This window comes from Pseudomonas sp. BCA17 (assembly GCF_004519405.1).
Classification (GTDB): Bacteria; Pseudomonadota; Gammaproteobacteria; order Pseudomonadales; family Pseudomonadaceae; genus Aquipseudomonas.
This window is the reverse complement of the sequence record NZ_SGWI01000003.1, coordinates 111418-169088: the sequence shown is the minus strand read 5'-3', so window position 1 is coordinate 169088 and position 57671 is coordinate 111418. Positions and strand designations below refer to the sequence as shown.

45 protein-coding genes (1 of these 45 running past the window's edge) are annotated in these 57671 nt (G+C 59.5%); 16 read left to right on the top strand and 29 right to left on the bottom strand.

All coding sequences use genetic code 11. The features are described 5' to 3' along the window. The 4 genes in view from EXW71_RS13275 to EXW71_RS13260 are tightly spaced (at most 9 nt apart) and all read right to left on the bottom strand, a layout consistent with a single transcriptional unit that may run on beyond the window. On the bottom strand, positions 1–1323 hold the 5' portion of the coding sequence (locus tag EXW71_RS13275) for a cation-translocating P-type ATPase (protein ID WP_134661136.1). Its footprint begins 564 nt before the window's first position; only the first 1323 of its 1887 coding nucleotides appear in the window; the start codon lies at positions 1321–1323; its stop codon lies beyond the left edge, outside the window. Then, on the bottom strand, positions 1320–2354 hold the full coding sequence (gene hflK / locus EXW71_RS13270) for a protease modulator HflK (RefSeq protein ID WP_134661135.1): 1035 nt from the start codon (positions 2352–2354) through the stop codon (positions 1320–1322). The genes EXW71_RS13275 and hflK overlap by 4 nt, the downstream gene beginning before the upstream one ends. Then, positions 2351–3349, bottom strand: coding sequence for a protease modulator HflC (gene hflC, locus EXW71_RS13265; protein ID WP_167659685.1), 999 nt, complete (start codon positions 3347–3349; stop codon positions 2351–2353). The genes hflK and hflC overlap by 4 nt, the downstream gene beginning before the upstream one ends. A gap of 9 nt (positions 3350–3358) precedes the next feature. Continuing rightward, positions 3359–5278: a protease modulator HflK gene (locus tag EXW71_RS13260; RefSeq protein ID WP_134661134.1), complete on the bottom strand. Its 1920-nt coding sequence runs from the start codon at positions 5276–5278 to the stop codon at positions 3359–3361. A gap of 185 nt (positions 5279–5463) precedes the next feature. Here EXW71_RS13260 and EXW71_RS13255 point away from each other — a divergent pair, with 185 nt between their 5' ends. From EXW71_RS13255 to pbpC, 8 genes are all read left to right on the top strand, one after another. Beyond that, the gene (locus tag EXW71_RS13255; RefSeq protein ID WP_134661133.1) at positions 5464–6084 is read left to right on the top strand and encodes a CDP-alcohol phosphatidyltransferase family protein; all 621 of its coding nucleotides are present in this window, start codon (positions 5464–5466) and stop codon (positions 6082–6084) included. 11 nt (positions 6085–6095) lie between these two features. After that, positions 6096–7850 (top strand): bifunctional alpha/beta hydrolase/class I SAM-dependent methyltransferase, encoded by a 1755-nt coding sequence (locus EXW71_RS13250; protein WP_134661132.1) that lies wholly within the window; start codon positions 6096–6098, stop codon positions 7848–7850. Between the two features lie 2 nt (positions 7851–7852). Beyond that, positions 7853–9151 (top strand): phosphatase PAP2/dual specificity phosphatase family protein, encoded by a 1299-nt coding sequence (locus EXW71_RS13245; RefSeq protein WP_134661131.1) that lies wholly within the window; start codon positions 7853–7855, stop codon positions 9149–9151. Then, on the top strand, positions 9141–9584 hold the full coding sequence (locus EXW71_RS13240; RefSeq protein WP_134661130.1) for a hypothetical protein: 444 nt from the start codon (positions 9141–9143) through the stop codon (positions 9582–9584). Before EXW71_RS13245 ends, EXW71_RS13240 begins: the two co-directional genes overlap by 11 nt. 9 nt (positions 9585–9593) lie before the next feature. After that, the gene (locus tag EXW71_RS13235; protein WP_134661129.1) at positions 9594–10214 is read left to right on the top strand and encodes a 1-acyl-sn-glycerol-3-phosphate acyltransferase; all 621 of its coding nucleotides are present in this window, start codon (positions 9594–9596) and stop codon (positions 10212–10214) included. A gap of 1 nt (position 10215) precedes the next feature. Next, positions 10216–11148 (top strand): phosphatidate cytidylyltransferase, encoded by a 933-nt coding sequence (locus EXW71_RS13230; protein ID WP_134661128.1) that lies wholly within the window; start codon positions 10216–10218, stop codon positions 11146–11148. Positions 11149–11291: 143 nt separating this feature from the next. Beyond that, complete coding sequence (locus tag EXW71_RS13225) at positions 11292–17102, top strand: MG2 domain-containing protein (RefSeq protein ID WP_134661127.1); 5811 nt, start codon at positions 11292–11294, stop codon at positions 17100–17102. Continuing rightward, positions 17083–19392 carry a penicillin-binding protein 1C gene (gene pbpC / locus EXW71_RS13220; RefSeq protein ID WP_134661126.1) on the top strand — a complete coding sequence of 770 codons (2310 nt, stop codon included), beginning with the start codon at positions 17083–17085 and terminating at the stop codon, positions 19390–19392. Before EXW71_RS13225 ends, pbpC begins: the two co-directional genes overlap by 20 nt. A 126-nt stretch (positions 19393–19518) precedes the next feature. On the opposite strand, the gene EXW71_RS13215 is transcribed toward pbpC, so the two are convergent. Next, a complete protein-coding gene (locus tag EXW71_RS13215) occupies positions 19519–20178 on the bottom strand; it encodes a carbonic anhydrase (RefSeq protein WP_123716651.1) in 660 nt (219 codons plus the stop codon). Between the two features lie 337 nt (positions 20179–20515). Between EXW71_RS13215 and EXW71_RS13210 the strand changes: the two genes are divergently transcribed. Beyond that, positions 20516–21136, top strand: coding sequence for a TetR/AcrR family transcriptional regulator (locus tag EXW71_RS13210; RefSeq protein ID WP_134661125.1), 621 nt, complete (start codon positions 20516–20518; stop codon positions 21134–21136). A gap of 215 nt (positions 21137–21351) precedes the next feature. Here EXW71_RS13210 and EXW71_RS13205 read toward each other — a convergent pair whose 3' ends face one another. Next, entirely contained in the window at positions 21352–22146 is a 795-nt protein-coding gene (locus EXW71_RS13205; RefSeq protein WP_134661124.1) for an SDR family oxidoreductase, read from the bottom strand. 82 nt (positions 22147–22228) lie between these two features. After that, complete coding sequence (locus tag EXW71_RS13200) at positions 22229–23689, bottom strand: efflux transporter outer membrane subunit (RefSeq protein WP_134661123.1); 1461 nt, start codon at positions 23687–23689, stop codon at positions 22229–22231. A gap of 218 nt (positions 23690–23907) precedes the next feature. Here EXW71_RS13200 and EXW71_RS13195 point away from each other — a divergent pair, with 218 nt between their 5' ends. From EXW71_RS13195 to fabF, 3 genes are read left to right on the top strand one after another with little or no spacing between them, the layout of a single operon-like run. Then, positions 23908–25017, top strand: coding sequence for an efflux RND transporter periplasmic adaptor subunit (locus EXW71_RS13195; protein WP_134661122.1), 1110 nt, complete (start codon positions 23908–23910; stop codon positions 25015–25017). After that, positions 25014–28094 (top strand): efflux RND transporter permease subunit, encoded by a 3081-nt coding sequence (locus EXW71_RS13190; RefSeq protein ID WP_123716656.1) that lies wholly within the window; start codon positions 25014–25016, stop codon positions 28092–28094. The genes EXW71_RS13195 and EXW71_RS13190 overlap by 4 nt, the downstream gene beginning before the upstream one ends. A 52-nt stretch (positions 28095–28146) precedes the next feature. Next, positions 28147–29433, top strand: coding sequence for a beta-ketoacyl-ACP synthase II (gene fabF, locus EXW71_RS13185; RefSeq protein ID WP_134661121.1), 1287 nt, complete (start codon positions 28147–28149; stop codon positions 29431–29433). A 170-nt stretch (positions 29434–29603) separates the two neighbouring features. Here the strand turns inward: fabF and glmS are convergent, their stop codons facing one another. The 21 genes from glmS to rpmH form a co-directional block, all read right to left on the bottom strand. Continuing rightward, complete coding sequence (glmS, locus tag EXW71_RS13180; protein ID WP_134661120.1) at positions 29604–31436, bottom strand: glutamine--fructose-6-phosphate transaminase (isomerizing); 1833 nt, start codon at positions 31434–31436, stop codon at positions 29604–29606. A gap of 10 nt (positions 31437–31446) precedes the next feature. Further along, positions 31447–32217 (bottom strand): DeoR/GlpR family DNA-binding transcription regulator, encoded by a 771-nt coding sequence (locus EXW71_RS13175; RefSeq protein ID WP_177421594.1) that lies wholly within the window; start codon positions 32215–32217, stop codon positions 31447–31449. 217 nt (positions 32218–32434) lie between these two features. After that, a complete protein-coding gene (gene glmU / locus EXW71_RS13170; RefSeq protein ID WP_134661119.1) occupies positions 32435–33802 on the bottom strand; it encodes a bifunctional UDP-N-acetylglucosamine diphosphorylase/glucosamine-1-phosphate N-acetyltransferase GlmU in 1368 nt (455 codons plus the stop codon). Positions 33803–33925: 123 nt separating this feature from the next. Then, the gene (locus EXW71_RS13165; protein ID WP_003177061.1) at positions 33926–34342 is read right to left on the bottom strand and encodes a F0F1 ATP synthase subunit epsilon; all 417 of its coding nucleotides are present in this window, start codon (positions 34340–34342) and stop codon (positions 33926–33928) included. Between the two features lie 44 nt (positions 34343–34386). Next, positions 34387–35763 carry a F0F1 ATP synthase subunit beta gene (gene atpD, locus EXW71_RS13160; protein WP_010207684.1) on the bottom strand — a complete coding sequence of 459 codons (1377 nt, stop codon included), beginning with the start codon at positions 35761–35763 and terminating at the stop codon, positions 34387–34389. Between the two features lie 27 nt (positions 35764–35790). After that, positions 35791–36651, bottom strand: coding sequence for a F0F1 ATP synthase subunit gamma (atpG, locus tag EXW71_RS13155; RefSeq protein WP_010207685.1), 861 nt, complete (start codon positions 36649–36651; stop codon positions 35791–35793). 50 nt (positions 36652–36701) lie between these two features. Then, complete coding sequence (gene atpA / locus EXW71_RS13150) at positions 36702–38246, bottom strand: F0F1 ATP synthase subunit alpha (RefSeq protein ID WP_010207686.1); 1545 nt, start codon at positions 38244–38246, stop codon at positions 36702–36704. A 21-nt stretch (positions 38247–38267) separates the two neighbouring features. Next, positions 38268–38804 carry a F0F1 ATP synthase subunit delta gene (locus EXW71_RS13145; RefSeq protein ID WP_134661118.1) on the bottom strand — a complete coding sequence of 179 codons (537 nt, stop codon included), beginning with the start codon at positions 38802–38804 and terminating at the stop codon, positions 38268–38270. 12 nt (positions 38805–38816) lie between these two features. Next, positions 38817–39287, bottom strand: a complete 471-nt coding sequence (locus EXW71_RS13140) for a F0F1 ATP synthase subunit B (protein ID WP_134661117.1) — start codon at positions 39285–39287, stop codon at positions 38817–38819. Between the two features lie 55 nt (positions 39288–39342). After that, on the bottom strand, positions 39343–39600 hold the full coding sequence (atpE, locus tag EXW71_RS13135; protein ID WP_002555987.1) for a F0F1 ATP synthase subunit C: 258 nt from the start codon (positions 39598–39600) through the stop codon (positions 39343–39345). Positions 39601–39733: 133 nt separating this feature from the next. Beyond that, positions 39734–40603, bottom strand: a complete 870-nt coding sequence (gene atpB, locus EXW71_RS13130) for a F0F1 ATP synthase subunit A (RefSeq protein ID WP_024078254.1) — start codon at positions 40601–40603, stop codon at positions 39734–39736. 16 nt (positions 40604–40619) lie between these two features. Continuing rightward, positions 40620–41027 carry a F0F1 ATP synthase subunit I gene (locus tag EXW71_RS13125; protein ID WP_060756574.1) on the bottom strand — a complete coding sequence of 136 codons (408 nt, stop codon included), beginning with the start codon at positions 41025–41027 and terminating at the stop codon, positions 40620–40622. 148 nt (positions 41028–41175) lie between these two features. Then, positions 41176–42048 carry a ParB/RepB/Spo0J family partition protein gene (locus EXW71_RS13120; protein ID WP_005792604.1) on the bottom strand — a complete coding sequence of 291 codons (873 nt, stop codon included), beginning with the start codon at positions 42046–42048 and terminating at the stop codon, positions 41176–41178. Between the two features lie 9 nt (positions 42049–42057). Further along, positions 42058–42855: a ParA family protein gene (locus tag EXW71_RS13115; RefSeq protein WP_123716661.1), complete on the bottom strand. Its 798-nt coding sequence runs from the start codon at positions 42853–42855 to the stop codon at positions 42058–42060. Positions 42856–42873: 18 nt separating this feature from the next. Beyond that, positions 42874–43518, bottom strand: coding sequence for a 16S rRNA (guanine(527)-N(7))-methyltransferase RsmG (gene rsmG / locus EXW71_RS13110; protein WP_134661116.1), 645 nt, complete (start codon positions 43516–43518; stop codon positions 42874–42876). Next, positions 43515–45407 carry a tRNA uridine-5-carboxymethylaminomethyl(34) synthesis enzyme MnmG gene (gene mnmG, locus EXW71_RS13105; RefSeq protein WP_105696012.1) on the bottom strand — a complete coding sequence of 631 codons (1893 nt, stop codon included), beginning with the start codon at positions 45405–45407 and terminating at the stop codon, positions 43515–43517. The genes rsmG and mnmG overlap by 4 nt, the downstream gene beginning before the upstream one ends. A gap of 562 nt (positions 45408–45969) precedes the next feature. Beyond that, positions 45970–47340 (bottom strand): tRNA uridine-5-carboxymethylaminomethyl(34) synthesis GTPase MnmE, encoded by a 1371-nt coding sequence (mnmE, locus tag EXW71_RS13095; RefSeq protein WP_123716663.1) that lies wholly within the window; start codon positions 47338–47340, stop codon positions 45970–45972. Positions 47341–47418: 78 nt separating this feature from the next. After that, positions 47419–49101 (bottom strand): membrane protein insertase YidC, encoded by a 1683-nt coding sequence (gene yidC, locus EXW71_RS13090; RefSeq protein WP_123716664.1) that lies wholly within the window; start codon positions 49099–49101, stop codon positions 47419–47421. Between the two features lie 2 nt (positions 49102–49103). Next, complete coding sequence (gene yidD / locus EXW71_RS13085; protein WP_080752880.1) at positions 49104–49349, bottom strand: membrane protein insertion efficiency factor YidD; 246 nt, start codon at positions 49347–49349, stop codon at positions 49104–49106. After that, the gene (gene rnpA / locus EXW71_RS13080) at positions 49342–49749 is read right to left on the bottom strand and encodes a ribonuclease P protein component (RefSeq protein WP_167659686.1); all 408 of its coding nucleotides are present in this window, start codon (positions 49747–49749) and stop codon (positions 49342–49344) included. Before rnpA ends, yidD begins: the two co-directional genes overlap by 8 nt. A gap of 13 nt (positions 49750–49762) precedes the next feature. Next, a complete protein-coding gene (gene rpmH / locus EXW71_RS13075) occupies positions 49763–49897 on the bottom strand; it encodes a 50S ribosomal protein L34 (RefSeq protein ID WP_003213577.1) in 135 nt (44 codons plus the stop codon). A gap of 585 nt (positions 49898–50482) precedes the next feature. Between rpmH and dnaA the strand changes: the two genes are divergently transcribed. Genes dnaA through gyrB form a run of 4 tightly spaced genes read left to right on the top strand, consistent with a single transcriptional unit; the run spans position 50483 to position 56676 of the window. Continuing rightward, complete coding sequence (gene dnaA / locus EXW71_RS13070; protein ID WP_134661114.1) at positions 50483–51988, top strand: chromosomal replication initiator protein DnaA; 1506 nt, start codon at positions 50483–50485, stop codon at positions 51986–51988. A 38-nt stretch (positions 51989–52026) separates the two neighbouring features. Further along, positions 52027–53130, top strand: coding sequence for a DNA polymerase III subunit beta (gene dnaN, locus EXW71_RS13065; RefSeq protein ID WP_122485322.1), 1104 nt, complete (start codon positions 52027–52029; stop codon positions 53128–53130). Positions 53131–53150: 20 nt separating this feature from the next. Beyond that, entirely contained in the window at positions 53151–54254 is a 1104-nt protein-coding gene (recF, locus tag EXW71_RS13060) for a DNA replication/repair protein RecF (protein WP_123716666.1), read from the top strand. 4 nt (positions 54255–54258) lie between these two features. After that, a complete protein-coding gene (gene gyrB / locus EXW71_RS13055; RefSeq protein ID WP_134661113.1) occupies positions 54259–56676 on the top strand; it encodes a DNA topoisomerase (ATP-hydrolyzing) subunit B in 2418 nt (805 codons plus the stop codon). Between the two features lie 102 nt (positions 56677–56778). Here the strand turns inward: gyrB and EXW71_RS13050 are convergent, their stop codons facing one another. Next, positions 56779–57501, bottom strand: a complete 723-nt coding sequence (locus EXW71_RS13050; RefSeq protein ID WP_134661112.1) for a response regulator transcription factor — start codon at positions 57499–57501, stop codon at positions 56779–56781. Positions 57502–57671 lie beyond the last annotated feature (170 nt).

The following is a 57671-nucleotide window of genomic DNA, read 5'->3' as shown; positions in this document are numbered from 1 at the left end:
GCTGTCGGCCAGCAACAGCCAGGCCAGGAACTGCCCGTTCAATGCCAACCCGGCAATCGGGCCGTCGTGGTTCGGCACAGCCGTTGTAGCAATGCCCAATTGTTCGAACAACTCCGGCCGCCCAAGCGCGGCTTCGCCCTGTTCGGTCTGCGCCACCACACCCAGCCCCTGGCGTTCGCGGATGTCGGTCAGTACACGCATTTGATCCTGGGTCACCAGGCCCGCCAACGCACGGCTGACCGGATGACTGCTGGCCGAACCCAGGCTGGCCGCCAGATTCAACAACTCCTGCCGGTCCGCAGCGGTGGTTTCGATGGATTGCAGGCGCAACGTACCGAAGGTCAGCGTGCCGGTCTTGTCGACCACCAACGAGGTCAGGTCCGCCAACTCCTCGAGGAATGCCGAGCTGCGGATCAGGATTCCATGCCGGGCCGCCACGGCGATCCCGGCAATCGCCGTGGCCGGCGCCGACAGCACCAAGGCACACGGGCATGCCGCCACCAGCACCGCCAGCATCGCCTGGGCGTCGTTGGTCACAAACCAGGTCACCGCCGCCAGCAACAGCACCAGCACCATATAACTGCCGGCATAACGTTCCAGCAGCCGTGTGATCGGCGGCTTGGAGCGCTCGGCGTTCTGCATCAGCGCAATCACCTTGCCCAAGGTCGACTCGTTACCGGTGCGAGTCACTTCAAGGCGCAGCAAGCCATCGAGGTTGATCGCCCCACCAAACACCTGCACGCCCACACTCGCTTCCAGTGGCACCGATTCACCGGTGATCGGCGCCGTATCCAGGCTCGCCTGGCCCGACAGCACCACGCCATCAGCCGGTACCCGATCACCGGCGCGCACTTCGACAATATCGCCGGTACTCAACGTGCCGTTATCCACTTCCACAATATTGCCGTCGGCCTGCACCAGTCGCGCATGGCTGCGAGTCAGTTTGCCCAAGGCATGGATCGCCTCCTGGGAGCCGATCACGCTGCGCTCCTCCAGCACATGACCGAAGATCATGATGATCGGCAGCAACGCAGCCGTCAGCAAATCGCCCGTGGCCCAGGCGCCGAGCATAGCCAGGGCGATCAGTTGATCGGTGATGCCGTGCAGGCTGGGAAAACGCAGGCTGTACCAGGCCGAGCGCATCACCGGCACGGCCACCAGCAAGGACGCCACACCCAGCAACAACTGGCTCAAGCCCGTCTGGTCAGGCGCCAGCCAGCGCCACACCAAGCCCAATATCAACAACCCCAAGGCCAGCATGGCCAAGGTCAATTGCCGGGCAGCACTGCGCTGCTCGGCCGACGTCAGCATGGGTGCGCTCATTGTTCGGCTCCCTGGATGATCAAGCGGGAGTCGTCTTTCGGATCGACCGTGGTCACGGAGCCAGCCTGGCCGAGAATTTTCGGTAACCGTTCGCGGTACAGACGCAACAGCAAACCGGGGTCTTTTACCTGGGCCAGGCTGGCGACGGTGGCAGTCTGCGCCTGGGCATTGGCCAGACGCTCACTGGCCTGGGCGTGGGCGACCTGCACCAGGCGGTCAGCCGTCTGGTTGGCGGCCTGGGTGAGTTTTTCCGCGTCCGTGCGTGCATTGGCCACGGCTTTGTCAGCTTGCTGACTGGCCGTCAGCACTGCATTGAAGGCATTCACGGCCGGGCCCGGCAGACTCGATTGCACGTCGACGCGAGTGACTTCGATACCCAATCCCAAGCCTGTAGAAGCCAACTCGGCCAGACGTTTATTGATGCCCTGCACCAGATCACCACGCAGTCGCTCGCGGCGTTCGGCGGCGCCGTTGTCGGCGCCGATCAATTCGGGGCGCGCCACCAGGATCGTGTCCAGGTCGCGCGCTGCGGTCAGGGCCAAGGCGCTGCGGGTTACCAGCCGATCCAGGGCCGGCAGCACATGCTCACCCTGCAGCACAAACGCGTAGGGCTCGGTGACCTTGTAGAACACCCGCACATCCAGCTGTACCACGCCCGCGTCACCCGTCAGCAGGTAACCGGAGCCGGCCAGGGAATCGCTTAATGGTGTGGCGAAACTGGCCACGCGGTCAGCCTGCGTCGCCGCGTCGGAGCGCAGCAGGTTCTCCACTCGACGCTCGATCACGCGGTCGGCCGCCGGCAGCAGCACCACCTGTTCGAACGGCTGCGGCCAAGCCAGCAGCAGGCCGGCATTCTGAATCCGATCCAGCGCGCCGAAGTGCAACACCACCGCACGGTTCTGCGGGTCGATCTGGCGCACGTTGGAAAACGCCCAGGCCAACGCCGCCAACACGGTCACCGCGTACAGCGCCAGGAACGCCAGGCGCCCGGCCTGGATCCATGGGCTGTCCGGGCTGTCACGCTCGATCATGGCTGAATGTCCTTCGGCCCATCCACCAGCGCGCGGAACGGCGCAGCGTCGGTGCGCAAGATGATCTTGGTGCCTGGCGTGACCACGGTGCCCAAGGTATCCAGCGAACGCAGCAAGTTATACAGCTGCGGATTACCTGCATAAGCGCGGCCATAAATCTGCGCTGCTTCGACCCGCGATTGCGCTTCGATATCGGCCGCTTTCACTGTGGCGTCAGCCTGCACGATCCGCGCATCGCGCTCGGCAGCCGAGCGAATCTGCGCCGCTTCACGCTTGCCTACGGCCGTGCGTTCGGTGGCGATGGTTTCACGCTCGGCGCGCATACGGTCGACGGTAGCGGTGAGGGTCACCGACGGCAAGGTCAGGCGTTCCACGCCCACTTGCGCCACGCGCACGCCATAGGTGGTGAGCAATTGTTGATCAATCTGCTGACGCAACTGCGCTTCGAAATCGGCGATACGTACCTGGCTGGCGTCAGTGTTGATCAGGCTCGACAGATCGAAACTGGCCGCCGTGGTTTCCAACGCGGAGCCCACGAAGGTGCGAATCTGCCGCGCCGCTTCATCCGGCTGGTTCTGCACGGCACGCATGAAGCGCTGCACATTGTCGGCATCACCTTGCACCTGCCAAGCCACGTAGGCCTGCACGATGATGCGCAAGCCATCGCGGGTGCCCACATCCTGCAAACCGCTGGAGGTAGTGCGCAGGCGCAGGTCCACGGGGATCGCCGCTTCGAACGGCGCCGGCCAGCGCCAGCCCAGGCCCGGCTCCAGCAGCACCCGCGACGGATTGCCAAAGCGAGTGATCACCGTGGCCTCGCCGGAGCGCACCTGCACCAGGCTCGCCGCCGCCACCGCAAACAGCACCAGTAAAACGGCCCAGGCCATGCGCCGCCAGGGGAAGGGACCGGCGGCGTGTTCATCACCGTGATGGTGGTGGTGGCCATGATGATGGTGATGCCCGTGATCATGATCGTGAGAATGAGCGCTCAACAGACAGACTCCTTATTGAACGGCTTTGCGCGGCGCCACTGGGTCGGCCGGCAAAGTAAAAGAACGCAGATCGATCGTCGGCGCGCCATCGGCGCCCAGGCGGTGATCCAGAATAAGCAACTTGGCATTGGCCAGGCCCTGGCTCAGTTGGCCGAGGTACTGTTCCAGCACGAATGCTTTACCTGCGGTGGCATAAGCTTTTTGCTCAGCGGCAAAACGCAGGTCGGCGGCCTGGGCCCCGGCGTTCACTTCGTGGGCGCTGGCCTGGGCCTGATCGCGGACAGTACTGGCTTGCAGCAGCGCCTGGTTGGTTTGCTCGCTGGCCGCACCCCGCTCACGGGAGATCAGTGCCTGAGCGCCGATCTGCGCCGCCTGCACGCCGTGGTAGGCGTTGGCGGCACCGGCTGGTGGGTGAATGGCTTCCACCACCGTGGCAAGAATTTCCACGCCGCTGTCGAGCGTGTTCAGGTCTGCCTGCACCGCGCGGCCCACCTCGTCAGCGAGGCCGGTACGTTGTTCACCCAGTAATTCGTCGAGCGTGCGTGAGGCAAAGTCATGCACGAGGATGCGGCTGGCGGTGCTGCGGATCAGCGTCGGCACATCCGCGCTGTTATAGGTGGCGGCGAGCGCGGCCTGATCGGTCAGGCCAATACGGTAGACAAAACGCACGTCCATATTGACGATCTGAAAGCCCTGCTTGTCGCCGCTGCTACTGGCGATCACCTGGGACTTATCATTCACATGGCTGGCGTCCCACAAACGGTTGGCAACCGTCGGCGCCGGGCCTTCAGCAGAGGCCAGTTCGGGTACGGCGGCTTCGCTGACGCTGGTGGCCAGCTCATGCACCACGCCATTCTCCACACTCAATACGCGGCCCAGCGGCCACGGCAAACCGGCATGCAGGCCAGGGCCGAAGACTTCGACAGGCTTACCGAAACGTTCATAAATCCCACGGCCCTGCAGGGGCACTTCATGCACGCCGGTCAGCGACCAGCCCACGGCCAGCACCACCAGTAACACCGGTAGAAACGCTCGGCGCATGTAGGTAAACGCCCAGATCTGGCGAAGGTCGATGCCGAAGCGGTTGTGTAATTCGTGCTGCAAGGCGAGCAAGGGCTGCGGCGGCCAGCGCAGCAGCCCGGCGATAAAGCTCTGGGCCATCAAGCGCGGCTCGAGGCGCGGTTGGCGAGGGCTGAACAGCGACAACACGCCCCTTAGCAAAAACTCCAGCGCCACCAGCGCCGGCAAGAGGCCCACCAGTGTCGCCAGGCGCAGCGGCCAGACCGATTCGGCACCGGCAAACAACAGGCAAATCGCACTGATCACCAGGCAGATGATCGCGACCCGGCTCAACTGCGCCAACTGCGAGGCTTCCGGCCATTGCGTCATCGTTTCCTGAGCGAGGCGGCGCTCGAACACCAGCAAACCAAAGGCCAGCGCCAACGCCAAGGCAGCGCCGATGCTGGCGGACTGACCTACCGCAGCGGCGGGCAGCGCCAGGTTCCAGAACTCGCTGATGCTGACCAGCACCTGCAGAGAGGCCCCACATAGCCATACCACCGGGGCACCGATCTGCGCCAACAGGCCACTGCCGAAACGCCCGATCAGCCCCGCGTAGCCGCCCGCCTCCACCACAGGCTCGGCGTCGACGGAGGGCTCTTCCAGCGCCTGGGCACGCCAGTCGGCCACCCACCACGCCGATTGCAACCCGGCCACCAGCACCATCAACGCCGAAGAACAGTTGATCAGCACCACGGGCCAGATCGACAGCGGTGCGAACAAAGCGACAAACAACGCCAGCACCCAACCGGCGACCGCCAAGGTCGTCAGGCTGATGCCGGCTTTGCGCAATCGACGGGCCTGGAACAGCCCCTGCTGAAAACGCGGCAGGCCCTCAACCGAAGCGCCGTCCGCTTCTAGATCCACTTGCATCCACTTAACGCCCGCATACATACAATTGGTTACGATATAACACAAGGCGTGAAATTTTTGTTCTCTTAGAAGCAGATCGTGACTAAACCCCCATAAACACGAGTCATCACTGGTGCGGGCCAGGATTAATCGGCACACTTCAAAACTGTTTCTCGCGGGTTCACGGACAAGGAAGCGCCACCTTCATGATTTCCATCTACCAACTCAAGCCGCGGTTTCAAAACCTGCTGCGCCCCCTCGTGCAACGCCTCTACGACAACGGCACCACCGCCAACCAGATAACCGTCCTGGCCGGAGTCGTTTCCTTGCTCGTGGGCCTGCTGATCGCCGGTTTCGCCCAACATCTGTGGCTGTTTGCGCTGATCCCGCTATGGATGGTCCTGCGCATGGCCCTCAATGCCATCGACGGCATGCTCGCCCGCGAGTTCGGCCAGCAATCGCGCCTGGGTGCCTACCTCAACGAACTGTGCGACGTGATCGCCGACAGCGCGCTGATCCTGCCGTTTGCGCTGATCCCCGGCGTGAGCCTGGCGCCAGTCTTACTGGTGGCGTTGCTGGCGGTGTTCAGCGAATACGCCGGTGTCCTGGGGCCGATGGTGGGCGCTTCGCGGCGCTATGACGGGCCGATGGGCAAGAGTGACCGGGCATTTGTATTGGGTGTGCTGGCCACCGGCGTGGCGCTGGGCTGGTTCGCCGCTGCCTGGGTCGATGCGGTGATGTGGCTGGTTGCCGCCCTGCTCGCCTACACCCTGGTCAACCGTGTGCGCCAGGGCCTCAAAGAAGAACAAACCTCTCCGATTGCATAAGGATTTTTGCGATGCGCGAACAGCAAGAACACACCTTCAGTACCCATGATGGCGTCGAGCTTTTCTACCGCCACTGGCCGGCCGCCGCTCCTTCAAGCGGTGAACCGCGCAAGGCAATCCTGCTGTTCCATCGCGGCCATGAGCATTCGGGGCGCATTGCCCATCTGGTCGACGAACTCGACCTGCCGCAATTCGATTTTTTCGCCTGGGACGCCCGTGGCCATGGCCAATCGCCCGGCGAGCGTGGCGACAGCCCCAGCTTCGCCACCAGCGCCCGCGACGTGCAAACCTTTTGCGAGCACATCCGCAGCGCCTACGGCATTGATGAGGAAAACTTCGCCGTTATCGCCCAAAGCGTCGGCGCGGTGATCGCGGCGACCTGGGTACATGATTACGCGCCGAAAATCCGCGCGCTGGTGCTCGCCTCCCCAGCCTTCAAGGTCAAGCTCTACGTGCCCTTTGCACGGCCGGGCCTGGCGCTGATGCGCAGGTTTCGCGGCAATTTTTTCGTCAACAGTTACGTCAAGGCCAAGTTCCTCAGCCACGACCCGGAGCGCGTGGCGTCCTATGACAGCGACCCGCTGATCACCAAGGCCATCTCGGTGAATGTGCTGCTGGGTCTGTACGAAGCCGCCGACCGGGTTGTCGCCGATGCCCAGGCGATCCAGGTACCGACGCAGTTGCTGATCTCCGGTTCCGACTTTGTGGTGCACCGCAAACCCCAGCAGCAATTTTTCGATCGCCTGGGCAGCCTGAAGAAAGAGCTGCATATCCTCCCCGGTTTCTTCCACGACACCCTTGGCGAACGCGACCGCGCCACGGCCGTGAGCAGCGCCAGACGCTTTATCCTGCAGAACTTCACCCAGCCGCTGGACCGCGCATCATTGCTCGATGCCGACAAGCTGGGCGCCACCTGCGCCGAATCCGAAGCCCTCGCCGCGCCGCTGCCCCACAACTCCCTGCGCGACCTGTACTGGCGCATGACCCGCGCCAGCATGGGCCTGGGCAAAAACTTGTCGGACGGGGTGAAACTGGGCTTCGACACCGGTTTCGACTCCGGCAGCACCCTGGATTACGTGTACCGCAACCAACCCAGCGGCAAGGGCGCGCTGGGGCGGATGATCGACACCCATTACCTCGACTCCATCGGCTGGCGCGGCATTCGCCAGCGCAAGCTCAACGTCGAGGAGCTGCTGCGTTTGGCCATGGCCAAGTTGCGTGACGATGATCGCCAAGTGCGCATTGTGGATATCGCCGCCGGCCACGGGCGCTACATTCTCGAAGCGTTGCAGGGGGTGTCGCCGCTGCCGGAATCGATCCTGCTGCGTGACTACAGCGATATCAACGTGCGCGACGGTGGCGCGCTGATCCGCGAGAAAGGCCTGGGGGATATCGCGCAGTTTATCAAAGGCGATGCATTCGACCGGGCGGACCTGGCGGCTTTGGACCCCAAACCGACCCTGGCGGTGGTGTCCGGGCTGTATGAGTTGTTCGCCGATAACGCCATGGTCGGCGGTTCGCTGGCCGGTCTTGCCGAAGCGGTGGAGCCCGGCGGTTACCTGGTCTACACCGGTCAGCCGTGGCACCCGCAACTGGAGTTGATCGCACGCGCACTGACCAGCCACCGCCAGGGCCAGGCCTGGGTGATGCGCCGGCGCAGCCAGGCGGAAATGGATCAACTGGTCGAGGCGGCGGGCTTTCGCAAGATTACCCAGCGCGTGGATGAGTGGGGTATTTTCAGCGTGTCCCTGGCACAGAAGATCTGAACATGCGCGAGCCCGGTCTACTGAAGCCTGCCGTCCTGTGGCTGCTGCTGTTGGCGCCGCTGTTTTTCAGCACCTACGGCTTTGCCACTTGGGTGACCAGTCAGCGCAGCGACGTCGGTACCCTGGTGTTCGATTGGGAAACCCACATGCCGTTCTGGGCATGGACCATCGTGCCTTACTGGTCAATCGACCTGCTTTACGGGTTTTCCCTGCTGCTACCCAATAGTCGGCATGAGTTGAAACAACATGCGCTGCGGCTGCTGTCCGCCCAAGCTATTGCGGTCAGTTGCTTCCTCCTCTGGCCGCTGCGCTTTACCTTCGAGCGGCCAGAACTGGATGGCGTATTCGGCTGGCTGTTCGCCGTACTCGCAGGCTTCGATAAGCCCTTCAACCAGGCGCCATCGCTGCATATCGCATTGCTGGTGATCCTGTGGGTCATGTACCAGCGGCATACCCAAGGCGTATGGCGTTGGCTGGTGCACGGCTGGTTCGCCTTGATCGGCATTTCGGTGCTGACCACTTATCAACATCACTTTATCGACTTACCCACAGGCGCCCTCGCCGGTTGGCTTTGCGTTTGGTTGTGGCCGCTGGAGCATCCGAGCCCGCTGCGCAATGCACGACTGACGCGGGATACCCAGCGCTGGCGCATAGGCCTGCGTTATGGCCTGGGCACAGTGGCGCTGCTGATCCTGGCATTGGTATTGGGCGGGTGGTGGCTGTGGTTGATCTGGCCAGCGGTGTCCCTGGGTTTAATCAAGGCGAATTACCTGGTGCTCGGCGCACCGGGCTTTCAGAAGCGTAACGATGGTCGCCTGACCCCGGCGGCACGCTGGCTCTACGCGCCCTACCTGGCCGGCGCGTGGATAAACTCGCGATTGTGGACACGCAAGCATCCACAACCTGACCTGATTGTGGATAACGTTTGGCTCGGGCGAATTCCCACAACGCACGAGCAAGATTCATTCAAGGCCATCGTCGACCTCTGCGCCGAATTGCCGATTAATCCACAGGGCCGCGCTTATCGGTCCATCCCTGTGCTGGACCTGATCGCGCCCACCCCCGCCGAATGCCGCCAAGCCGCCGACGCCATCGAGCAATTACGCTTGGACGGCCCACTGCTGGTGTGTTGTGCCCTCGGCTATTCGCGCAGCGCCACCGCCGTTGCCGCCTGGCTGCTGCACAGCGGACGGGCCGCTACGTTGGATGAGGCGCTGGCTATTATTCGTACAGCGCGGGCCGATGTGGTCCTGCACCCTGCTCACCGTGAAGCGTTGGAGGGTCTATCCCATGCCCGCTGATATGGAACTCCAGGTAACCGCCAGCCTGCTGCGCCGTGGCCGTTCGCTGGATCAGTTATCCACAGGTCTGACGGTACTCGGCTTTTTGCTCGGTCTGGCGCAACTGCTGATGGCCAGTATCTCGACCATCTGCCTGTTGCTAGCCCTGTGGATGGTTGTCCTCGGGCTGCTGCAAAAGTACTGGGCATTGCGCGTGGCGTTCGACGCCGACCTGTTCGCCCTGTTGGCCCGCGACACCACGCGCACCCCGGACCTCGATCAGGCCCTGGTGAGCCTGGGCCTGCAATCGGCCAAGCGCGTCGGCCGGCCGTGGACCGAACGCCGGCGTGGCGCCCTCAAATTGCTGCGCAAACAAGCCTGGTTGCTCGGCGCGCAAGCGCTGCTGACCCTGGCCGTGATTCTCGCCAGCCCTTGGCTACCTTTCGCCGGATAAGGAACTCCCATGTTCGAACCCGTAGTCGCCACGCTGATTACCTCGATGGCCCGCACCGTCACCGGCGCCCGCAGCCTGTGGCTCGGTTGCGCCCCGGTGCCGGTGCAACGCATCTACTTCGCCAACCACAGCAGCCACGGCGATTTCGTATTGCTATGGGCCTCGCTGCCGCAGAACCTGCGCAAATTCACACGCCCGGTGGCCGGCAGCGATTACTGGAACGCCAGTGCCCTGCGCCGCTACATCATCCACCGCGTGTTCAACGGCGTGCTGATCGACCGTGAGCGCAAAGACCCTGTGGATAATCCATTACAGCCCATGCTCACGGCCCTGGAAGGCGGCGACTCGCTGATCATTTTTCCAGAAGGCACGCGTAACCTGGAGGACGGCCTGCTGCCGTTCAAGAGCGGCCTGTACCACTTGGCGAAAAGTTACCCACAGGCCGAACTGATTCCGGTGTGGATTGCCAACCTCAACCGAGTCATGCCCAAAGGCCGCGTACTGCCGCTGCCGTTGCTGTGCACCACCAGCTTCGGCGCGCCTCTGCAATTGGCACAAGACGAAGACAAAGCCACCTTCCTCGCCCGCAGCCGCGACGCCCTGCTCGCCCTTGCCCCGGAGCACGTCTGACATGGATAGCCAAACCCTGGTGTTGTTCGGCGGCATCGGCGCGATCCTGGTGCTCGCTTCGCTGATTGGCCTGATCCTCAAGCTGCGCACCCGCGACACCCCTAACGCGGTGATCGACAACCTCAATGCCCGCATCAATGCGTGGTGGGTGATGGTGGTAGTGATCGGCATCGCCTTCTGGCTCGGTACCGGCGCGGTGATCCTGCTGTTCTACGCCGTGTCGTTCTACGCCCTGCGCGAATTCCTTACCCTTACGCCCACGCGCCGCAGCGATTATCCGGCCTTGGTGGCCGCGTTCTACCTGGCGCTGCCGCTGCAATACCTGCTGATTTATTCGGATTGGTACGGGCTGTTCTCGATCTTCATTCCGGTGTACGTGTTCCTGCTGCTGCCGATCCTCGCTTCGCTGGGGGGCGACAGCACGCACTTCCTCGAGCGCGCCTCCAAGGTGCAATGGGGCTTGATGATCGCCGTGTTCTGCGTGTCTTTCGTACCGGCGTTGCTGACCCTCGACATCCCAGGCTATGAAGGTCGCAACCTGTTGCTGATCGCCTATCTGGTGATCGTGGTGCAACTGTCGGATGTGCTGCAGTACGTGTGCGGCAAGCTGTTCGGCAAACGCAAGATCGCGCCCAACCTCTCGCCTTCCAAAACCGTGGAAGGGTTTGTTGGCGGTATCCTGTTGTCGTCCCTGATTGGCGCAGCGCTGTGGTGGACCACACCGTTCAATCCGTGGCAATCGTTCTTGATCGCGCTCTTGATCAACTTGCTCGGGTTTGCCGGCGGCATCGTAATGTCGGCGATCAAGCGCGACCGGGGGGTGAAGGATTGGGGCCATATGATCGAAGGCCACGGAGGGATGCTGGATCGGCTGGATTCCGTGTGCTTCGCAGCGCCGATCTTCTTTCATCTGGTGCGCTACTGGTGGACGTGATGCCGCCGTTCCAAAGCCCGACGAAGCTCACAAATGTGCGAGCGAGTGCGCTCCCGCATTAGCGTTTTTTACGCTGTATTCACGTCATCTTTTATATCAAATACGCGTGTAAGATAAGCCGCACTTTGCCAGGGATGCTCACCATGTTCGACTCGTTGAAAGCGATCAGCCGCCGTATTAGCGGTGCCTTATTGACCGTGGTGGGGGCCGTTTTCGGTCAATGGCATCCGCCGCTCTGGCTACGCAGCATCGGCTATGGCCTGGCCAACCTGGGCCGCAAGGCGCGCGCTTACCCTCGCCAGGCTGGCGCAGGGGTGTTGGGCCTGGCCCTGTTGGCCGGTGCCGGTTTTTATGGCTGGCAGTGGTATTCGCACCTGCCTAAACCCCATACCGTGGGTTATTCGCTGCACAAACCGAACCTGACCGATTACACCCAACCTCAACCGGTTGTGGATAACTTGCAGGTGCGCTTCGCCGAGTCCGTGGCTCCGCTGGCCGCGATGGGCAAACCGGTCACCGCTGGCATCACCCTCAAACCAAACATCGCCGGTACCTGGCGCTGGTCCGATGACCACACGTTGCTGTTCGTGCCGGAAAAAGACTGGCCCATCGACGCCCATTACACCGTCGATATGAGCAAGAAAAATCTGCTGGCCGACGGTGTGCTGCTCGATCAATACAGCACGCAGTTCTCCACCCAACCGTTCCGCGCCACCCTGGCGCAAAACGAGCTGTATCAGGACCCGTCCAACCCGACACTGAAACAGCTGGTGGCGACCTTCCATTTTTCCCACCCGGTGGATGAAGACAACCTGCGCAAGCGCGTATCGATAACCCTCGGCAAAGGCTTGGCCTACCGCGACGCGCAGTTACCCAACCGCCCGGAAATCACCTTCGACGAAAAGAAACTCAACGCCTACGTACGCTCCGCTGCCTTGGCTACCCCGCTGGAAAGCACGCCGGTCAGCGCCAAGCTCGACGAGGGCATCAAAGCCCGCGACGGCGGCAACGCCAGCACCGCGCCCCTGGTGTCGGAAGTCACCGTACCCGGTCGTTACCGCCTGACGTTTACCGGCGCCGAAGTGAGTTTCGTCGACAACGAACGCGGCGAGCCCGAACCGGTATTGATGTTCAGCAGTTCCAGCGCCGTGGCCGATGAGACCATCGCCGGTAAGGTCCAGGCTTGGCTGCTGCCGGCAAAAGCCCAGGACGATACGCGCCCCTACTCCGCCAACGATATCGACGACGCCCTGCTGGCCCGCAGCACCAAGGTCAACCTGACCCATGTGCCCAGCGTCGAACCCCTGAACACGCTGCATGCCTTTAAATTCAAGGCCCCGGCCGGTCGCGCGCTGTATGTGCGCGTTCCCGCCAACCTGGAAGCCATCGGCGGCTATCTGGCGAAAAACCCTACGGCATCGCTGATCAGCATGCCGGCGTACCCTCGCACGTTGCAGTTCCTGTCCGATGGCGCACTGCTCAGCCTCAACGGTGAAAAACGCCTGGGTTTCATGGCCCGTGGCGTACCCGGCGCCCATGTGGAAATTGCCCGCCTGCTGCCCAACCAGTTGCAACACCTGGTGGACCAGAGCAGTGGCAGCTTCGCCCGGCCGAATTTCAGCAACGAGTATTTTGATCGCATGGTCGAGCGCCAGTCGCTGGATATCCCGCTGTCATCCAGTGACCCGGCCAAAACCGTCTACGACAATGTCGACCTCAGCCACTACCTCACCGCCAATGGCGGCCGGCGCGGCATTTTCGTGCTCAAACTCAGCCCGCAGGATGATCCGGCCACGCGCACGTTCGAGTACGACCGCAGCAGTACCAGCGACCTGCGTTTCATCGTGGTGACGGACCTGGGCATCATCGCCAAACGCTCCAGCGATGGGAGCCATGATGTGTATGTGCAGTCCATTGGCAATGGTTCACCAGTGGCCGATGTACAAGTCGACATCATGGGTCGCAACGGCCTGCCGGTCGCCAGCGGTCATACCGACAGTGAAGGCCACGCGCATTTCGCCAAGCTGGATGAACTGCGTCGTGAGAAAACGCCGCTGATGTATGTGGTCACTCGCGGCAACGATCAGTCGTTCCTGCCGATTGCCCGTCAGTCCCAGCAGCTGGATTTGTCGCGCTTCGATGTAGGAGGTTTGGAAGAGGACGGCGCGATTGATCGCCTCAGCGCCTACCTGTTCACTGATCGCGGCCTATATCGCCCGGGCGAAACCGCGCACCTGGGCATGATTGTACGTAGTGGCAATTGGAAAGGAGCCCTGCAGGGCGTGCCGGTGGAGCTGCAAATCACCGATCCGCGCGGCCTGGAAGTGATTCGCCAGCCGCTGAAGCTGTCCGCCAGCGGCTTTGAGAGCTTTGATTTCCCCAGCAGTGAAGTCGCCCCCGCCGGGGAATACACCGCGACCTTGCAGTTGATTGGCCAGAAGCAGACACGTACCGACCTGGGCAGCGTGAGCTTCAAGGTCCGCGACTTCGAGCCCGACCGCATGAAGGTTAGCCTGAGTCTGCACGACACCCCCGTGCAAGGCTGGATTCCACCGGACCAGGTGGTGGCCAAAGTCACCGCCATGCACCTGTTCGGCGCCCCGGCAGCCGGCAGGCGCGTCACCGGGAAAATGTCCCTGAGCCCGACGCTCGCGGCGTTTGACCGTTACCCCGACTACCGCTTCCGCCTCAACAACGGCCTGGAAGAAGCCAGCACCGAAGACCTCGCGGAAACCACCGTCGATGACAACGGCCAGGCCGTGCTCGACCTCAACCTGCAACGCTTCGCCAACAGCACGTATCGTTTGCAAGTGATGACCCAGGTGTTCGAGGCCGAAGGTGGCCGTAACGTGGCTGCGCAAAGCGCCTTGCTGGTGTCGCCCGCACCTTACCTCGTCGGTGTGAAAAGCCAGGACTCCCTGTCGTACGTCGCCAAGGACACCCCGCGTGAAGTGCAATGGCTGGCCGTCGCGCCAGACCTGACGCCGCTGGCGGTAGACGGCCTGACCACGGAAGTGGTCGAGCACCGCTATGTGTCGGTGCTGGTGAAACAGTCCAACGGCACCTACAAGTACGAGTCGCGCATCAAGAACATCAGCCAGCCGGCCTCGCCGCTGGCGATGACTGCGCAAGGTGCCAGGCAGACCCTGAACACCGGCACGCCGGGGGATTTCACCCTGCAACTGAAAGACGCCAATGGCAACCTGCTCAACCAGATCGACTACAGCGTGGCCGGGCGTGGCAATACTTCGCGCTCCCTGGAGCGCAACGCCGAACTGCAACTGCGCCTGGACAAGCGCAGCTATGCCACGGGTGATGAAATCGCCATCAGCCTTCGCGCGCCGTACACCGGTGCCGGTTTGATTACCATCGAGCGCGACAAGGTCTACACCCAACAGTGGTTCAAGGCCGACAGCACCAACAGCGTGCAACATATCCGCGTGCCGGAAGGGCTTGAGGGAAATGCCTACGTCAACGTGCAGTTTGTGCGCGACATGGGTTCGGCTGAGGTGTATATGAGCCCGCTGTCCTACGGTGTGGTGCCGTTCAGCATCAACCTGGATGCGCGACGCATGGCGCTGAAAGTTGAAGGCCAGGAGAAGATCGAGCCGGGGCAGACCCTGGACATCAAGGTCACCGCCGACCGCCCAGGTCGTGCGGTGGTGTACGCAGTGGACGAGGGCATCCTGCAAGTCGCGCGCTATCAGGCGCCGGACCCGCTGGGCTTCTTCTTCCAGAAGCGTGCGTTGGAGGTCGGTACCAGTCAGATTCTTGACCTGATCCTGCCTGAATTCAGCCGACTGCTCAGCGGGGCGGCGCCCGGTGGTGACACCGACGGCGCACTGGCCAACCACCTGAACCCGTTCAAGCGCAAACACCAGCCACCCGTGGCGTGGTGGTCCGGCCTGGTGGATTTGCCGGCCGGTGAAACCGTACTGCATTACCAGGTGCCGGACAGCTTCAACGGCAAACTGCATATGTTCGCCGTGGCGGTGGACAGCGACAGCGTCGGTGTCAGCGAGGCCAATACAGAAGTGCGCGGCCCGATTGTGATCACACCGAACGTGCCCGCCTTTGTGGCGCCGGGGGATGTGTTCAACGTCAGCGCCGGGGTGTTCAGCAACCTTGATGCGGCGGCGGATGTGAAGTTCGAAGTGCAGACCAGCGACGGCCTGGCTGTGCAGGGCGATAAAGGCAGCACAATGTCACTGCAACCGCGCAAGGAAGGCACCGCCGAGTTCAAGATCAAGGTCGGCGAAACCCTGGGCTCCGCAGACCTGCGCTTTGTCGCCGTGCTGCCCAATGGCAAACGCATCCAAGTTGCCGAGACCACTTCGATCCGTCCACTGAGCGAGCACCGCGTCGCCCTGAGCCTGGGCCGTTTCGACAGCGCCAGCAAAGAGCTCAAACCGACTCGCGAGTTGTTCAGCCAACTGCGCGACGTGCAACTGGGCGTAGCGGCATCGCCGCTGGTGTGGGCCAACGGGCTTAAGCATTACCTGGACGACTACGGTTACGCCTGCACCGAGCAATTGGTGTCCAAGGCCATGCCGGCGTTGATCTGGGGCGGCACCGCACCCGAGGCCGAGCAGGCCTTCAGCGGCGCGGTACGTATGCTGCGCCAGCGCCAGAATTCGGCTGGCGGCTTCGGTTTGTGGGCCGCCAATCCGGACGTGGCGCCGTACGCCAGCCTGTACGCCACCGACTTCCTGATCGAAGCCAGGGAACGCGGGCTGCCCGTACCGGAAGACCTGCTGGTGCGCTCCAACGCGTACCTGACCGACCTGGCCAATGGTCCTAGCGAAGGTCTGTCGGAATTGCGCAACCGGGCCTATGCCAGTTACCTGCTGAGCCGTCAGGGGATTCTGGTAAGCGGCGCCTTGAGCGACATCCGCGAGCGCTACGAGAGTTACTTCAAGGACAGCTGGCAGAACGACCTGGGCGCGGCATACCTGGCCGCCAGCTACAAGTTGCTCAAGCAGGATCGCCAGGCCGATACGCTGTTCCGCAAAATCCCATGGCGCTCGCTTGTGGATAAATGGGACAGCGACGGCCTGTATTACGACCCGCTGGTGCACGATGCCGAACACCTGCACTTGCTGGCGCGGCATTTCCCCGAGTTGCTGGACGATGTGCCGACAACCTTGCTGGATAAGCTCGGCAAACGCCTCAACGAGCAGCGCTACAACTCACTGTCGGCGGCACTCTTGCTGCGCGCGCTGGATAACTATGGCCAGCGTGCTCAGAGCGACATGACCCTCAAGGCCACTGCCTGGCTGGGCGACAAGCAGCAGCAACTGTTGGAGATGGCCGGCCAGCCGCCACGCGCCGCCGTGCCGCGCACCACGCAAAAGCTGGTAATGGAAAAAACCGACGGCCCGGCCGCGTTCTACATGCTCAGCGAGGCCGGTTTCGACAAGGGTGCCAAGCTCAAGCCGATCAACAATGGCCTGGAAATCATCCACGAATACCTCGACCTCAAGGGTGAGCCGGTGAGCAAGGTCGCCGTGGGCGATGAGTTCCTGGTGCGCCTGCGTCTGCGCGCCACCGACCGTGATCAGGTGCAACAAGTGGCCGTGGTCGACCTGCTGCCAGGTGGCGTCGAGCCTGTGTATAACCTGCCGCCGGAACCCGAGCCCGCCAGCACCGCGCAAAGTGAAGGCGACGATTCCGAGTACGTGGAAACTGCAGACGGTGACGAAGAGGCGGATGCCTGGCAAGCGCCGATCGGCGAAACCGAGTTGAGCAACTGGCAGCCCGATTACGTGGACGTGCGGGATGATCGAGTGGTGCTGTACGGCACTGCGCTGCGCGATGTAGGCACCTTCGTCTACCGTGTACGTGCCACCAACGCTGGCACCTTCAACACGCCGCCGGCTTATGCCGAAGGCATGTACGAAACCACCCTGCAAGGGCGCGGCAAAGTAGGCCAGCTTGAAATTACCAAGCCTTAAACGCCTGACGCCGCTGCTGGCAACGGCGGCGTTCTTTGTGGGAGGGCTGGTGGGGCTGCGGTTGTGGCCCCACGCCTCGCTTGAGCAAGCGGTTACGTCGTCGCGGGTGGTAGTGGCCGACGACGGCTCGCTGCTGCGCATGACCCTGGCGGATGACGGGCAATATCGCCTCTGGCTGCCGCTGGAGCGCATGTCACCGTCACTGGTCGAAGCCTTGCTGCTCAAGGAGGACCGCAACTTCTACTGGCACCCGGGGATCAATCCCCCGGCGTTGCTGCGCGCGGCCATGGCCACCTACAGTGGTGGCCAGCGCCAGGGCGGTTCGACCTTGAGCATGCAACTGGCGCGACGCCTGTGGGATCTGAACACTCGCCAAGTGCCCGGCAAATTGCAGCAGATGGCCTTGGCCGTGTGGCTCGAAGCGCGTTACAGCAAGCACGATATCCTTGAGGCCTACCTGAACCTGGCGCCCATGGGCGGCAACATTGAAGGCGCCGAGGCGGCCAGCCGTATCTACTTCGGTAAGTCGGCGGCGCAGTTGTCGTTGTCCGAGGCCTTGGCGTTGGCGGTAATCCCGCAACAACCGGGGCGGCGCGCCCGTTTCGGGCCATCATTGCAAAACGCGCGGCTGCGGTTGATGGCCGACTGGCGCGAGACTTATCCACAAGACCCCCGCAACGACAGCTTGCTGGATCTGCCTCTGGAAGCACGCAACCGCCAGCAGATCCCGTTTCTGGCGCCGCACTTGAGTGAACAGCTGCTGGCGTCAGAAACTGGCAACGAGTTGAACACCACCCTCAGCCTGCCCCTGCAGCAATTACTGGAACGCCTGATCACAGGCTTCATCGCGGAGCGACGCGGCAACGGTGTGGAAAATGCCACGGCCATCCTGATCGACAGCCGCGACCAGAGCGTCAAGGCACTGGTGGGCTCGGCGGATTACTTATCCACAAGCATCCATGGTCAGGTCAACGGCGTGTTGTCACGGCGTTCGCCGGGGTCGACGCTCAAACCGTTTCTGTATGGACTGGCGCTGGATCAAGGGGTGATTCATCCGATGAGCATCCTCAAGGACCTGCCCAGTAACTTCGGTTACTTCCAGCCAGAAAATTTCGACGGCAGTTTCGTCGGCCCACTGACGGCTCGGGATGCATTGATCCGCAGCCGTAATATCCCGGCCGTATGGCTGGCCAGCCAGCTCAAATCGCCCACGCTGTACGGTTTACTGCAACGTGCCGGGGTCAAGGGCCTGCGCAACGAGAGCCACTACGGCCTGGCCCTGGCCCTCGGCGGCGGCGAAATGACGCCCGAAGAGCTGGCACGGCTGTATGTGATGCTCGCGGGTGACGGGCATCTGCGGCCGTTACGCTATTTGCAGGAGCAACCGCAAACCGTCGGTGCACAACTGCTGTCGCCTCAGGCAGCGTTTATGGTGCGTGACATGCTGCGCCATAACCCGCGTCCAGACGGATTGCCCGGCCGCCACTGGCGCACGGCGTGGAAAACCGGCACTTCCTGGGGTTTCCATGATGCCTGGAGTGCCGGCCTGGTCGGCCCCTACGTGCTGGTGGTGTGGGTGGGCAACTTCGACGGTCGGCCGAACCCGGCATTTGTCGGCGCCAAGACGGCTGCGCCGCTGTTCTTCCGTATTGCCGACGCCCTGCCGCTGGCCTTGCCCAACGTGGTGATCAAAGCCGACAAACCGCCCGCCGGACTGGTGCGCATCGATGTGTGTGCGGCCTCCGGTGAACTGCCCAACCGCTGGTGCCCGCAAACCCGCAAGACCTGGTACATCCCCGGCGTGTCCCCGATTCGCGTCTCCAACCTGCACCGTCCGGTGCTGATCGACACCCGCACCGGCAAAGCCGCGTGCCCGCCGTTCGATCCGCAATACACCCGTGAAGAAGTCTTCGAATTCTGGCCCAGCGACGTGCAGCGTCTATACCGCGCCGCTGGCCTGCCACGGCGTACGCCGCCCAATGTGATAAAAAACTGCCAGCCCAACCGCATCGGTGATTCAAGCGAAGCGCCGCAGATCCGCTCGCCGCTGACCCAAGTGAGTTATCAACTGCGCCTGTCCCAACCGCAGGAAAGCATCCCGCTGAATGCCAACGCGGCCAGCGATGCGGTGACGTTGTACTGGTTTACCAACCAGACGTTGATTGGCCAGGGCTCACCGCAGACCACATTGAACTGGCGGCCGGGCAAGTCGGGGGAGTATCGGTTGCGGGTCAGTGATGATCAGGGGCGCAGTGCTAGCCGTGGATTGAAGGTGGAGTTTGTGCCGTGATCGGGCGCCTCTGTTGGCTGGCTCCGTAAAACCGCCGGTGAGGCTGCGCAAACAGAGAGCGTTTTAAACGTCCGCCCGATCACTCTCTCAAATGGCTGGCGCCTGTTACAAGGCCCCTCCCTGGCTCTACATCTGCCTGCCGTCACGCGCCGCAATTGCAACCGTGGTCGGTGATTCAGCCAATGGCACGAAGCGCCGTGTAGCGCCATCAAGCGCATCGATGCACCCCGCCTCGATGTCGTAGACCCAGCCGTGCAGATTCATGCGCCCCTGTTCGAGCGCCAGGGCAACCGAGGGGTGCGTTCGCAGGTTGGCCAGCTGCGCGATCACGTTTTCGCGCACGAGACCATCGAGCTTCGCGCGCGGTGTGTCGAACTCATGCGCTGCGTTAATCGCTTTCGCGGCGTCCGAATGACGCAACCAGTTAGCGACCGCAGGAAGGTGGTCCAGGCAGGTGCAGCGTGAGATCGCGCCCATCGCGCCGCAGTCCGAGTGGCCGCAGATCACGATGTCCTGTACGCCGAGCACTGCGACTGCATATTCCACCGTGGCCGAAACGCCGCCGGGTTCAGGACCATACGAGGGCACGATGTTACCGGCGTTGCGAATCACGAATAGTTCGCCGGGTTCGCGCTGTGTAAGGAGTTCCGGTACTACACGACTGTCCGAGCAAGTAACGAATAAAGCCTTCGGATTTTGTGCTGTCGCCAGCTGCTTGAAAAGCTCGACACGTTGCGGATACACCTCGCGCTGAAACCGCAGAAAACCGTCAATGATGTCACGCATAAAGTCCTCCAAACCCGAATACCGGATACTGGCGCGGGCACTCGATATGCCATCGCGCCGTTGTGGTCGTGATTATTGCAGACGTCGCGCCTATTGGCTGTAGTCGTTCGGCGATGGACGTCGAGCCGTGCACGGCGCCGCAGATTTGCGAAACATCGAGGCGGTCGACATTTATCGTTCGCATGGCCCGGTGATCGCAGATCCAGCCAGCCCGTGGGCGGACATTGGGCAACTCTTTGACAATAACGTTTCTGTAACTGACGAACGGTTAACTTGTGACTATATTCACAGGTAGTCACAAGTTGTCATCAATCGTCGGGATGCGTAAGCTTCTCCCATGAATCAGCCAACACCACCTTCGCCCAGCACTCGCGGCCCAGCCGATCATGATATTCGCGACCAGATTGTCGCGGCGGCCAACGAGCATTTCAGCCAATACGGTTACGCCAAGACCACGGTGTCCGACCTGGCCAAGGCCATCGGCTTCTCCAAGGCGTACATCTACAAATTCTTCGATTCCAAGCAGGCAATTGGCGAGGCCATTTGCTCCGGCTGTCTTGCGAAGATCGTCAAGGCCGTCGAGGAAGCCATAAACGAGGAGGGAATCTCTTCGACAGAGCGTTTTCGCCGTCTGGTCAAAACCCTGATCACCACGGGAATCGACCTGTTCTTCAATGACCGCAAGCTCTACGACATTGCCGCGTTCTCCGCGTCGGAACGCTGGCCCAGCTCCCAGGTGTATGACGCGCGAATCAAACAGTTCGTGGTGCAGGTGGTGCGTGAAGGGCGCGAAAGTGGTGAGTTCGAGCGCAAGACACCCCTGGATGAAACCGTCGAGGCGATACACCTGACCCTTCGGCCTTTCGTCAATCCTCTGTTGCTGCAATACAGCCTCGATCACGTCGAGGTCGCACCTACGCTTACAGCCAACCTCATCCTGCGTAGCCTGATGCCCTGAGGGAACGGCTGCTGGTCGCAGCCCTCCCCGTTCAAACGACTTCTTTTGCACTCGGTTTGTATCTAAGTGGCGAGACTAATTTGTCCTGATTGTGACCAATTAAATAAAAAGTCACTTAATTAAATATGACATGGTGCTTTTTGAGTGATCACTAAGATCACGCTCACCAACGAAATGCTCAGCGTGGCAGGGGCCGGCGGACAACGCTGTACTCGTCACTGGAACTCAGCGCCCATGACATTCGCCATCAGACGTTGGTGAAGCCAGCGTGGCGTGGCCCAGGTCAGCACCGTGAGCACTTTGTTGCCGAAGCCGGGTACGGCACTCATGCGTCCGGCTTGCAGCGCTCGGATACCTGCGCGAACCACGGGTTGAGGTTGCATCATCACCATTCTCAGCGCGGGCGTGAGTTTCTGGTTGGCGCTTTGGACAAATCCCGTGTCGGACATACCCGGGCACAGTGCAGTCACAACGACGCCATGACCCTTGAGTTCCTGGTGCAGCGCCTCGGAGAGGCGCAGCACGTAGGCTTTGGCCGCTGAATAGACCGCGAAATTCTTCACGCCCTGGTAGGACAGCAGGCTGGCGACCTGCAGTATGTGACCGCGGCGGCGAATGCGCATGTCCGCGGCGAAGAGGCGAGTCATGATGGTCAGGCTGGCGATGTCCAGGTTGATCATTGACAGGGACTGGTCAATGGCATGGTCCAGGAACGGGCCCTGCAATCCATGCCCGGCATTGTTGATAAGCACATCGACCGCAATCCCTTGCTGAACCAGGCGCTTGTGCAACTCGGTCACCGCCGGAATCGAAGACAGGTCGACTTGCTCGATCATCACCTCGATACCGAAACGCTCGCGCAGTTCTTTCGACAGTGCTTCGAGCCTGTCGAGCCGACGTGCGACCAGAACGAGGGATTTTCCCTGCGCGGCGTATTGCCGGGCAAACTCCTCGCCAAATCCGCTCGAGGCGCCGGTGATGAGCACCCAGGAATTCTGGTTCGTTTTCATGTTGCCGGACTCCGGTGGTAATGACTGAAAACAACAGTGAATGTGCGTGCCCCAATGCGAGCGGGCTGGCGTTTATGCCGGATCATCGATTCGCCACGGACTGTGGCTGGGGCGCTTGCCAGCCGCCGCCGAGCGCCCGGAATGCCGCGACCGCAGCCCGGGCCGATTCCGTGCGTGCTTGTGCACGGGCGTCGGAAGCCTGGAGCAGCGTTTCGTCGGCATTGAGGACGTCTATCAGGCTGGCGGCGCCTTTCTGGTAGGCGATGAATGACGACTGGCGAGCCTCAGTCAGTGACGCTTCGCCCGCGGTCAGCGTAGTGGCCTGGGCTTCTCGGTTCACCAGGGCGGAGAGCGCATTCTCGACATCTTCGGTGGCGCGCAACGCCGACTGGCGATAGGCGGCCAGGGCCTCGGCTTCCTGCCCCTTGGCCTGATCGATCTGCGCGTTGATGCGCCCAAAATCAAACAACCTCCAGCGCAGACCCAGCGCGCCCGATGCCTGGCTGGCGCCGCCGGAGAACAAATGCCCGGCGGACACGGATGTGGCGCTACCCAGCAAGGCGCTCAGGGAAAATTTAGGGTAGTACTCTGCGACGGCCTCACCAATGCGGGCACTGGAGGCCGCGAGACGGCGCTCAGCGACGATCAAGTCAGGTCTGCGGCGCAACAGGTCGGCCGGCGTTCCCATCTCCGTGATTTGTGGGGCCAGCGGAATGCTGCCAGCCTCGGCCAGTTGCTGGCGATGGGTGCCTGGCGGCGTTCCGAGCATCACGTCCAGGGCATTCATGGCGGCATCCAGTCCGGTCTGCAGGACCGGCACCGTTGCCTGCACCTGAGCGAGAGCACCCTCGGTCTGGCGGACCTGATAGCTGGCGGCGAGGCCTTTGCTGTACAGCAGCCGGACTTTCTCCAAGAGGTCCTGCTGAGTCTTGACCTGGCGATTGGCGATAGCCAATCGGGCCTGCAAGCCACGCAGCGTGAGGTAAATATCGGCAGTCTGCGCCGCGACGGCGAGCCTCGTTGCCACGGCACCAGCCTCGGAGGCCTGGTACTCGGCCAATGCGGCTTCTCGTCCGCGCCGCAGGCCGCCAAAGATATCCAGCTCCCAGCTAGCCCCGAGGTCCAGTTCGTAGGCGTTTCCATAACGATCAAACCCGGGGTTTGAATTGAGCACCTGACCCAGCGGCGTCTCGATGGACTGATAGGCGCGTGCAGCCTGGCCACTGATGTTTCCCGAAGGCAGCAAGGCGGCATTGGCTGCGCCCAGACCTGCCCGCGCCTGGGCGACCCGTGCCGACGCCTGCACCAGGTCGAGGTTCTGCTCCAGAGACCGGGTGACGAAGTCGGTCAGTACCGGGTCGCCAAACCCCACCCACCAGGCAGTAAGACTGGCTTGCGATGCGCCCGTCCTGTGTTCGACAGAGGACCGGCCCATAAAACGTTGCGAAAGCGCAGCGTCGGGGCGCTGGTAGTCCGGACCGACCGCGCAGCCGGCCAACAAACTGGCGCTTACTAAAAACGCTAGGGGGCGAAGCGGTGGCATTGAGGTGCCCTCAGATAAATACTCGTGACCATATTATATTATGGTCACACCCTGTCAATTGGTTAGGTAAACGACCGAATGCCTATAAAGCTGCCTGTTTACAGACAAATGAGCACAAAGCAGGTGGATTGAAAGCAATAGATTAATTTGTGACGATTGACAGTATTGGTCACAAGCATAAGAATAAACTCCCGTCCTCTGCTCAATAAAGGGAACCTATGCTCCGGCTCCGACCTGTCACCCTTGCCGCTTGCCTGTTGCCTCTCGTCCTTACGGCGTGTGGCGACTCATCCACTGCCGTCGATCCGCGCACACTGGCCCCTTTGGTAAGGGTCGCGCAGGTACAGGATTCGTCCACTGCCGGGCGCTCTTTCACCGGGGTCGTGGCGGCCAGGGTCCAGAGTGACCTGGGTTTTCGCGTGTCGGGCAAGGTGTTGGAGCGCCTGGTGGACGCCGGCCAGACCGTTAAAAAGGGCCAGCCGCTGATGCGCCTGGACCCGATAGATCTCGGATTACAGGCACGTGCCCAGCAGGAAGCCGTCACGGCCGCACACGCCCGCGCCAAACAGACCGCAGATGATGAGGCGCGGTACCGTGAGTTGGTGGCCGCCGGGGCGATTTCGGCGTCGGGCTACGATCAGATCAAAGCCGCAGCCGATACCGCCAAGGCGCAACTCAGCGCCGCTGAGGCGCAAGCCGATGTGGCCCGCAATGCGTCCGGCTATGCCGTGCTGCTCGCAGACGCCGACGGCGTAGTAATGGAAACGCTTGCCGAGCCGGGCCAAGTCGTCAGCCCTGGGCAGCCGGTCGTCCGACTGGCGCGAGCCGGGCAGCGCGAAGCCGTCGTGCAACTGCCCGAAACCCTGCGCCCAGCTGCAGGGTCCAGCGCGCAGGCAACGCTTTATGGCAATGCCGCCGGGGCTGTCAACGCCAGGCTCAGGCTGCTTTCGGACTCTGCTGACCGCGTGACTCGTACCTTTGAAGCACGCTATGTCCTCGAGGGGGCAATGGCCAACGCACCGCTGGGCTCGACCGTTACACTGCGTATCGTCGAAGGCGCGGTCCAAGAGCAGGTGATGCAAGTGCCGATCGCGGCGCTTTACGACCCGGGCAATGGTCCCGGCGTATGGGTCATTGACGGCGAGCCGGCAAAAGTCAGCTGGCGCCCCGTCCACGTGCTGGGCTTGAGTGACGACACCGCGAGAGTGGCAGGCCAACTCAACGTCGGTGAGCGCATTGTCGGCCTGGGTGCACATCTGCTGCGCGAAGGCGAGCCGGTCAGGCTGCTTGAACAGGGTGATGTGAAGGTCGCCGGGAGTCGCCAATGAGCCTCAACCTGTCGGCACTCGCTGTGCGCGAGCGCTCCATCACGGTGTTTTTGATCTTCCTGATCGCGGTCGCCGGGACCCTGGCATTTTTCAAGCTGGGGCGCGCAGAGGATCCGCCATTCACGGTCAAGCAATTGACCGTCATCACCGCATGGCCGGGCGCGACGGCGCAGGAGATGCAGGATCAGGTCGCCGAACCGCTGGAAAAGCGCCTGCAAGAATTGAAATGGTATGACCGCTCGGAAACCTACACCCGACCCGGGCTGGCCTTCACCATGGTCTCGCTGCAGGACCGTACGCCGCCTTCACAGGTGCAGGAAGAGTTCTACCAAGCGCGCAAGAAGCTCGACGACGAAGCCACCAAGCTGCCGGCGGGTGTGATCGGGCCATTGGTCAATGACGAGTACTCGGACGTGACGTTCGCGCTTTTCGCCCTCAAGGCCAAGGGCGAGCCGCAGCGGCGACTGGTGCGTGATGCCGAGGCATTGCGCCAGCGGCTATTGCACGTAGCGGGCGTGAAGAAGGTCAACATCATCGGCGAGCAGGCCGAGCGTATTTTCATTTCCTTCTCCCACGACCGGCTGGCGACCCTGGGTGTTTCGCCCCAGGACATCTTCGCCGCGCTGAACAGCCAGAACGTCCTCACACCTGCCGGTTCCATCGAAACCAAAGGACCGCAGGTTTTCCTGCGGGTGGACGGCGCCTTCGACAAACTGGAGAAAATCCGCGATACACCGCTGGCGATCCAAGGGCGCACCTTGAAGCTTTCGGACGTGGCGACGGTTGAACGCGGTTATGAAGACCCGGCGACTTTCCTGGTGCGCAACAACGGCGAAGAAGCGCTGTTGCTGGGCGTGATCATGCGCGAGGGCTGGAACGGCCTGGATTTGGGCAAGGCGCTTGATGCAGAGACCAGCAAGATCAATGCAGGCATGCCACTGGGCATGACGTTGACCAAGGTGACGGATCAGGCGGTGAACATCAACTCGGCGGTCGACGAGTTCATGATCAAGTTCTTCGTCGCCTTGCTGGTAGTGATGGTGGTTTGCTTTATCAGCATGGGCTGGCACGTGGGGATCGTGGTCGCGGCGGCTGTCCCCTTGACCCTGGCCATCGTGTTCGTGGTGATGGCGGCCACCGGCAAGAATTTTGACCGGATCACCCTGGGCTCGCTGATCCTGGCCCTCGGGCTGCTGGTGGACGACGCCATCATCGCGATCGAAATGATGGTGGTGAAGATGGAGGAAGGTTACGACCGGATCAAGGCTTCTGCCTACGCCTGGAGTCACACGGCTGCACCGATGTTGTCCGGTACGCTGGTGACGGCAATTGGCTTCATGCCCAACGGCTTCGCCCAGTCCACTGCCGGCGAGTACACCAGCAACATGTTCTGGATCGTCGGCATTGCCCTGATCGCCTCTTGGGTAGTCGCGGTGGCGTTTACCCCCTACCTGGGGGTGAAGATGCTGCCGGACATCAAGAAGGTAGAGGGCGGCCATGCGGCAATCTATGATACGCCGCGCTACAACCGCTTCCGTCGGATCCTGACGCGAGTGATCGCGCGCAAGTGGCTCGTGGCCGGCACGGTCATCACGTTATTTGTCGTGGCGATCCTGGGCATGGGCCTGGTGAAGAAGCAGTTCTTCCCCACCTCAGACCGCCCCGAAGTGATGATCGAAGTGCAGATGCCCTACGGCACCTCCATCGAACAGACCAACGCCACCACCGCGAAGGTCGAGGCCTGGCTGCAAAAGCAGGCGGAAAGCAAAATCGTCACCGCCTACATCGGCCAGGGTGCGCCGCGCTTCTTCCTGGCGATCGCCCCTGAATTGCCGGATCCGTCGTTCGCCAAGATTGTGGTACTGACAGATAGCCAGGAATCACGGGAAACCCTCAAGCTCCGACTGCGCGAAGCGGTTGCCGAAGGGCTCGCCCCAGAGGCACGGGTCAGGGCAACGCAAATTGTCTTCGGTCCGTATTCGCCATTCCCGGTGGCCTACCGCGTGATGGGGCCTGACGCGTCGAAACTGCGGGAGATCGCAAGTCGTGTTCAGGCCGTGATGCAAGCCAGCCCGATGATGAGGACCGTCAACACCGATTGGGGCCCGCTGACGCCGACGCTGCATTTCAACCTGGATCAGGATCGCTTGCAGGCGGTCGGCCTGACGTCCAGCGCAGTCGCCCAGCAGCTGCAATTCCTGCTGGCCGGGGTGCCGATAACGGCCGTTCGCGAAGACATCCGTTCGGTGCAGGTAGTGGGACGCGCCGCCGGGGATATCCGCCTTGATCCGGCCCGGATCGAAGGCTTTACCCTGGTGGGCGCTGCGGGGCAGCGGATTCCGTTGTCCCAGGTCGGCGAAGTGGACGTGCGCATGGAGGATCCGATCCTGCGCCGCCGTGACCGTACCCCGACCATTACCGTGCGCGGTGACATTGCCGAAGGCCTGCAACCACCAGATGTGTCGACCGCCATTATCAAGCAGTTGCAACCGATCATCGACACGCTGCCCGATGGCTATCGGATCGAGCAGGCAGGGGCCATCGAGGAGTCCGGCAAGGCCGGCCAGGCCATCGTGCCGCTGGTACCCATCATGATTGCCCTGACGCTGCTGATCATCATCGTCCAGGTGCGATCGATCTCGGCCATGATCATGGTGTTTTTGACCGCGCCACTGGGGCTGATTGGCGTGGTGCCGACGCTGCTGATTTTCCATCAGCCGTTTGGCATCAATGCCTTGGTCGGCTTGATCGCGTTGTCGGGGATCCTGATGCGTAACACGCTGATCCTGATTGGGCAGATTCACCAGAATGCCCAGGAAGGCCTGGACCCGTTCCACTCGGTCATCGAAGCCACAGTGCAACGAGCCCGGCCGGTGCTGTTGACGGCGATGGCGGCGATCCTGGCGTTTATCCCGCTGACCCATTCCGTCTTCTGGGGGACGCTGGCCTACACCCTGATCGGCGGCACATTCGTCGGCACCATCATGACCCTGGTGTTCCTGCCGGCAATGTATTCCATCTGGTTCAAGATCCATGCGGCCAAGCCCGTTCAAACTGAAACAGTAAAGCTGGCATAAGCGATTGATCACTTGCCGTTGCAGCGGGCATCTACGCAAATGAAGAGGTTTTATGAGTACTCCAACAGGTAAAACGCGCATCGTAGTCACCGGCGTGGGTATCGTCGGCCCCTTGGGCTGTGGCGTCGAGGAGGTCTGGCGTCGGCTGCTGGACGGGCGTTCCGGCATTCGCAACTTGCCCGACGTGTTCACCGAAGGTACGGGTGTTGCGGTCGGCGGCCAGGTACCGAGCCTGGAAGAGGATGCTATTGCCGGCTACGACCCGGAGCGTTTTATCGCGCCCAAGGATCGCAAGAAGATGGATCGCTTCATCGAATTCGCCCTGGTGGCCGCCCATGAAGCCCTGGAGCAAGCTGGCTGGCATCCGACTGAAACCGCAGACCAGGAGCGGACCGCCACGATCATTTCATCGGGAGTCGGCGGTTTTGGCGCCATTGCCGACGCCATACGCACTACCGACTCGCGTGGGCCACGTCGCTTGTCACCGTTCTCGGCTCCAGCGTTTCTCGCCAATATGGCAGCGGGGCATGTTTCCATCCGCCATGGCCTTAAAGGTCCGCTCGGCGCGCCGGTCACCGCTTGCGCCGCCGGCGTGCAGGCCATCGGCGATGCGGCGCGAATGATCAGGAGCGGCGAGGCGGACATCGCCGTTTGCGGTGGCACCGAGGCCGCAATCGATCGCGTGACCCTGGGCTGCTTCGCTGCGGCCAGAGCGCTCTCCACCGGTTTTGCCGAACGCCCCCAGGAAGCTTCGCGCCCCTTTGACCGTGATCGCAATGGCTTCGTCATGGCCGAAGGCGCGGGACTACTGGTGATCGAGTCGCTGGAGCACGCGCTGTCGCGGGGAGCCAAGCCTTTGGCGGAACTGGTCGGCTATGGCACCAGCGCCGATGCCTATCACCTGACAGCCGGACCCGAAGACGGCAACGGCGCCCGGCGCGCCATGGAACAGGCGCTGCGCCAGGCCGGGGTCAGCCCGGCCGAAGTGCAACACATCAACGCCCATGCGACCTCTACCCCGGTGGGTGACAGCGGGGAGTTGGCGGCGATTCGCGCAGTGTTCGGGCGTGATGCCGGCGTGGCAATCACTTCGACCAAGTCCGCTACCGGACACTTGCTGGGCGCGGCCGGCGGCATCGAAGCTATCTTCACGGTACTGGCCCTGCGTGATCAGGTCGTGCCACCTACCTTGAACCTGCTTCATCCGGATGAAGGGTCTGAGGGGCTGGATCTGGTCGGGCTGAAGGCCCGCAAGATGCCAATAACCCATGCACTGTCGAATGGGTTCGGGTTTGGTGGGGTCAATGCCAGTGTGCTGTTCCGGCGTTGGGAACAATGACCTGAACAGTTGATGCGATTCCCTGGATCCAGGGCTGTAGGCGGAGCTGCCGGCATGCAATACGCGGCATGATGAGCCAGGTTGGTGTAGCAGGAGCTGGTTCGACTGATCTCACCGGCTCCCGCGACAGGGTTAATTCTCTGAACCAACCCTCATTCTCGTGCAACCAATTACTCCACAGTCACCGACTTCGCCAGGTTGCGCGGCTGGTCAACGTCGGTGCCTTTGAGCACGGCCACGTAGTACGACAGCAACTGCAGCGGGATGGTGTAGAGGATCGGCGACAGGGTGTCGTGGATGTGCGGCATGTTGATGACATGCGTGCCTTCACCATTGGTCATGCCGGCTTTCTCGTCGGCGAACACGATCAACTGGCCACCCCGGGCGCGTACTTCCTGCAGGTTGGATTTGAGCTTCTCCAGCAGTTCGTTGTTCGGCGCCACGGTGACGACTGGCATGTCGTCATCCACCAGGGCCAATGGGCCGTGTTTCAGCTCACCGGCCGGGTAGGCTTCGGCGTGGATATAGGAGATTTCCTTGAGCTTCAGCGAGCCTTCCATCGCCACTGGATACTGCGCGCCACGACCGAGGAACAGCGTGTGGTTCTTGTCGGCGAACAGCTCGGCGACTTTTTCCACGGTGGCATCCATCGCCAGGGCTTCGCCCAGACGGGTTGGCAGGCGGCGCAGCTCTTCAACCAGGGTCGCTTCAACGCCGTCGGCAAGGGTGCCGCGCACTTGGCCCAGGGACAAAGTCAGCAGCAGCAGGGCGACCAACTGGGTGGTGAAGGCTTTAGTGGATGCGACGCCGATTTCACGACCGGCCTGAGTCAGCAGGGTCAGGTCGGATTCGCGCACCAGGGAGCTGATGCTGACGTTGCAGATCGCCAGGCTTCCGAGGAACCCCAACTCCTTGGCATTACGCAGGGCGGCCAACGTGTCAGCGGTTTCGCCGGACTGGGAGATGGTCACGAACAGGGTGTCGGGTTGCACCACCACCTTGCGGTAGCGGAATTCACTGGCCACTTCGACCTGGCACGGGATGCCGGCCAGTTCTTCCAGCCAGTAGCGGGCAACCATACCGGCGTGGTAACTGGTGCCACAGGCAACGATCTGCACATTGCGCACTTTGGCGAACAGCTCGGTGGCCTGCGGGCCGAATGCATTGACCAATACCTGGTTCTGGCTGAGGCGACCTTCCAGGGTGCGTTGCACCACGGACGGTTGCTCGTGGATTTCCTTGAGCATGAAGTGGCGGAATTCGCCCTTGTCAGCCGCTTCGGCGCCATCGCGGTATTGCACGGCTTCGCGCTCGACAGATTGACCGTCGATATCCCAGATCTGCACGCTTTCACGGCGAATGTCGGCAATATCGCCTTCTTCCAGGTACATGAAGCGATCGGTGACCTGGCGCAGTGCCAGTTGGTCGGAAGCCAGGAAGTTTTCACCCAAGCCCAGGCCGATCACCAGTGGGCTGCCACTACGGGCGGCAACCACACGGTCAGGCTGGCTGGCGCTGATGACGGCCAGGCCATAGGCACCGTGCAGTTCCTTGACCGTGGCCTTGAGGGCAGTGGTCAGGTCGCTGTGGTCCTTGAGTTTGTGGTTCAGCAAGTGGGCGATGACTTCGGTGTCGGTGTCCGATGTGAACACGTAACCCAGACCCTTGAGCTGTTCGCGCAGCACTTCGTGGTTCTCGATGATGCCGTTGTGCACAACGGCCAGGTCACCGGAGAAATGCGGGTGAGCGTTGCGTTCACACGGCGCACCGTGAGTTGCCCACCGGGTGTGCGCAATGCCCAGGCGGCCCACCAGCGGCTCGCCGGCCAACGCCTGGTCCAGCTCGCTGACCTTGCCGGGGCGACGCATGCGCTCCAGCTTGCCGGCGTTGGTGAAAACCGCCACACCGGCACTGTCATAGCCGCGGTATTCGAGGCGCTTGAGGCCTTCGATCAGGATGGCGGTAACGTTACGTTCAGCGACTGCGCCAACAATTCCACACATGGTGTTTCTCCTAGATGACTGCCGCGCATATCAGCGTAATGCCGCGGGCTTGGATCTGGTCGCGGGCCTCAGGCGGCAGGCGATCATCGGTAATAAGGGTATGGACACTGCTCCAGGGCAGTTCCAGGTTGGGAATCTTGCGGCCGATCTTGTCGGATTCGACCATCACCACTACTTCACGGGCGACCTCGGCCATGACGCGGCTCAGGCCCAATAATTCGTTGAAGGTAGTGGTGCCACGTTCCAGGTCGATGCCGTCGGCACCGATGAACAATTGGTCAAAGTCGTAGGAACGCAGCACTTGCTCGGCGACCTGGCCCTGGAACGAATCTGAATGTGGGTCCCAGGTACCACCGGTCATCAACAGCACCGGCTCATGTTCCAGCTCGCTCAAGGCACGTGCGACATTGAGGGAGTTGGTCATGACCACCAGGCCGGGTTGATGGCCCAGCTCGGGAATCATCGCGGCGGTGGTACTGCCGCTGTCGATGATGATGCGTGCGTGTTCACGCAAGCGCATCACGGCCGCCCGGGCGATAGCGCGCTTGTAGGCCGAGACGGGTTGAGCCGCGTCACCGACCAGCTCCTGGGGCATGGTGATTGCGCCCCCATACCGCCGCAGTAACAGGCCGTTACTTTCGAGGGCGGCCAGGTCCTTGCGGATAGTCACTTCCGACGTTTCGAAATGCCTGGCCAACACGTCCACACTGACTTCGCCCTGTTCATTGAGCAAAGTCAGGATGTTGTGGCGTCGTTGAGGGGTATTTCGTTTCGACATGATTGCTTTAAGTTTCGTTTCGAAAGATAACGAAGGCAATCAAAACCTATTGTCGAAAGATCGTCAAGCGTCATTTTCTAAATCAGCATGCAGCGAATATGAAAAAGGGGGCTTGTTCCTGGTGGCGGAGGATCAGTCAACATAGGTGTGGACTGACGCGCCGTCATCGAGAGCAAGCTCCTTCCGCGTGGTGATTAGCTGCACTGCGGTTGTGGGTAACTCAAGTCTTCTTGATTTTGACCGGGCGTTTCCAACCGTCGATGTTGCGTTGGCGCGCACGGGCGACAGCGAGTTGGGACTTATCCACATCCTGGTTAATGGTTGAACCCGCTGCCGTGTTCGAACCATCGCCGATGGAAACGGGGGCAATCAGCGAGTTATTGGAGCCGATAAAAACGTCTTCACCAATGGTTGTCTGGTACTTATTGGCGCCGTCGTAGTTGCAGGTAATAGCACCGGCACCAATGTTGCTGCGGGCACCAATCACCGCGTCACCGAGATAGGCCAGGTGGCCGGCCTTGGCGTCGTCACCCATTTTCGCGTTTTTCAGCTCAACGAAATTGCCAACGTGTGCCCTGGCGCCCATCACGGTCCCCGGACGCAGCCGCGCAAATGGACCCGCGTCGCTACCCTCGCCCATCACGGCACCGTCGATATGACTATTGGCCTTGATCACCGCACCTTTGCGCAGCGTGCTGTCTTTGATCACGCAATTAGGGCCAATCACCACGTCGTCCTCGATAATCACGCGGCCTTCAAGGATCACGTTGATATCGATCAGCACGTCACGGCCCACGGTGACTTCACCACGCACGTCGAAGCGCGCCGGGTCGCGCAGGGTCACGCCTTGGGCCATCAGCCGGCGAGCTTCGCGCAGTTGGTAATGACGCTCCAGTTCGGCCAGTTGTTTGCGATCGTTGGCGCCCTGCACTTCCATCGGGTCGTGGGGTTGCTCGGTAGCGACCAACAGGCCATCGCTCACGGCCATTTCGATCACGTCGGTAAGGTAGTACTCGCCCTGCGCGTTGTTGTTGGACAGGCGGCCCATCCAGTCGGCCAGTTTATTGGCGGGCACCGCGAGAATGCCGGTGTTGCCTTCGGTGATCGCGCGTTGGGCTTCGGTGGCGTCTTTGTGCTCGACAATGGCCGCAACCTTGCCGTCGGCATCACGCACAATGCGCCCGTAGCCGGTAGGGTCGTCCAGCTCCACGGTGAGCAGGCCCATCTGGCCAGGCACCACGTGCTTGAGCAGGCGTTGCAGAGTTTCCACTTCGATCAGCGGTACATCGCCATAAAGGATCAACACCGTGTCGGCACTGATGAACGGCACCGCTTGTGCTGTGGCGTGGCCGGTGCCCAGTTGCTTGTCCTGCATGACGAAATTCAGGTCATCCGCGGCAAGGCGCTCACGTACCACATCGGCACCGTGGCCGATCACTACGTGAATTCGCTGTGGAGCCAGTTGCCGAGCGCTGTGGATAACATGACCGAGCATGGAGTTGCCCGCGACCGGATGCAGCACCTTGGGCAGGGCCGAACGCATGCGAGTACCCTGGCCTGCGGCGAGAATGACGATTTCAAGAGACATGAATGGCTACCAATCCTGGGCGGTCCGAGTTCAGACCAAAGAAGTGTTTTGCAAAAAAAGAAAAAGGGTAGCCGAGGCTACCCTTTTTAATCAATCGCGCATGAAGCATGGCGGCGTAGCCGATTACTTCTTGCGGATCTGCTGGAGCGTGCGCAGCTGAGCTGCAGCCTCGGCCAGACGTACAGCAGCAGCGCTGTAGTCGAAGTCCGCACCCTTTTCATTCAGGGCCTTCTCGGCAGCCTTGACGGCTTCCTGAGCGGAGGCTTCATCCAGGTCGCCAGCACGTTGCACAGTGTCGGCAAGTACCTTGACCATGTTCGGCTGAACCTCGAGGAAACCACCGGAGATGTAGAACACCTCTTTTTCCCCGCCTTGCTTGGTCAGAGTGATCGGACCTGGCTTCAAGCTGGTGATCAACGGCGCGTGACCCATGGCAATACCAAGGTCACCGAGTTCGCCGTGTGCAATCACCATCTCTACCAGACCGGAGAAGATTTCCCCTTCCGCGCTGACGATATCGCAATGGACTGTCATAGCCATCTGATTGCCTCAACCTGATGAGCGCCCGTTTCCGGGCGCCTGGATTACAGTTTCTTGGCTTTCTCGATCGCTTCTTCGATGCCGCCGACCATGTAGAACGCTTGTTCTGGCAGGTGGTCGTAGTCACCGTTGAGGATGCCTTTGAAGCCAGCAATGGTGTCTTTCAGGGAAACGTATTTACCCGAAGCACCGGTGAAGACTTCAGCCACGAAGAACGGCTGCGACAAGAAACGCTGGATCTTACGAGCACGGTTTACCAACTGCTTGTCGGCTTCCGACAGCTCGTCCATACCCAGGATCGCAATGATGTCCTTCAGTTCTTTGTAACGCTGCAGCACGTACTGAACGCCGCGAGCGGTGTCGTAGTGCTCCTGGCCGATCACGTTCGGGTCCAGTTGGCGCGAAGTCGAGTCGAGTGGATCGACCGCTGGGTAGATACCCAGGGAAGCGATGTCACGGGACAGAACGACGGTGGCGTCCAAGTGGGCGAAGGTGGTCGCAGGCGACGGGTCGGTCAAGTCATCCGCAGGTACGTATACCGCTTGGATCGAGGTGATCGAACCTTCTTTGGTCGAAGTGATACGTTCTTGCAGAACGCCCATCTCTTCGGCCAGGGTCGGCTGGTAACCTACTGCCGAAGGCATACGGCCCAGCAGTGCGGATACTTCAGTACCGGCCAAGGTGTAACGGTAGATGTTGTCGACGAACAACAGTACGTCGTTACCTTCGTCACGGAACTTCTCGGCCATGGTCAGGCCGGTCAGTGCTACGCGCAGACGGTTTCCCGGCGGCTCGTTCATCTGACCGTAAACCAGCGCCACTTTGTCCAGAACGTTGGAATCCTTCATCTCGTGGTAGAAGTCGTTACCTTCACGAGTACGCTCACCCACACCTGCGAACACGGAATAACCGCTGTGCTCGATGGCGATGTTACGGATCAGTTCCATCATGTTTACGGTCTTGCCTACACCGGCACCACCGAACAGACCAACTTTACCGCCTTTGGCGAACGGGCAAACCAGGTCGATAACCTTGATGCCGGTTTCCAGCAGATCGTTGCCACCAGCTTGTTCGGCGAACGAAGGTGCCGGACGGTGAATGCCCCAGCGCTCTTCGGTGTCGATTGGGCCAGCTTCGTCGATCGGGTTGCCCAGTACGTCCATGATCCGGCCCAGAGTCGCTTTACCGACCGGTACGGAGATGGCTGCGCCAGAGTCGACAACGTCCAGACCGCGCTTCAAGCCTTCGGTGGAACCCATCGCAATGGTACGAACTACGCCGTCGCCCAGCTGCTGCTGGACTTCCAGAGTAGTGTCCGCGCCTTGTACTTTCAGCGCGTTGTAGATGCTCGGTACGCTGTCGCGTGGAAATTCCACGTCGATAACGGCGCCGATGATTTGAACGATACGTCCGCTACTCATAGCTGGATCCTCTGAATATTTGAACCGTTAAACCGCGGCAGCGCCGCCGACGATTTCCGAGATCTCTTGGGTGATCGCAGCCTGACGCGCCTTGTTGTAGATCAGCTGCAAATCGCTGATCAGATCACCGGCGTTATCGGTAGCGTTTTTCATCGCGATCATCCGCGCCGCTTGTTCAGCTGCGTTGTTCTCGACCACCGCCTGGTACACCTGCGACTCCACGTAGCGCACCATCAAGCCGTCAAGCAGCTCTTTGGCGTCCGGTTCGTAGAGGTAGTCCCAGTGGTGCTTGAGTTCCTGATCCGGGGTCGCCACCAGTGGAATCAATTGCTCCACGGTTGGCTGCTGGGTCATGGTGTTGATGAACTTGTTGGATACCACGGAGAGACGGTCAATCCGGCCTTCCAGGTACGCATCCAGCATCACCTTCACACTGCCGATCAAATCATTGATCGACGGCTCTTCACCCAGGTGGCTGATAGCTGCAACGACGTTACCGCCGAAGTTGCGGAAAAAGGCCGCACCCTTGCTACCAACAACACACAGATCGATCTCGACGCCTTTTTCGCGGTTTACCGCCATGTCCTTGACCAGGGCCTTGAACAGGTTGGTATTCAGACCACCGCACAAACCACGGTCACTGCTCACAACCACATAACCCACACGCTTGACTTCGCGGTCGATCATGAACGGGTGGCGGTATTCCGGGTTGGCGTTGGCCAGATGCCCAATTACCTGGCGGATACGCTCCGCATAAGGACGGCTAGCAGCCATGCGCATTTGTGCCTTGCGCATTTTGCTGACCGCCACTTTTTCCATGGCGCTGGTAATCTTTTGCGTGCTTTTGATGCTCGCAATCTTACTGCGAATCTCTTTTGCGCCTGCCATGTAACACCTATCAGGTTAGCAAGCGGGAGCCTTGCGGCTCCCGCTGCGGCTTACCAGGTTTGGGTGGCCTTGAACTTCTCGATACCGGCTTTCAGGCCAGCGTCGATTTCGTCATTGAAGTCACCCTTCACGTTGATCTTGGCCAACAAGTCGGCGTGATCGCGGTTGAAGTAAGCAATCAGCGCTTGTTCAAAGCTGCCGACCTTGGCGATTTCGACGTCAGTCAGGAACCCACGCTCAGCGGCATACAGCGACAACGCCATGTCAGCGATCGACATAGGGGCGTATTGCTTCTGCTTCATCAGCTCGGTAACGCGCTGACCATGCTCAAGTTGCTTACGGGTCGCTTCGTCCAGGTCAGAAGCGAACTGGGCGAATGCCGCCAGTTCACGGTACTGAGCCAGAGCGGTACGGATACCACCGGAGAGCTTCTTGATGATCTTGGTCTGAGCGGCACCACCCACACGGGATACCGAAACACCGGCGTTCACTGCAGGGCGGATGCCCGAGTTGAACATGGCCGATTCCAGGAAGATCTGACCGTCGGTGATGGAAATCACGTTGGTCGGAACGAACGCGGAAACGTCGCCAGCCTGCGTTTCGATGATCGGCAGTGCGGTCAGGGAACCGGTTTTGCCGGTCACTGCGCCGTTGGTGAACTTCTCTACGTACTCTTCCGAAACGCGGGATGCGCGCTCCAGCAGACGGGAGTGGAGATAGAACACGTCGCCTGGGTAAGCTTCACGGCCTGGTGGACGGCGCAGCAGCAGGGAAATCTGGCGGTAAGCCACTGCTTGCTTGGACAGATCGTCATAAACGATCAACGCGTCTTCACCGCGGTCGCGGAAGAATTCACCCATGGTGCAACCGGCGTACGGTGCCAGGTATTGCAGCGCAGGAGATTCCGAAGCACTGGCAGCCACGATGATCGTGTTTTTCAGTGCGCCGTTTTCTTCCAGCTTGCGAACCACGTTGGCGATGGTCGATTGCTTCTGACCAATGGCTACGTAGACACAGAAAATGCCGCTGTCTTTCTGGTTGATGATCGCGTCGATGGCCAGAGCGGTTTTACCGATCTGACGGTCGCCGATGATCAGCTCACGCTGGCCACGGCCGACAGGGATCATGGCATCGACAGCCTTGTAGCCAGTCTGTACAGGCTGGTCTACCGACTTACGCCAGATCACGCCTGGAGCAACTTTCTCGACCGCGTCGGTCTCGGTGTTGCCCAGAGGACCTTTGCCGTCAACAGGGTTACCCAGTGCGTCGACTACACGACCCAGCAGTTCCTTACCAACCGGAACCTCCAGGATGCGGCCAGTGCACTTGGCGCTCATGCCTTCAGCCAGAGACTGGTATGCGCCCAGGATAACGGCGCCTACGGAGTCCTGCTCCAGGTTGAGGGCCATACCGAAGACGCCGCCCGGAAACTCGATCATCTCGCCGGACATAACGTCGGCCAGACCGTGAATCCGCACGATACCGTCAGATACGCTGACGACAGTGCCTTCGTTACGGGCTTGGGAGGTCACATCGAGCTTGTCGATGCGGCCCTTGATAATTTCACTTATTTCGGAAGGATTGAGTTGCTGCATTGCTCTGCTGCCCCTTCAAACTCAAGATTTCAATGCTTCGGCAAGATTCGCGAGTTTGCCGCGAATCGAGCCATCGATAACCAGGTCGCCGGCGCGAATGACAATGCCCCCAATGAGGGACTTGTCTTCCGCAACTTGCAGGCGCACTTCCCGGTCGAGTCGTGCACTGAGAACCTTGGCGAGTTTGTCTTGCTGTTCTTGGTTCAATGCAAAAGCACTGGTTACTTCAACGTCTACCGACTTCTCTTGCTCGGCCTTGCACAGGTCGAACAGAGCGGCAATCTCCGGCAGAAGCAGGAGACGGTCGTTTTCGGCAACGACGTGGATGAAGTTCTGCACTTTCACATCAAACTTGTCGCCGCACACTTCGATAAAAGTGGCGGCCTTGTCTGCGCTCGTCAGGCGCGGGGCCTTGAGCACGCGCTGCATGGTGTCGTCTTGCGACACTGCTGCAGCCAGGCCGAGCATGGCTGACCAAGAGGCCAGTTGCTGGTGGGCCTGGGCGTGCTCGAAGGCTGCCTTAGCGTAAGGTCGGGCCAACGTGGTCAATTCTGCCATGATCGCCCTCGCTTAAATTTCAGCAGCCAGTTTGTTAACCAGCTCCGCGTGCGCGTTTTGATCGATTGTGGCACCGAGGATCTTCTCAGCACCGCCGACCGCCAGAGCACCCAGTTGGGCACGCAGCGCGTCTTTGACGCCGTTCAGTTCCTGTTCGATCTCGGCATGAGCCGAAGCCTTTACACGGTCAGCTTCGACGCGGGCTTTTTCAACAGCCTCTTCGACGATCTGGCTACCGCGTTTCTTGGCTTGCTCAATGATCTCGGCTGCCTGTGCTTTAGCTTCGCGCAGTTGATGACCCGCTTTCTCTTGGGCCAACTCCAGGTCGCGAGCTGCACGGGTGGCAGCGTCCAAACCGTCCGCGATCTTCTTCTGACGTTCGTGCAAAGCCGCGATGACCGGAGGCCACACGAACTTCATGCAAAACACTACAAAAATGAAGAACGCAACGGATTGGCCAATCAGGGTTGCATTAATGTTCACGCCAACACCTCGCTCATTCGTTGTCCATCACCCTAATCACTCGAAAATCGAGTGATTAGCCAGCGAGTTGACCAACGAAAGGGTTCGCGAAAGTGAAGAACAGAGCGATACCAACGCCGATCATGGTCACGGCGTCGAGCAGGCCGGCGACGATGAACATTTTAACTTGCAGCATTGGAACCATTTCTGGCTGACGCGCTGCGCCTTCCAGGAATTTGCCGCCCAGCAGGCCGAAACCAATGGCAGTACCCAGAGCGCCCAGGCCGATCAACAGTGCAACAGCGATAGCGGTTAGACCAACTACAGTTTCCATCTTTCCTCCCGACTTTTACGTCGTATGGTTTAGGTTTTTTAGATTTTAAAGCGGTAAAACAAATCGTTTCATAGCCCGGTAGGGCCACCTTCCCGTATTACCGGGAAGGACATCAGACTAGTCGAGACTGGTCTTAATGGTTCTCTTCGTGCGCCATCGACAAGTAGACGATGGTCAGCATCATGAAGATGAAGGCCTGCAGGGTGATGATCAGGATGTGGAACACAGCCCACGCCCACTGCAGGACCACGCCCAGGCCGCTAAGCCAGAGCAGACCACTGCCGAACATCACAGCGATCAGAATGAACACCAGCTCGCCGGCATACATGTTGCCGAACAGTCGCAGGGCCAGGGAGATAGGCTTGGCGACCAGGGTCACGAATTCCAGCAGGAAGTTCACCGGGATCAGCAGGGCTTGAACGAAAATGTTCTTGCTGCCGAACGGGTGCAGGGTGAGTTCGCCGATGAAGCCGCCGATGCCCTTGACCTTGATGCTGTAGAAGATGATCAACGCAAATACCGACAGGGCCATGCCCAGGGTCGCGTTAGGGTCCGTGGTGGAAACCGCACGGAACGGAATGTGGTGATCGCCGGAGATCAGGATGGCCAGCTGAGGAATCCAGTCGACCGGTACCAGGTCGACGGCGTTCATCAGGAACACCCAGACGAAGATGGTCAGCGCCAACGGTGCAATCACCGGGCTACGGCCATGGAAGCTGTCTTTCACGCTGCCATCGACGAATTCGACCAATACTTCAACGAAGTTCTGCAAAGCACCTGGCTGACCGGAAGTCGCCTTCTTTGCCGCCATGCGGAAAATCAGGACAAAGATCAGGCCCAGTGCGACCGACCAACCCAGAGTATCCAGGTGGAAAGCCCAGAAGCCCATTTCCTTGGCTTCAGCTGCGGTGTGGGCGAAGCCCCAGCCGCCGTTGGGAAGCTGACCGAAAGTCAGGTTCTGCAAGTGGTGCTGGATATAGCCCGAAGCGGTTGTTTCTGCCATGTGTGCCTCAAACGCCCTAAGGTTTCGAAAGTCTTGTTTTCATTAGCAGGGGAGCGAACCAGCTGACCAGTTGGGTCAACACGAAGGCGCCGAATACAGCCAGCGGCGCCAATGGCTTCACACCTGCAAAGGTCAGTGCGAACAGCACTGCCGTCAAAATCAGTTTCCCTGCTTCACCGGCGTAAAAAGACCGGACGATAGCCTGGGCTGCTCGGGCGCCGGAAAACCGAAAGGCCCTGTGAGCAAAATACATATTGGGCAGCAAGGCTATCAGGCCTCCGCAGAGTCCTGAATATCCGGCTACGACTCCATGCCAGTACCAAAGCGCCAATGCGGCGATCAGCAAAATGACAAATTGAGCCAATAAAACCGGAAAAACAGCCAAGCGATGGAACGGCAACGTGTTTGGCGTGCGGGTTTCCATCACTCTTGCTCCTCAATGGTCGGCTGCCGGAAATCAATAACTTGGCATAATTTGTGCCGACAAAATGCGCGCAGAGTATAGGGGCGGTTCTGCCCCTATTCAACTGTCGGGTAGTGTTTTCCGATCGCGCGCTACATAAGCAAATGTTTCAGCGGATGTGGGCAAGGACGCCCTGAAGTTCATCGAGGGAGTTATATCCGATGACCAACTGCCCCTTACCCTTCTTGCCATGGCGAATTTGCACCGCCGAGCCCAGCCGCTCGGCGAGTCGCTGCTCAAGGCGCGCAATATCCGGATCAGGTTTGGCGGTTTCCACCGGTGCAGGTTTGCCGCTGAGCCATTGGCGAACCAGGGCCTCAGTCTGACGAACGGTAAGGCCCCGTGCGACAACGTGTCGCGCCCCTTCAACCTGTTGATTTTCCGGCAATCCGAGCAAGGCACGGGCGTGACCCATCTCAAGGTCGCCATGGGACAACATGGTCTTGATGACTTCCGGCAACGCAATCAGGCGCAGCAAGTTGGAAACAGTGACGCGGGATTTACCCACAGCCTCGGCCACCTGTTGCTGGGTCAGCTGGAACTCCTGCTGCAAGCGCTGCAAGGCGATCGCTTCTTCGATCGGGTTGAGGTCTTCACGCTGGATGTTTTCGATCAACGCCATAGCAATAGCGGTTTCATCCGGCACATCGCGCACCATGGCCGGGATGGTGTCCTTGCCGGCTTGCTGGCTGGCGCGCCAGCGACGTTCACCGGCGATGATCTCAAAGCGACCCGCACCGATCGGGCGCACTACGATCGGCTGCATCACGCCCTGGGCCTTGATCGAGTTGGCCAGTTCTTCCAGCGCCTGGGGGTCCATGTCCCGACGTGGCTGGTATTTGCCACGCTGGATCAGATCCAGCGGCAGGTGTTGCAACTCGCGCTCGTCGGCCTGCACCGCTTGTTCTTCAAGCGATGTGACGGTCGGACCACTCAGGAGTGCATCCAGTCCACGTCCGAGACCTCGTTTCTTGACGGCCATGGGGATTCCTTAAGTTGGCTGGGCTGCAGCGGTACGTGAGTTGCGGCGTTGACGGCGAACCATCTCGCCGGCCAGCGCCAGGTAGGCAATGGCACCACGCGACGACTTGTCGTATGCCAGCGCCGGCATGCCATAGCTTGGCGCTTCGGCCAAACGGATGTTGCGTGGAATCACGGTGTCGTACAACTGATCGCCGAAGTGTTCCTTGAGCTGCGCCGACACGTCGTTCATCAGGCTCAGGCGCGGGTCGAACATCGTACGCAGCAGACCTTCGATCTGCAGGTTCGGGTTCAACAATTCGGCAATACGCTTGATGTTATCCACAAGGTCGCTCAACCCTTCCAGTGCGTAATATTCGCACTGCATGGGGATAATCACCCCGTCGGCAGCCACCAACGCGTTCAATGTCAACATCGACAGCGACGGCGGGCAGTCGATCAAAATGTAATCGTAGTTTTCGCGGATCGGCGCCAGGGCGCTGCGCAGACGGCTTTCTTTCATCTGCATTTCCAACAGCACCACTTCCGCCGCAGTCAAATCGCGGTTGGCCGGCAGTAGTTGATAACCGCCGTGTTCGGAAAAGTGCATAGCCTGGCCCAAGTCGCACTCGCCTATCAGCAAGTCGTAGACCGAGTTTTCCAGGCCATGTTTATCCACACCGCTGCCCATGGTGGCGTTGCCCTGTGGATCAAGGTCGATCAACAGCACCCGACGCTTGGTAGCGACCAGGGATGCTGCGAGGTTGATGCAGGTGGTGGTTTTGCCCACGCCACCTTTCTGGTTCGCTATCGCGAATACCTTAGCCATTCTTGCTTGTGTTCCCAATCATGCCGTGCGGCGCAGTATCAGCAGATGGCGTTGGCCTTGGCAACCGGGTACGGTCAAGGCGTGTTCGCTATCGAGGTGGAAGTCTGCCGGCAATGCTAACAGCTCGTCGCTTGGATGAACGCCCTTCATTGCCAGCCAGCGGGTATCGCGGTCGCCCAAGTGGCGAGTCCAGTTGCTGAAGTTCTCCATGCTGCTGAACGCCCGGGAAACAATTCCGTTGAAAGGCTGTTCAGGCGTGAAGGCTTCCACCCGGCTGTGGATAACTTGCAGGTTGTCCAGCTTGAGTTCGAGTTTGACTTGGGTCAGGAAGCGAGTCTTCTTGCCATTGCTGTCCAGGCAGGTCACTTGCGACTCGGGAAACAGAATCGCCAGTGGAATGCCAGGCATGCCGCCACCACTGCCCACGTCAAGCCAGCGACCGTTTTCGATAAACGGCATGACGCTCAAACTGTCGAGCAAATGGCGCGACACCATTTCGTCGGGGTCGCGCACTGCCGTCAGGTTGTACGCCTTGTTCCATTTGATCAACAAGGCCAGGTAGCCGAGCAGCAATTCCTGCTGGGTTGCAGTCAAGTCGACGCCCAACTGGCGCGCACCTGTGGATAACTCTTCGGCGTGTTGCGAGGTGACCAACGAACTCAAGCGCTTTGCTCCAACTGACGGCCCGCGCCGCGTTTTTTCAAGTGAATCATCAACAGCGAAATCGCTGCCGGGGTGACGCCGGGAATACGTGAAGCCTGGCCCAGTGTTTCCGGACGCGTTATCCCCAGCTTGCTTTGAATTTCTTTCGACAGGCCGGAAATCCCGGTGTAATCGATATCCACAGGCAGCTTGGTGTCTTCACTGGCACGCAGGCGAGCGATTTCGTCCTGCTGGCGATCAATATAACCGGCGTATTTGGTCTTGATTTCGACCTGCTCGGCCACCTGTGGATCTTCTGCACCCTGCCCTGTTACTTCGACCAAGCCAGCGTAGTCGATTTCCGGACGGGACAGCAGATTCAGCAAGTTGTACTCGTGGGTCAGCGGCGTGCCGAATTTTTCCGCAATCGCATCGCCTTGCTCGGTGCCCGGGCGGACCCAGGTACTTTTCAAGCGCTGCTCTTCCAACGCGATGCTCTCGCGTTTTTTGCAGAATGCTGCCCAGCGCACATCGTCGACCAAACCCAGCTCGCGACCTTTTTCGGTCAGGCGCAGGTCGGCGTTGTCTTCACGCAGGATCAAGCGATATTCCGCCCGGGATGTGAACATCCGATAGGGTTCCTGGGTACCCAGGGTAATCAGGTCATCGACCAATACACCGATGTACGCTTCATCACGACGCGGGCACCAGCTGTCTTTGCCCTGTGCACGCAGTGCTGCGTTGGTCCCGGCCAACAAACCTTGGGCGCCGGCTTCTTCATAGCCGGTAGTCCCGTTGATTTGTCCGGCGAAGAACAAGCCGCCGATTACTTTGGTTTCCAGGCTGTACTTGAGGTCACGCGGATCGAAGTAGTCGTACTCGATGGCGTAGCCCGGGCGCACGATGTGCGCGTTTTCCATACCACGAATCGACTGCACGATCTGGATTTGCACGTCGAACGGCAGCGAAGTGGAAATCCCGTTCGGGTACAGCTCGTGAGTGGTCAACCCTTCCGGTTCGATAAAGACCTGGTGGCTTTCCTTGTCGGCAAAGCGGTGGATCTTGTCTTCAATCGATGGGCAATAGCGCGGGCCGATACCTTCGATTACTCCGGAATACATCGGCGAACGGTCGAGGTTCGCGGCAATGATTTCGTGAGTTCGGGCATTGGTGTGGGTAATCCAGCAACTGACCTGTTTTGGGTGCTGCTCTTTGGACCCCATGAACGACATCACCGGGATTGGCGTATCACCGGCCTGTTCGGTCATCACCGAAAAATCCACGGAACGCCCATCGATACGTGGCGGGGTTCCGGTTTTCAGGCGGCCTACACGCAGCGGCAATTCACGCAAGCGTTTTGCCAGGGCGATCGAGGGCGGATCACCGGCGCGACCACCGGAATAGTTTTGCATCCCAATGTGGATAAGTCCGCCGAGGAACGTGCCGGTGGTCAGCACCACAGATTCTGCGAAGAAACGCAGACCCATTTGAGTGACAACGCCGCGGACCTGGTCCTGTTCGACGATCAGGTCATCTGCCGCCTGTTGAAATATCCACAGGTTCGGTTGGTTTTCCAGGGTTTCACGTACCGCCGCCTTGTACAGGATGCGGTCGGCTTGGGCCCGAGTAGCACGCACGGCCGGACCTTTGCGGCTGTTCAGCACGCGAAATTGAATACCACCCTTGTCAGTTGCCATGGCCATCACGCCGCCAAGGGCGTCGATTTCCTTGACCAGATGGCTTTTGCCGATCCCACCAATGGCGGGGTTGCAACTCATTGCGCCGAGGGTTTCCACGTTATGCGTCAACAACAGGGTTTTCACACCCATGCGTGCTGACGCCAGTGCTGCCTCGGTACCGGCATGACCGCCGCCGATGACGATCACTTCAAAACGGGAAGGGAAATCCACCACGCACCTCGTGCCTGCTTATGTAGGTAATTAGGAATTGATTGGTTGAGCTGGTTTTAGAGCTTTGGCGGCAAGTATAGGGACTTAGACGTCCCTAAAGAACCCTTTGCACAAAATTTAACCAGCTGTGGATGAATCGCAGGTAATAGAAATTAAAAGAGAGAAATTTATTAAATCTTTGTTTTTATGTTTATTTCTACTGAGCATGCTTTCTGTGGATAACACTCTAAAGGCCTTTATTTGCGTGGTGTACAAAGATTCAAAACCCTGTGGTCATGTGCCAATGAGGCCCTTGGATAACTGCTTTAAGCCTGTGGATTAAAGCAGTGGTTATCCACAGAGGGAGTTTTACTCAGGTTTGAGGAGGTGTTATCAACTGGGCACAGGCGCGGTTATTCACAGGCCTTAATCCGCAGAAATCCTTAAGCCCAGGCAAATTTCGGCAACACAAATGCCTCCAATGCCTTGGTGATCACGCCATAAATTCGCGGGAGTGGGTTGAACCGGGTTGAACCGAGAAGAACAGACAGGCACGAACGGCCTGTCTGTGAACAAAGAGGGTCTATTTACCGATGCAGAAGCTGGAAAAGATCCGGCCCAGCAGATCATCGGAGCTGAATGCGCCGGTGATTTCACCTAAAAGCTGTTGTGCCTGGCGCAAGTCCTCGGCCAGCAGCTCACCTGCCCCAGCCAAGGTTAGCTGGGCCCTACCGTGCTCCAATGCCGCGCTGGCATGACGCAGCGCCTCCAAGTGCCTGCGTCGCGCACTGAAGCTGCTTTCAGAGGTCTGCTCATAGCCCATGCAGGCCTTGAGGTGGTTACGTAGCAGGTCCACCCCTTCACCAGCTGACTTTGCACTCAGGCTAATGGTGACATGCCCATCCTCACTGGTTTGCATGGCAATGGTTTCGCCCGTCAGATCGGCCTTGTTGCGAATCAAGGTCACTTTCGCCGGGTCCGGCCGTTGCTCAAGAAACTCCGGCCATAAGGCAAATGGGTCCACCGCTTCCGGCGCCGTCGCATCCACCACCAGCAATACCCGATCCGCTTCGCCGATGGCCTTAAGCGCCCTTTCCACACCGATTCGTTCGACCTGGTCATCGGTATCGCGCAGGCCAGCAGTATCGACCACATGCAACGGCATCCCGTCGATGTGGATATGTTCACGCAAGATATCCCGCGTGGTGCCGGCGATCTCGGTAACGATCGCCGCTTCACGTCCTGAGAGGGCGTTGAGCAGGCTCGACTTGCCGGCGTTGGGTCGGCCGGCAATCACCACAGTCATCCCGTCACGTAGCAAGGCACCCTGCCCGGCCTCGCGCAAGACTGTGGATAATTCATCACGGACTTTATCCAGCATTGCCAATACGTGGCCATCGGCGAGGAAGTCGATTTCCTCTTCTGGAAAATCAATCGCCGCCTCGACGTAGATACGCAGGCTGATCAGTTGCTCGGTCAGGTTATGCACACGCAGGGAAAATGCCCCTTGAAGGGAGCGCAGCGCATTGCGCGCTGCCTGTGCGGAACTCGCCTCGATCAAGTCAGCAATGGCTTCGGCCTGAGCCAGGTCGAGCTTGTCATTGAGGAATGCCCGTTCACTGAATTCCCCTGGCCGTGCCAGGCGGCAACCCAATTGCAAGCAACGCTGCAGCAACATATCCAGTACAACCGGGCCACCATGACCCTGCAATTCCAGGACATCTTCACCGGTAAAGGAATTCGGCCCTGGGAAATACAGCGCCAAACCCTCATCCAGTACACCTTCATCTGCATCCAGAAACGGCCCGTAATGAGCAAAACGCGGCTTCAGCTCTCGACCACTGATGGCTCGCGCCGCGACACCCGCAAGCGGCCCGGAAATTCGAACGATACCGACACCGCCGCGACCTTGAGCGGTAGCGACGGCAGCGATGGTTTCACGAGGAGCGCTCATATCAGGTTCCAGAACAAAAGTGACGGAAAGCAAAACGCCCCACTAGGGGGCGTCTTGAGTGGTTATCCACAGAGTAAATTACGCCGCAGCTTTTTTGGTAGCCGCTTCGATTTTACGAGTGATGTACCACTGTTGGGAGATCGACAACACGTTGTTGACTACCCAGTACAGTACCAGGCCAGCTGGGAACCACAGGAAGAAGAAGGTGAAGATGATTGGCATCATTTTCATCACCTTGGCCTGCATAGGGTCCGGTGGAGCCGGGTTCAGGCGCTGCTGGATAAACATGGTAGCGCCCATGATGATCGGCAGGATAAAGAACGGGTCTTTGATCGACAGGTCAGTTATCCACAACATGAACGGAGCCTGACGCATTTCCACGCTTTCCAGGAGTACCCAGTACAGCGACAGGAACACCGGCATCTGCACCAGAATCGGCAAGCATCCACCCAGTGGGTTGATCTTCTCTTTCTTGTACAGCTCCATCATGGCTTGCGACATTTTCTGCCGGTCATCGCCATGCTGTTCTTTCAACGCGGCCAATTTCGGCGCAACGGCACGCATGCGCGCCATCGACTTGTAGCTGGCGGCCGACAGAGGGAAGAAGAGCCCTTTGATCAGCATGGTCAGGAAGATGATCGACCAGCCCCAGTTACCGACGATGCTGTGGATATGTTGCAGCAGCCAGAAGATCGGCTGGGCGATGAACCACAGGAAGCCGTAATCCACAGTCAGTTCCAGACCTGGGGACAACTCTTTCAAGACAGCCTGGCTTTTTGGGCCGGCATACAGAGTAGCGCTGGTTTCAGCCTTGGCGCCTGGCGCAACGGTCAGTGTCGGGCCAGTAAAACCAATGATGTAGTTGCCTTGACTGTCCTTGCGGGTTTGAACCAGGTTGGCTTCACCCTTGTTCGGGATCCATGCGGTCACGAAGTAGTGTTGCAACCAGGCAACCCAACCGCCTTGGACGGTTTCTTTCAGAGCGCCCTTGTCGATATCTTTCATCGACACTTTTTTGTACGGCTCGCTACTTGTCCACAGGGCGGCGCCCAGGTAAGTCGCGGTGCCGGTCGCGGTGCTGGAAGAAGGATCGGCGCTGTTGTCACGCTTGAGCTGGGCAAACAGGTTGCCGTTCCAGGGTTTGTCGCTTTCGTTGTCGATCAGGTAAGTGACCTTCAAATCGTACAAACCGCGGGTGAAGCTGAAACGCTTGATGTAATTGACGCCGTCGAGGCTGAATTTCAGGTCGACGTTCAACTGGTTCTGGCCATCAGCCAGTTGATAAGTCTTTTGTTCGGTCGAATAAACCGGACGACCGGTAGCACGTGCATCCGGGCCATTGGTGCCAGTCAGGCCACTTTGTGCCAGATAAACACGCTCACCACCGTTATCGAACAGTTGGAACGGGACATCCGGGTGGTCTTGACGACGTGGATACAGCGGCAGTTTCAACTGCGCGATGTCACCGCCTTGTGGGTCGATAGCCAGGTCAAGCACATCCGTTTTTACGTGGATGAGGTCTTTATTGGTGATTACCGGCGTTTCTACAGGGGTGCTGGTATCGGCATTTGCGCTGGGTACATCGGCACTGGCGGAAGCGTTGTTACCCAGCGGGGTGTCCGGAATAGCCGGCGCAGCCTGATTGGTAGCAACATTCTGAGTCGGCAGGGCAGCTTGCCCATAGTCCTGGTTCCACTTAAGAACCATAACGTAGGACACGATTGCCAGGGCGACGATCAGGATCGTGCGTTTAATATCCATGATTACTCGGCCATCGAAGAAGAACGGGAGGTAGGGATAGGTGGAACCGGGTCATAACCACCGGGATTCCACGGATGACAGCGACCTAAACGACGAAAGGTCAGCCAGCCACCGCGCAGAAGACCATGATTTTCTATGGCTTCTAACGCGTAGCAGGAACAGCTGGGGTAGAAACGACAGTGGTTGGCCATCAGAGGACTAATGGCATAGCGGTAAAACTGGATCGGAACGATGGCCAGTTTACGCATCAAGGCTGTCTACCCCCACAGTTTCGGTGCCGACTGCTGGTGCTGGCTTGTGGGTACGAGCCAAACGTTTCCAGAGCTTGCCGAAATGCTGAATCAATTCGGGGTTTTCTACATCCCCCAAGCCTTTGCGCGCGACGATAACAATATCCCAACCAACCAGAGTGTCCTGGTGGAGGCGAAACGATTCGCGCATCAGACGCTTGAGGCGATTGCGCTCAACGGAGAGCTTTACGCTCTTCTTGCCGATCACCAACCCGAGACGGGGGTGATCAAGATCGTTGTTACGCGCAAGGAGCAGGAGATTTTTCCCCGGAACCTTGCCGGTGGGGGAGTCAAAGACTGCCTTGAAATGCCGGGGGGTTAGCAGACGCTTTTCCCGACTGAAGTCCTGACTCACCACCAGTGCCGGATTATCAAACTGCCAGACGCGCGCGACCTTTGGCGCGACGACGCGACAGGACGGCACGACCGTTCTTGGTGGCCATGCGGGCACGGAAGCCGTGGGTACGGGCGCGTTTGATGGTGCTGGGTTGGAAAGTACGTTTCATGGCGTTGTTACCTGGTTCGTCCACAACGGGCCGGAATGGCCCCCGTTTTAAGAGACCGGCGATTCTAGAGAAAGCAAGCCTCTAGGTCAATTTCCAACCAGCTTTTCCTTTAATTAGATCTTTATAAGGCAAAGCGCCCTTTTCTTCTCACCTGGCTTCACGTCGAGTCCCATAGATATAGAAATAGAGAAGGAAGTTATTTAAAGCTTTTCTGTAAAGCTTATAAAAGCTAGGCAGCCCTTCATCTGTGGATAACTGCCTTTAGGCCTTATTCCACCTTATGTACAGAGAATGACAACACGGGGGAGAAACGGTGCTCTGCCTGTGCTGCGCTATCGGAAAAGCTGTGTGTGGAATAGCCAGTTATCCACAGGCCGGTTATTCACAGACTTTCGCCCCTACTTTTGCAATGAGCTCACGGGCGTTTATCCACAGAGCTTATGCACAGACCATTGGTCGCCTTTTTCGCGGTTAAGGCATTGATTTTGGCTGCTCTGTGGGCAACCTACATGTGGATAAGTGAGCGGCTGGCCGCTACAATGGCGGCTGTTTTTGCCTCACCGGCTTTCAACTTAGGGGATATCCGTGTCAGTGGAACTTTGGCAGCAGTGCGTGGAGCTTTTGCGCGATGAGCTGCCTGCCCAGCAATTCAACACCTGGATCCGTCCGCTACAGGTCGAAGCCGAAGGCGACGAGTTGCGTGTCTACGCGCCGAATCGTTTTGTTCTCGACTGGGTCAATGAGAAGTACCTGAGCCGCGTTCTCGAATTACTCGACGAACATGGCAACGGCCTCGCGCCTGCGCTTTCCTTATTAATAGGCAGCAAACGTAGCTCCGCACCTCGCGCTGCGCCCAACGCACCGTTGGCCGCTGCTGCAGCCCAATCTGCACCGGCTGTGGCTACGCCTGCCTCTACACCGGCACCGGTCAAGCCTTCTGCTCAGAAGGGCGCGCCGGATAATGAAGAGCCGTCTCGCGACAGCTTTGATCCAATGGCTGGCGCCAGTTCGCAGCAAGCTCCGGTTCGTGCCGAACAGCGCACCGTGCAGGTCGAAGGTGCGCTCAAGCACACCAGTTACCTGAACCGCACCTTCACCTTTGAGAACTTCGTCGAAGGTAAATCCAACCAATTGGCTCGTGCGGCCGCCTGGCAGGTCGCCGATAACCCCAAGCACGGTTACAACCCACTCTTCCTTTATGGTGGTGTTGGCTTGGGTAAGACTCACTTGATGCACGCCGTGGGTAACCACTTATTAAAGAAGAACCCGAATGCCAAGGTCGTGTACCTGCATTCGGAGCGTTTCGTGGCTGACATGGTCAAGGCCTTGCAGCTCAATGCCATCAACGAGTTCAAGCGCTTCTACCGTTCGGTGGACGCCTTGCTGATCGATGACATTCAATTCTTCGCGCGCAAAGAACGTTCCCAGGAAGAGTTTTTCCACACCTTCAATGCCCTGCTCGAAGGCGGTCAGCAGGTCATCCTGACCAGTGACCGTTATCCGAAGGAAATCGAGGGCCTCGAAGAACGCTTGAAATCTCGCTTCGGCTGGGGCCTGACCGTTGCGGTAGAGCCGCCAGAGTTGGAAACCCGGGTTGCGATCCTGATGAAAAAGGCCGACCAGGCCAAAGTCGACCTGCCTCATGATGCTGCGTTCTTCATTGCCCAACGCATCCGCTCCAACGTGCGTGAGCTGGAAGGTGCGCTCAAGCGGGTTATCGCACACTCGCACTTCATGGGGCGCGACATCACCATCGAGTTGATTCGCGAATCACTCAAAGACTTGCTGGCCCTGCAAGACAAGCTGGTGAGTGTGGATAACATTCAGCGCACCGTCGCCGAGTACTACAAGATCAAGATTTCTGACCTGCTGTCCAAGCGCCGTTCACGCTCGGTAGCACGTCCCCGCCAGGTGGCCATGGCCCTCTCCAAGGAGTTGACCAACCATAGCCTGCCGGAAATCGGTGATGTATTTGGCGGCCGCGACCACACCACAGTTCTGCACGCGTGCCGCAAAATCAACGAACTTAAGGAATCCGACGCGGATATTCGCGAGGACTACAAGAACCTGCTGCGTACACTGACAACTTGATGACACCAGCGCAGCTTATTAAGGCAAGGGACTAGACCATGCATTTCACCATTCAACGCGAAGCCCTGTTGAAACCCCTGCAACTGGTCGCGGGCGTCGTCGAGCGCCGACAGACCTTGCCGGTGCTTTCCAACGTATTGCTGGTAGTCGAAGGCCAGCAACTGTCCCTGACCGGTACTGACTTGGAGGTCGAGCTGGTCGGTCGTGTTCAGTTGGAAGAACCCGCCGAACCTGGCGAGATCACCGTGCCGGCGCGCAAGCTGATGGACATCTGCAAAAGTCTGCCGAACGACGCGCTGATCGACATCAAGGTTGATGAGGCCAAGTTGGTCGTCAAGGCCGGTCGCAGCCGCTTCACCCTGTCCACCTTGCCGGCCAATGATTTCCCGACTGTGGAAGAGGGTCCAGGCTCTCTGACGTGCAGCCTGGAACAGAGCAAGCTGCGTCGGTTGATCGAACGCACCAGCTTCGCGATGGCCCAGCAGGACGTGCGTTACTACCTCAACGGCATGCTGCTGGAAGTGTCGGAAGGCATCATCCGTGCAGTGGCCACTGATGGTCACCGTCTGGCAATGTGTTCGATGAAGGCCGATATCGGTCAGCCGGACCGCCACCAGGTGATCGTACCGCGCAAAGGTATCCTTGAGCTGGCACGCCTGCTCACCGAGCCGGATGGCAACGTCAGCATTGTCCTGGGTCAGCACCACATCCGCGCAACCACTGGCGAGTTCACTTTCACGTCCAAGCTGGTTGACGGTAAATTCCCGGATTACGAGCGTGTGCTGCCAAAAGGTGGTGACAAGTTGGTACTCGGTGATCGTCAGGCCCTGCGTGAGGCATTCAGCCGTACTGCGATCCTTTCGAACGAAAAATACCGCGGTATCCGTCTGCAGTTGGCAAATGGTCAACTGAAGATCCAGGCTAACAACCCGGAACAGGAAGAAGCGGAAGAAGAAGTGGGTGTCGACTACAACGGCGGTTCACTGGAAATTGGCTTCAACGTGAGCTACCTGCTGGACGTACTGGGTGTAATGACCACTGAACAGGTTCGCCTGATTCTGTCGGATTCCAACAGCAGCGCCCTGGTGCAAGAATCCGATAATGACGACTCGGCTTACGTTGTCATGCCGATGCGCCTGTAATTATGTTCAGCAGAAGCTAGATGTCCCTCAGTCGCGTCTCGGTCACCGCGGTGCGCAATCTGCACCCGGTGACCTTCTCCCCCTCTCCCCGCATCAACATCCTCCACGGCGCCAACGGCAGTGGCAAAACCAGCGTGCTGGAAGCCATTCATTTGCTGGGGCTTGCCCGTTCCTTTCGCAGCGCTCGTCTGTTGCCGGTCATCCAATATGAACAATTGGCGTGCACCGTTTTTGGCCAGGTTGAATTGGCTGAAGGTGGGCATAGCAGCCTGGGGATATCTCGTGATCGGGGTGGGGAATTCCAAATTCGCATTGATGGGCAGAATGCTCGCAGTGCGGCGCAACTCGCGGAAATTCTGCCGTTGCAATTGATCAACCCTGATAGCTTTCGCTTGTTGGAAGGCGCACCGAAAATACGCAGGCAGTTCCTCGATTGGGGAGTGTTCCACGTGGAACCGCGGTTCATGGCCACTTGGCAGCGCCTGCAGAAGGCCCTGCGGCAGCGGAACTCGTGGCTGCGGCATGGTACACTTGACGCCGCTTCGCAAGCGGCCTGGGACCGGGAATTGTGCCTGGCCAGCGATGAAATAGATGATTACCGCCGTGCCTATATCAAAGCCTTGAAACCAGTCTTTGAACAGACCTTGAGGGAGTTGTTGGACCTCGAAGGGCTGACGCTGAGCTACTACCGGGGTTGGGACAAAGAGCGTGAGCTGAGTGCAGTGCTCGCCACGTCCTTGCAGCGGGACCAGCAAATTGGCCATACGCAGGCTGGCCCTCAACGTGCTGATTTGCGCCTTAGATTGGGCGCACATAATGCTGCGGACATCTTGTCCCGTGGCCAGCAGAAGTTGGTGGTGTGTGCGTTGCGTATCGCCCAGGGGCATTTGGTTAGCCAGGCCCGACGCGGTCAATGTATTTATCTAGTGGATGACTTGCCGTCCGAACTCGACGAGCAACACCGCCGTTCGCTATGCCGCTTGTTGGAAGACTTACGCTGCCAGGTTTTTATCACCTGTGTAGACCACGAATTATTGAGGGAAGGCTGGCAGACGGAAACGCCAGTCGCTTTGTTCCACGTGGAACAGGGCCGTATCACCCAGACCCACGACCATCGGGAGTGAAGGCATGAGCGAAGAAAACACGTACGACTCGACCAGCATCAAAGTGCTGAAAGGTTTGGATGCCGTACGCAAACGTCCCGGTATGTACATCGGCGACACCGATGATGGCAGCGGTCTGCACCACATGGTGTTCGAGGTGGTCGATAACTCCATCGACGAAGCGCTGGCCGGTCACTGCGACGACATCAGCATCATCATCCATCCGGATGAATCCATCACCGTTCGCGACAATGGTCGTGGTATTCCGGTGGATGTGCATAAAGAAGAAGGCGTATCGGCGGCAGAGGTCATCATGACCGTGCTCCACGCTGGCGGTAAGTTTGACGATAACTCCTATAAAGTCTCCGGCGGTTTGCACGGCGTGGGTGTTTCGGTGGTAAACGCCCTGTCGGAAAAGCTGGTGTTGACCGTTCGCCGAAGCGGCAAGATCTGGGAGCAAACCTACGTGCATGGCGTGCCTCAGGCACCGATGGCAATCGTAGGTGAAAGTGAAACCACGGGTACTCAGATTCACTTCAAAGCTTCCAGCGAGACCTTCAAGAATATTCACTTCAGCTGGGACATCCTCGCCAAACGTATTCGTGAACTCTCTTTCCTCAACTCCGGTGTCGGTATCGTCCTCAAGGACGAGCGCAGCGGTAAGGAAGAACTGTTCAAGTACGAAGGTGGCCTGCGTGCGTTCGTTGAATACCTGAACACCAACAAGACTGCGGTCAACCAGGTGTTCCACTTCAACATCCAGCGCGAAGACGGCATCGGCGTGGAAATCGCCCTGCAGTGGAACGACAGCTTCAACGAGAACCTGTTGTGCTTCACCAACAACATTCCACAGCGCGATGGCGGTACTCACCTTGTGGGTTTCCGTTCCGCACTGACGCGTAACCTGAACACCTACATCGAGGCTGAGGGCCTGGCGAAGAAGCACAAAGTCGCCACTACCGGTGACGATGCGCGTGAAGGCTTGACCGCGATTATCTCGGTAAAAGTACCGGACCCTAAGTTCAGTTCCCAGACCAAAGACAAGCTGGTGTCTTCCGAAGTGAAGACCGCAGTGGAACAGGAGATGGGCAAGTACTTCTCCGACTTCCTGTTGGAAAACCCTAACGAAGCCAAGCTGGTTGTCGGCAAGATGATCGACGCGGCGCGTGCCCGTGAAGCGGCGCGTAAAGCCCGTGAGATGACCCGTCGTAAAGGCGCGCTGGACATCGCCGGCTTGCCGGGCAAATTGGCAGACTGCCAGGAGAAGGACCCTGCCCTCTCCGAGCTGTACCTAGTGGAAGGTGACTCTGCTGGCGGTTCCGCCAAGCAGGGTCGTAACCGTCGCACCCAGGCCATCTTGCCGTTGAAAGGTAAGATCCTCAACGTCGAGAAAGCCCGTTTCGACAAGATGATTTCCTCCCAGGAAGTCGGCACCTTGATCACGGCGCTGGGTTGTGGCATCGGTCGTGACGAGTACAACATCGACAAGCTGCGCTATCACAACATCATCATCATGACCGATGCTGACGTCGACGGCTCGCACATCCGTACCCTGCTGTTGACCTTCTTCTTCCGTCAGTTGCCGGAGCTGATCGAGCGTGGCTATATCTACATCGCTCAGCCGCCGTTGTACAAAGTGAAAAAGGGCAAGCAAGAGCAATACATCAAAGACGACGACGCCATGGAAGAATACATGACGCAGTCGGCCCTGGAAGATGCCAGCCTGCACTTGAACGACGAAGCACCGGGCATCTCCGGTGAGGCTTTGGAGCGTCTGGTTAACGACTTCCGCATGGTGATGAAGACCCTCAAGCGTCTGTCGCGCCTGTACCCTCAGGAGCTGACCGAACACTTCATCTACCTGCCGGCGGTCAGCCTGGAGCAGTTGGGTGATCACGCAGCCATGCAGGATTGGTTGGCTCAATACGAGGTGCGCCTACGTACCGTCGAGAAGTCTGGCCTGGTCTACAAAGCCAGCCTGCGTGAAGATCGTGAACGTGGCGTGTGGCTGCCCGAGGTCGAATTGATCTCCCATGGCCTGTCGAACTACGTCACTTTCAACCGCGACTTCTTCGGCAGCAATGATTACAAGACGGTGGTCACCCTGGGGGCCCAACTGAGCACCCTGTTGGACGAGGGCGCTTACATCCAGCGCGGCGAACGCAAGAAGCCGGTCAAGGAATTCAAAGAAGCCCTCGATTGGCTGATGACTGAAAGCACCAAGCGTCACACTATCCAGCGATATAAAGGTCTGGGCGAAATGAACCCGGATCAGCTGTGGGAAACCACCATGGACCCGAGCCAGCGTCGCATGCTGCGCGTGACTATCGAAGACGCTATTGGCGCAGACCAGATCTTCAACACCCTCATGGGTGATGCGGTCGAACCTCGCCGTGACTTCATCGAGAGCAATGCCTTGGCGGTGTCCAACTTGGACTTCTGATCAAGCCCGCTCGCTAAAGAAAAGGCCAACGCTTAGCGTTGGCCTTTTTTATTGAAGTGTGAAAAGCAGTTTGAAAATGCTCCACGTGGAACATCGTCAGTTTCAGCCTGATGTGGTGGTTGCCACGCTCTCCAACCGATACCCATACCCATAGATGGTCAGCAATTGCCAACCTCGATCCGCCGTCAGTCCCAACTTGTTACGCAGCCGATAGATATGCGTGTCCAACGGTCGTGATGACACCATCTCTTCGTGAGTCCAGAACCGCTCATACAGGTATTCGCGAGACAGCGGCCGCGCCAGGTTGGCGAACAGGCAACTGGCCAGGCGATATTCCCTCTCGGTCAGATTGATCGGTTTACCTGCGCGGGTGACGGTCAATTCAGCGTCGTCAAAGGTCAGGTCGTTGAAACTCTGCAGTTCGCTGGTGGTGGGTTTTTGCAGGCCATGGCGACGCAAAACCGCACTGACCCGTGCTTTGAGTTCATTGGGGCGAAAGGGTTTGCTGACGTAGTCGTCTGCCCCGCTGTTGAGTGCCGTGACGATGTCGCTCTCCGCATCGCGGCTCGTCAGCATAATGACCGCAGGCGGAGCCTCCATGTGTTCTCGAGTCCAGCGCAACAGGGCGATTCCAGTGATATCGGGCAGTTGCCAATCGAGTATCAACAGATCGAAGGTTTCCCGGCGTAGCTGACGCAGCAGGTCTTCGCCGCGTTCAAAAAAATGCAGGGACCAGGGCTGTTCCGCAGTGCTGGGGATCTGTCGCAGTGTCTGTTCAACCCGGCGCAGTTCGGCGGGCTCGTCATCCAGTATTGCGACACGCATGGGTGGGTCCTTTCTACTAAAATGTCGGCCATCGATGGCCTTTTCGACAGCGATTTCGTACAGAACAAATACCGGTGATTGAATCTGAATAATTGTGGCCAGACTCAATACCTCGTGGATCAATCGGTACGCTGATATCAAAGAGCCGTTAACTCGTTGAAAATCTTCAG

Coding starts and splice junctions, on each gene's coding strand:
- atpB (WP_024078254.1), bottom strand. CDS start 40,603: ATGGCAGAAACAACCGCTTCGGGCTATATCCAGCACCACTTGCAGAAC.
- EXW71_RS13210 (WP_134661125.1), top strand. CDS start 20,516: ATGAATCAGCCAACACCACCTTCGCCCAGCACTCGCGGCCCAGCCGAT.
- EXW71_RS13230 (WP_134661128.1), top strand. CDS start 10,216: ATGGATAGCCAAACCCTGGTGTTGTTCGGCGGCATCGGCGCGATCCTG.
- yidD (WP_080752880.1), bottom strand. CDS start 49,349: ATGCGTAAACTGGCCATCGTTCCGATCCAGTTTTACCGCTATGCCATT.
- EXW71_RS13255 (WP_134661133.1), top strand. CDS start 5,464: ATGATTTCCATCTACCAACTCAAGCCGCGGTTTCAAAACCTGCTGCGC.
- fabF (WP_134661121.1), top strand. CDS start 28,147: ATGAGTACTCCAACAGGTAAAACGCGCATCGTAGTCACCGGCGTGGGT.
- EXW71_RS13195 (WP_134661122.1), top strand. CDS start 23,908: ATGCTCCGGCTCCGACCTGTCACCCTTGCCGCTTGCCTGTTGCCTCTC.
- yidC (WP_123716664.1), bottom strand. CDS start 49,101: ATGGATATTAAACGCACGATCCTGATCGTCGCCCTGGCAATCGTGTCC.
- atpE (WP_002555987.1), bottom strand. CDS start 39,600: ATGGAAACTGTAGTTGGTCTAACCGCTATCGCTGTTGCACTGTTGATC.
- EXW71_RS13190 (WP_123716656.1), top strand. CDS start 25,014: ATGAGCCTCAACCTGTCGGCACTCGCTGTGCGCGAGCGCTCCATCACG.
- EXW71_RS13215 (WP_123716651.1), bottom strand. CDS start 20,178: ATGCGTGACATCATTGACGGTTTTCTGCGGTTTCAGCGCGAGGTGTAT.
- EXW71_RS13240 (WP_134661130.1), top strand. CDS start 9,141: ATGCCCGCTGATATGGAACTCCAGGTAACCGCCAGCCTGCTGCGCCGT.
- EXW71_RS13125 (WP_060756574.1), bottom strand. CDS start 41,027: ATGGAAACCCGCACGCCAAACACGTTGCCGTTCCATCGCTTGGCTGTT.
- EXW71_RS13225 (WP_134661127.1), top strand. CDS start 11,292: ATGTTCGACTCGTTGAAAGCGATCAGCCGCCGTATTAGCGGTGCCTTA.
- dnaN (WP_122485322.1), top strand. CDS start 52,027: ATGCATTTCACCATTCAACGCGAAGCCCTGTTGAAACCCCTGCAACTG.
- EXW71_RS13235 (WP_134661129.1), top strand. CDS start 9,594: ATGTTCGAACCCGTAGTCGCCACGCTGATTACCTCGATGGCCCGCACC.
- atpA (WP_010207686.1), bottom strand. CDS start 38,246: ATGCAGCAACTCAATCCTTCCGAAATAAGTGAAATTATCAAGGGCCGC.
- gyrB (WP_134661113.1), top strand. CDS start 54,259: ATGAGCGAAGAAAACACGTACGACTCGACCAGCATCAAAGTGCTGAAA.
- EXW71_RS13145 (WP_134661118.1), bottom strand. CDS start 38,804: ATGGCAGAATTGACCACGTTGGCCCGACCTTACGCTAAGGCAGCCTTC.
- mnmE (WP_123716663.1), bottom strand. CDS start 47,340: ATGAGCGCTCCTCGTGAAACCATCGCTGCCGTCGCTACCGCTCAAGGT.
- atpD (WP_010207684.1), bottom strand. CDS start 35,763: ATGAGTAGCGGACGTATCGTTCAAATCATCGGCGCCGTTATCGACGTG.
- EXW71_RS13260 (WP_134661134.1), bottom strand. CDS start 5,278: ATGCAAGTGGATCTAGAAGCGGACGGCGCTTCGGTTGAGGGCCTGCCG.
- glmU (WP_134661119.1), bottom strand. CDS start 33,802: ATGTCTCTTGAAATCGTCATTCTCGCCGCAGGCCAGGGTACTCGCATG.
- EXW71_RS13115 (WP_123716661.1), bottom strand. CDS start 42,855: ATGGCTAAGGTATTCGCGATAGCGAACCAGAAAGGTGGCGTGGGCAAA.
- hflK (WP_134661135.1), bottom strand. CDS start 2,354: ATGATCGAGCGTGACAGCCCGGACAGCCCATGGATCCAGGCCGGGCGC.
- rpmH (WP_003213577.1), bottom strand. CDS start 49,897: ATGAAACGTACTTTCCAACCCAGCACCATCAAACGCGCCCGTACCCAC.
- EXW71_RS13050 (WP_134661112.1), bottom strand. CDS start 57,501: ATGCGTGTCGCAATACTGGATGACGAGCCCGCCGAACTGCGCCGGGTT.
- EXW71_RS13245 (WP_134661131.1), top strand. CDS start 7,853: ATGCGCGAGCCCGGTCTACTGAAGCCTGCCGTCCTGTGGCTGCTGCTG.
- glmS (WP_134661120.1), bottom strand. CDS start 31,436: ATGTGTGGAATTGTTGGCGCAGTCGCTGAACGTAACGTTACCGCCATC.
- atpG (WP_010207685.1), bottom strand. CDS start 36,651: ATGGCAGGCGCAAAAGAGATTCGCAGTAAGATTGCGAGCATCAAAAGC.
- EXW71_RS13205 (WP_134661124.1), bottom strand. CDS start 22,146: ATGAAAACGAACCAGAATTCCTGGGTGCTCATCACCGGCGCCTCGAGC.
- recF (WP_123716666.1), top strand. CDS start 53,151: ATGTCCCTCAGTCGCGTCTCGGTCACCGCGGTGCGCAATCTGCACCCG.
- EXW71_RS13165 (WP_003177061.1), bottom strand. CDS start 34,342: ATGGCTATGACAGTCCATTGCGATATCGTCAGCGCGGAAGGGGAAATC.
- EXW71_RS13250 (WP_134661132.1), top strand. CDS start 6,096: ATGCGCGAACAGCAAGAACACACCTTCAGTACCCATGATGGCGTCGAG.
- EXW71_RS13200 (WP_134661123.1), bottom strand. CDS start 23,689: ATGCCACCGCTTCGCCCCCTAGCGTTTTTAGTAAGCGCCAGTTTGTTG.
- EXW71_RS13120 (WP_005792604.1), bottom strand. CDS start 42,048: ATGGCCGTCAAGAAACGAGGTCTCGGACGTGGACTGGATGCACTCCTG.